This is a genomic window from Ignavibacteria bacterium, from assembly GCA_016873845.1.
Classification (GTDB): domain Bacteria; phylum Bacteroidota; class Ignavibacteria; order Ch128b; family Ch128b; genus JAHJVF01.
The window spans coordinates 1-57,671 of sequence record VGVX01000005.1 but is presented as its reverse complement, the minus strand read 5'-3'; the positions used below and the strand labels follow the sequence as shown (position 1 = coordinate 57,671).

Genomic DNA, 57,671 nt, shown 5'->3' with positions numbered 1-57,671 from the left:
CATCTCCCAGATTACATTCATATGTATAAAAAACACAAAGTCTCCCATTCAAGAAATAACCAAATCCTTGCGGTGGATTATTATCGTGCTCGTGAATCTTTGGCAGACCATTACTAAACTTAAATGCTGAGTTGTAAATTGGATGTGAAAAAGGAATTTCAACTAATTGCTGATCAGGAAAAACTTTCTTCATTTCACGTCTGAATGATTGATCCATTCCATAATCATCATCTGCATAAAGAAATCCGCCATTCTCCAAATACTTACGGAGACGCTTTGCTTCAGAATTCGAAAATGAAATGTTTCCATGCCCTGTGATAAAAAGAAAAGGAAAACTAAAAATTTTTTCACTTCCAACATCAACGAATACATATTCTGGTTTTGTTTTTAATCCAATTTCTTTTGAAATATATTTTAATAAATTAACTTCCGAAGTTGGATCATTGTACCAATCTCCTCCACCATTGTATTTCAATCGCGCAATTTGAAAAAAATGAGAATCCTGCAGCTGAGGCGCTGTATAAAAAACTAAAACTAAAGTAAATAAAAACAAATATTTCATAATATTACAACTCACTTCAAAGATATTGAAGCGTTTGTGAAAATTCAATTTACTTATTGCAAACTAAAAAATATTCTAACTAGAATTTCTTGAACGCCAGAGACCATTTCAGTATTATTGAGTAGTTGAAAATTCTTGAAAATGCAGAAATCCCAAACTGAAATAAAAAAATCACTTCAAGAGTCATCAAGTAAAATTGATAAGAATTTCTTAAAAGAAGCCATTCCGCACATGGATGCCTTATACAATTTTGCCCTGAAGATGACACGTGATCCAGATGATGCAAACGATCTTCTGCAGGAAGCCTATCTTAAAGCATATCGCTTCTTCGATAAATTTGAAATCGGAACTAATTGCAAAGCATGGTTGTTCCGTATAATGAAAAATTCATACATAAACATATATCGGAAAAACACTAGAGAGCCCGATAAAGTTGATTATGGTGAGATCGAAGAATTTTATGAAACAATAAAATCAGATCATGCCTCCGACAATGATCTCGAAAGTGAGATCTTTAATAATGTTTTGGATGATGAAGTAATGAATGCAGTTCAGTCCCTGCCTGATGACTTCCGAACTGTAATATTACTTTGTGACATTGAGGGTTTAACATATGAGGAGATCGCGGAATTCGTCGATTGTCCAATCGGAACTGTCCGCTCCCGATTACATCGAGCGAGAAAAATGCTGGCTGTGAAATTAAATGATTATGCTATTAGTAAAGGTTATGAACCAATCAAAGAATGACAATTAACTGCAAAGATTTTAAAGATAAAGTAACTCCTTTTATCGATAACGAAATAGAAAAGGAAAATAGATCGAGCGTTGAAAAACATGCTTCTCTTTGTTCTGACTGTAATCTAGATTTAGTAATAGAAAAAAAGGTTAAAAAAGTTATCCAAGACCAAACGCCGCTTGAATCCGCTCCCGATGAATTAAAAAGTACAATCTTTAAAAAATTATCTCACCGGCTATTTTTATTTAGAGTCAAAGAATTATTCAACTCAATTATTAAAAAACCTGTTTATTCGTTAAGCTTTGGATTAGGATTGACTTTTTTAATTTATGCAGCTTTTTTTAACAAGTCGAATGATTTTGTTTCTGCAAATTTTAGCAACAATGTATTTGCACAATCCATTGTAAACTTTAATGCTGTTAAGAATCATAAATATCCAAGCAAAACTATTCTAAATAGCAATCAAGAAGCTGTAAAAGGATTTCTAATTTCAAATGGATTTAAGTCACCGATTTTCCCAAAAACTAAGTGGAAATTGATCGGTGCTGGATTAAACAAGCTCAATGAAATAATCATCGCACATCTGATCTATCAAAGTGATAAAGATATAGTTTACATCTTTCAAGCCCCTTGCAGTGCAATAATCGAAGACAAAAAACTTTTTCTGTCAGAAAGTTTATTGGAAAATGTAATTAATAAGGATTTCGAGATCGTTGAAACTGATTCTTGTAATGCTCTCCTAAGTATAATCGACGGCACATTTGCAAGTTTTGTTATGGATAGAAAATCAAGCATTTTAATGGCAGATCTTCTAAACAGCTTTGAATACCGGTGATTTAAAAGCAGTAATTAAGGCAAACAACTAATTTTTACTCATTTTCTGAAGTTATGCAGAATAGTCTTATTGTCATGTTGAGCAAAGCGAAACATCTAAAAAACGATGATATTTGCATAGTTAGATTCTTCATCCGTCAGTTGACGGATTCAGAATAACTGTTTTGCGTAACTTTAGTCATTTTTAGTTATTTTCGAGTGGATTTTCGTTCCGATGCACTGAGGAAAGTGAAAATTTTTTTTTGACGTGGAATTCCATTATATTTGAAGCCCAAATGAAGAAAAATTTTAAGATTAGGAAGATATTAGTTCCTACTGATTTTAGTGATATGTCTGCGCAAGCTTTTGGTTATGCCGAAGAAATTGCAAGCCAATACGATGGTGAAATTCATTTACTTCATGTACTTGAAAAAACACCCCCGATTCTTACAATTCGTTCGCTTGATTTGAAAACCGAAAAAATCCAAAAAACGATCGAAGATGACGCTCGGACATTATTGAAAAAATTCGCGGAAAAATTTAACAGCTCAGAAAAAGTGAAAGAAGTTTTATTACGTGGGAACGATTTTGAAACCATAACATCTTACGCAAAAGAAAAAAAGATAGATCTGATTGTAATCGCTACTCACGGAAGAACAGGATTATTGCATACACTTCTTGGAAGTGTTGCAGAAAAAGTAATTCGATATGCAAAGTGTCCTGTTCTGGTTATCACTCCCAGTAAGGATGGAAAATAAAAGGAATAAAGAGACGATATGGCAAGGTTAAAACACGTTGAAGCTTTTTGCAGTTATTGCAATAAAACTGTCAAACTGGAAATAGTCGGAGAATTAGGAATTGAAAGTGACAGCCGCAGATGGGCTCGCTGCAAAACTTGCAAACACACAATGGCATTGGATGTTGAAGCGAATATTAAATCATCCGCAAATGTAGATCTATCTGCAATTAAAATTGAAGATTGTAAACCTTATAATCCTTCTTCCACATTTGAGGTGGGTGACTCGATATACCATCAAGATTGGGAAGATGTCGGAAAAGTTACAGCAAAAGAGACAACATCAGCCGGCGCTAAGTCTATAGTTGTCGAATTTGAAAAAGCCGGTATGAAAAAATTATTAGAACAATTTCAAGTACAATAAAAAAGGAGAAACTTTTTGGTCGGAATTTCAATTAACGAAACTGAATCGCTCGATAGAGCATTAAGAAGATTTAAGAAAAAATACGAAAGATCCGGAGTCCTCAAAGAATTCAAGAAGAGGACATTCTTCACCAAACCATCCATAAAAAAGAGAATGAAAAAGGCAAAGGCGATCCGCAGAATGCAGCGAATTGTCCTTGAAGAGATGGTATAATCCCACTCTCGAAGATTTCAGGGTTTATTACAAATAGTTATTCGTTAAAAAAGTTTTAAGTTCTTGGAATGCATCCTTTGGGGTATCGCAGAACTTAAAATAATTTAAATCCTTTTTGTCGATCACTCCATGATCAATCAAATGCTGGAGGTTGATCGCTTTTTTCCAATAGCTCGATCCATAAATTATCACAGACATTTTTTTATTCAGTTTGCCAGTTTGTAGAAGAGTTAGCACTTCCATCAATTCATCGAATGTGCCAAATCCTCCCGGAAAGATTATTAATGCCTTTGCAAGATAAACAAGCCAAAATTTTCTCATAAAGAAATAGTGAAACTCGAAACCGAGTTCTTTGGAAACATACTTATTTACAAACTGTTCCATCGGGATGGATATATTCAATCCCATTGATTTTCCTTTACCAAGTTTTGCCCCCTTGTTTGCGGCTTCCATCACACCAGGACCACCTCCAGTACAAACAACAAAACGTCTTCCGTTTGTTGGTAGAGAATTTGCCCATTCGGTTATCATTTTTGAAAGAGTGACTGCATCTTCGTAATACTTCGACATCTCCAAAGCGACTTGGGCAGATTTTAGTTTGTCAACGAAATTTTTCTCATGTTTTGGATCAAGTTTTTTGACATCATTGTACATCTTAGTGGCTGTTTTTCTATCAGTAAATCTGGCAGAGCCAAAAAAAACAATTGTATCAGTAATATTGTCTTTTCTGAATCTTGCCTGAGGTTCTAAAAATTCCGCTAGTATTCTAATAATTCTTGCATCGGGTGAATTTAAAAAGTCTAAATTTTTGTAAGCTTTATTCGGCATTTATTCTCCTAAGTAAGAAGTTTTCCTCCTTCAACGGGGATTGTAACTCCAGTTAAATATTTATTCTTGATTATAAAATTAATTGTTTCACAAATTTCTTGAGGTGAACCATAACGTTTGAGCGGAATTTTGTTTTTCCCTAAAATTGCTTTGAGGTTCTTTTCATCTTCCATCTCAATTGTACCGGGAGCAACGGAATTCACTCTAATTTTTGGCGCAAGTTCTCTCGCAAGCGAACGCGTCAATGCGATTTGTGCAGCTTTAGAAGTATTATATAAAATACGATCCTTCCAAACTTCAAATCCACCAATAGATGAAATGTTGACAATAGTTCCATCATTATTCATGATTGAAGAAAATTTCTGACTAAGAAAAAAAACTGATTTTAAATTAACTGCGAAAGTATTATCCCATAATTCTTCCTTAATCGACTTAAATCCCGCTTCAGGAAATACGCCCGCATTATTAATAAGCAGGTCAATTTTTTCCCAATCTTTTTTGTAATTAATGAAAAGTTTTTCTATCTCTAAGTATGAATTAAGGTTTGTCTTGTATGATTTAAACGACATGCCATTCGCTTCAACTTGTTTCTTTATAAAAGCAACACTCGAAGCTGAGGAGTGATATGTTATTGCAACATCGTAACCAATAGTCGAGAGAAAAAGCGAAAGGTACTTTCCAAGTCGCTTTGCACCTCCAGTAACAAGGGCCTTTTTCATTTTAAATTCAATTTAAGAAATGATAATTTGCTAATCAATTTTATGAAGATATTCAAATTAATAACACTTCTATGCATTTTACTTGTCTTTGGTTCTGCAGCTGCTCAAAATCTACAAGATCGAATTCAGCAGATATTAAGTTCTACTCGGACAAATACCGACGAATATGGAATAGCCATATTTTCAACTAATCAAAATAAATTTCTTTTTGAAAACAACTCAGAAGCAACGCTTCTTCCGGCTTCAACAACAAAACTCTATACCACAGCAACTGCAATCCTCTTCCTTGGAGATGAGTATACAGTTAATACAGAGATACTGACTGACGACGTGAATTTAACTGACAATTCGATTGATGGAAATATTTTCTTAAAGGGATTTGGAGACCCAACCTTTACGATTCCAAACTTGCAGAAGATGGTCAGTGAAATTATGGCACAAGGTATAAAAAGAATTAGCGGTAATATTATTGTGGATGATTCTTTTTTCGATGAAATCTTGTTCCGGGAAGAATGGATTGAAGATGAAAACCGAAATGTTCCACTCCCAGCTATTTGCGCTACAACTATTGACAAAAATTCTATTACGTTGAGCCTAAGAGGGAATTCACGAACGAATAGAAAACCGACAGTTTCCATTTTTCCAAATTTGGATTATTTCACAGTGGTTAATTCAGCAAAAACCACCGGGAGACGTACTCGAATCGGAACTGTTGTTCAACAGATGCAGAGCGGTGAAAAAATAACTGTTACAGGTACTATTCCGCGCAATCGATCTTCTTCAATTAAAGTCCACATTAAAAATCCACCACTCTTTATTGGTAATTTGCTTAAAAACCTTTTAATACAAGGTGGAATTGAATTCACCGGAAAAATCCTAACTCGAACTTCTCCAGAAGTTTTAAATCTTCTTGTCTCGAATGAAACTCCACTCATAAGTTTAATATCGGAGATTAATAAACGGAGTGATAATTTCATAGCCGAGCATTTGTTCAAAATTATTGGTGCTAATTATTCCGAAGGCTCAGGAGGTGCATTCGATGCCACTCAGGCGATTTTCACATTTCTTAAATCAACTAATTTGTTCGAAGAAGAGATGAGCATTTTGGATGGATCAGGCATCTCGAGGAACAATCAGTTTTCCATGAAAGCACTTGTCCGGCTTTTAACTCATATGTATTTCACTAAGGATGATTTCGAACAATTCTTCAATTCACTCTCAATTGCGGGAGTGGATGGTACAATGGGAAGCAGACTGGTTGGAACTTCAGCCGCAAATAATTGCCGTGCGAAAACTGGAACACTTAGAGGAGTGACAGCTACTGCCGGCTATGTAACATCAAAAGATAATGACTTAATGATTTTTGCAATGAACTTTAATTCTTTCAAAAGATCTGCAAGTTACTATAGAGATATAATGGATAATATAATCAGCCTGCTGTCTGAAACTGAAATTTCACAACGAAATTAAAATGAACCTCCCCATTGCAAGCGGCGGGGAATTTAACCCTACCTTCTCGCCTGCCTTTACCGAAACGAAACCACGGCTTCGTGCATGCAGGTCCGCCGAAGCGGAACGCGAAGGCGGATAAAAAAGCCAAGTTTAAGTTAATAACTTGGCTTTTTAATCACGTTAAAATTTCTGCTATTGCTGTGGGGGAGTTTGCTGTGGAGGTTGAGCAGGCTGTTGAGTCTGGGGTACAAAAGGTTTTTGAGGTAAAGATTGCTGACCTCCTCTTTGAATAATACTTTCACGCATTCTTTGTTGCGATGAAGATGGCAAAAAAGCTAGATTAACAACCAAACAGAGAACTGCTAAAATTCCGGCTAACCACCATGTGGCTTTTGATAAGAAATCTGCAGTTCTTCTTACACCGAACATTGTTCCCATTTCGCCAACTCTGCCGAACGTTCCGGCTAATCCGCCGCCCTTACTTGATTGCATGAGAACTACCACCATCAATATGAACGCAACTACTAAACCGACTGTCATTAAAATCGAATACATTTTTTCTCCTATTAAGTTTGTAGCGAGGGAGGGATTCGAACCCCCGACACGTGGATTATGATTCCACTGCTCTAACCACCTGAGCTACCTCGCCAAAATTTCAATTATATCCGCTGGAAAATCTCTAATTGCGGGTACAAATATAATAAGCTTTGATGCGAATGGCAAAAAATGTCCTTGGATTGAAAATTCAATAAATGTTTTCAAAGAAAAATTTGACTTGTCCGCCGAAGCAAATTATCATAAAACATATTCTTACGATACTCTGCGGAGGCGGAAAGCAAATCATCCCGATTCAACGTGTTAACTAATCGTATCGGGATCAAAGAATCAGTTGTAAAAGATAAATCATCTCATCGACTTTTGAAAATCTGTGAATCTGTGGCACAATTCCAACATACTTGCTTATACCCGAATTAAACGAAGCAGGAACCAATACCTGAATATCTACGATACGTCATCGCTCCACCCTGCAAGCAGGCAATCTGCAATCTAAAATCAAAAATCTAAAATCTAAAATCTAAAATTATTACTCCTCCTTTTCTAATAAGTATCTCGCAAACCAATCGTGTACTTCTTTGTACCAGTAAATGGAATTTTGCGGTGTTAATATCCAGTGATTTTCATTTGGATAATAAATTAAGCGTGCATCCACACCCTTTCCTTTGAGCACGCCGTAAATTTCCAATCCTTGAGTAATAACAACCCGATAATCTTTCTCGCCGTGAATTACGAGCATCGGAGTTTTGAAATTATGCGCAAAATGAGCCGGACTGTATCGATTAATATTTTCATATTTCCCTTCCCAAGGTGCACCGTCATAATTTTTTACTCGCTCATGAGTCAGGTCTGAAGCAAATTGCCCCATCAGATTATAAACTCCTGCGTGGCTGATCAAAGCATTAAAACGATCTGTATGTCCTGCAATCCAATTAACAAGATAGCCGCCATAGCTTCCTCCTGCAGCTCCAAGCTTTGAACCATCTATGAACGAATATTTTTTTATTAAATAATCTGTTGCTTTCATTATGTCTGTAAAAGGTTTGTCTCCGTGTGCACCAACAATCGATTTACCAAATTTATTTCCAAAGCTTGTTGATCCGTGAAAGTTCACCATTGCAACTACATAACCAGGCGAAGCAAAAAGCTGTGCATTCCAGCGCGGGTGAAAATCATCTCCGAATGTTCCGTGTGGACCTCCATGAATCAAATGAACTAATGGGTATTTTTTACTCGCATCAAAATTCGGAGGATAAAGCAGAAACATTTGGACTTCTTGATTATCAGCCCCTTCAAAATAAAGATTTTCATACTTGCCAAATTCGATCTGATCCAATAATGTTCTATTAAAGTCGCTAATTTGTTTTAGCTTCTTAGTTTTCAAATCAAATTCAAAAATATCTGTAGGCGATGCTAAATTGTTTTTGAGAAAATACAATTTTTCATTTGCATGATTAAGTGAGATGATTCCCCCTTCGTTATAAAGTTTATCGAGTTTATTTGATTTTAAATCTAAACTAAATATTGCAGAACGAGCATGAACATCTGACAGCATAAACATAGATGATCCGTCCTTGCTCTCTTTAAAGTCGCCAAAAGAATAATCATAATTAGTCGTCAGCACTTTTTCAGTCCGATTTGTAATATCATATTTAACGAGTTTCACATTATCCGCGGAGTAATCCGGATCGTTTTGCATTCCATAGAATAAAAATTTGCTGTCGTTTGAAAAAACTGGAGAGCCATCTTCCTGCGGATTCTTTGAAGTTATATTGATCTCTGAAGAGGAACCGTCCAACCCGATTAGAAAGACATCTGAATTGAGTTCGTCATAAGGGAGTTGAGTGTTATTGGCTGAATAACTGATCCATTTCCCATCGGGAGAAATTGAATAAGTAATTCCACCATCAAAATTGAAAATTCTTGTAGAACCTTTAGTTACGTCCACTTTTTCCTTTTTCTCGATGTCATAAACAAAAATTCGCGATACATATCCATCTGTTAGCCAGCCATCCCAATATCGATAAAATCGATTCTCCGTTACTTTGGCTGTCATCTTATTTTCTTTTTTTTCTTTGATTGCTTTTTTCATTGCATTTGCGAATGCATCCCATTGGGAAAAATCGTTTTCATGTTCCGGTAGAATTTGAGAAACGAATGCAATTTTCTTTCCATCTTGGAAATATTTTGGAGAAGATATTCCCATTGGCATTTCTGCAAGTAGCGATGCTTCACCTCCGTCAATCGGTATAGTGTAAAGCTGAGAATAATCCCCTTCCCTTTTCGAAATGAATGCAATGCTTTTACTATTCGGATGCCAAGTTGGAGAACCGTCAGAACCAAGATTAGTCGTAAGTTTCTTCGTCTGATACGTTTTAAGATCTATCAGCCAAAGATCGCTGTTTCCCTTATTATCTTTAATGTTATATTCAGTTACAACAAAACATCCGAATTTCCCGTCGGGTGAGATTGTAAGAGAAGATAATCTTTTCATATTCCACAAATCTTCAGCGGTAAGCCTCGTTAGATGTTTACCCTGGTGGATATTTATTACCTCGCGGAAGTTACTATCTAACGGGGTAAAAACTCTTTTCCCCTGGGCAAAGAGCATATGTGTAAAAATAAAAAAAACAAGTAATGGTCGATTTAGTTTTGATACAATTTTCATTTTTTCCTCTATTTGGTTATCATTAAATAAATATAATATAATAATTCTTAAAAAAAGTTCTATGGTTGAATTTACATTACTTCGAGATTTGCTAATCGTTTTGGCGGTTTCAATTCCTGTTATCTATATTTTCAATAAAATCAATCTACCATCGATAGTTGGATTTATAATAACAGGAATTATAATCGGTCCTTTCGGATTATCCTTTGTAAGCCAAATCGATGGAATAAATAGATTAGCGGAAATAGGAGTCGCACTTTTACTTTTTACAATCGGTGTTGAAGTCTCGTTTTCTCGTTTCAAAAAAATCTTTAAGGAAATTTTATTAACCGGTGGGTCACAGGTTCTTCTAACGATTTTAATCGGCACAGGTGTATCTTTTTTATTTGGTTTGAGTATTCAACAATCTCTTCTTATTGGATTTTTGCTTTCACACAGCAGTTCGGCCGTAATCTTAAAATTACTTCAACAGAGAAACGAAACCGATTCGCCACACGGCAAATTGTCTATCGGAATAATTGTTTTTCAAGACTTAATGGTTGTCCCGATGATGGTTTTGATTCCGATTCTTGGATTATCAGAATCTATTTCTATCTCAGGTGCGTTAATCCGATTGGCAAGCGCATTTGGATTTATCATTTTGATTTTTTTCTTTGCCCGATTTCTAATGCCGTATATTCTTTACAATCTTGTAAATCTTAGAATGCGAGATGTGTCAATTATCGGTGTAATAGTTTTGAGTCTTGGAACTGCTTGGTTGACTCATTTGGTTGGGCTTTCTTTTGCAATTGGTGCATTTATTGCCGGTTTGATTATCTCGGAAACAGATTATACTCATCAAATCGTTAGCGATGTGATTCCATTCAAAGATATTTTTGCTTCTCTCTTTTTTATTTCATTCGGAATGCTGCTCGATATTAATTTTTTTCTAACTAATCCAGGAATTGTTTTATCCTACACTGTGTTGATAATAATATTAAAAGCTTCGGTTTTAATTTTGATTATTCACGGTTTAAAATATCCAATGCGGCTCGCAATGATTGTGGGCTTCGGACTTGCACAAATCGGTGAATTTTCATTCGTACTCGCTATGGTTGGAGTGGACTATAATCTCCTTCCTACCGAAATTTATAAAGGATTTATTGCCGCATCTGTAATTACACTTCTCGTCTCGCCTATTTTATTTCATTTCACACCTCATATCACAAAAAAGGTACCTGATTTAATTCCATCTCGGGATACTCTTGATAGTTTGGAAATGATGAAAGAGAAATTGAGAGACCACGTGATAATTGTCGGTTATGGATTAAACGGACGAAACCTTGCAAGAGTTTTGAAAGAAACGGGAATCAAATATATTGTCGTCGAATTGAATCCAAAATCTGTGAAGGCGGCTAAAAGTTCGGAAGAGAAAATTATTTTCGGCGATGCTACAAAGAAAGACTTGCTTGAAAAAGCTGGCATCAACTATGCAAAGATTATTGTCTTTGCTATTTCGGACCCTGTCTCGGTTAGATTGGCGGTGAGAAATGTGAGAGATTTGAATCCAAAGATCCATATTATTGTCCGAACTCGTTACGTTAGTGAAATCGATGAACTTATAAAACTTGGTGCCGATGAAGTCATTCCCGAAGAGTACGAAACTTCCATTCAAATCTTTTCGCGTGTACTGAAGAAATTTCACATTCCGAACAGCGTGATTCTTGCTCAAACAAATGTTATTCGAAATCAATCATATGGAATTCTACGAGACGTTCGATTTACAGATTTAGCGTTTGAACAAATCAGTCAAATCCTTGCACAAGGGACAGTCGATACGATCATCATCTCGAATAAAAATGTTAATATTGGAAAATCATTAAAGGAGATTAATTTAAAAGCACTTACAGGAGCAACAGTGATAAGTGCGATAAGGAAAGAAGAAACGATCCATAATCCTCACGGTGATTTCAGGATCGAGAAAAATGATCAGCTAATTATTTTCGGAACTCACAATGCAATCGATAAAGCATTTGAAATTCTTTCAAACACGGAAATAATTTAAGCAGAGTAATTTCTGATACATTACAAATTGAATATAGATAACACTGAAAAAAAATAGACAAAAAAATGAAAACAAAAAATACAGCAAACGATTTTCCACAAGTAACAATAGATTTTTTAACAAGACTTTCTCGAAACAACAACCGCGAATGGTTCGAAAGTCATCGACAAGAATTTGAGATGCATTTTCTTGAACCTGCACAGAAATTTGTTCTGGAAATGGGCTCGAAATTGCAGGATATAGCCCCACAAATAAATGCAATTCCAAAAATTGATCAATCAATCTTTCGAATTCACAGAGACGTTCGGTTCAGCAAAGACAAAGCTCCTTACAAGACAAATCTCGGGATCTATTTTTGGGAAGGCACGCGAAAGAAAATGGACAGCTCCGGATTTTACTTCCACATTGAACCAAAGCTCTTCTTCATTGGGGTCGGAATGTATATGTTATCAAAAGAAGATTTGAAAAAGTTTCGCGATGCAGTTGCTGACCAAAGAAAAGGCAAAGAACTTCACACAATTGTTACTAAGCTGACAAAAAATAAAAAATTTAAGCTGGGCGGAGAATCATACAAAAAAATTCCAAAAGGTTATCCAGATAACCTACCTCGATCAAAATACCTTTTACACAGCGGTTTGTATTTATATTATGAAGATGATCATTCCAAATTATTAAAAAGTAATCCCGTAAGTTTTACTTTTAAGATTTTTAAGGACATGCTGCCGCTGCATAATTGGTTTGTTAAAAATATCTGACTACCGAGTGCAATTGATATGTTTAATTAGTTGAACATAATATCTTAACGTTTGAACCAAAATGATATTATCTCTAAATTTGTTTCATGAAGAAAAAATATAAGATACTTGTTTCAAACGATGATGGAATATCGTCAAAGGGAATCGTTGCATTACGAAATGCTATGCTTGAATTAGGTGAAGTAGTTGTTTATGCCCCGCACAAACAGCAAAGTGCCGTTGGACATGCAATCACAGTTCAAACTCCGTTACGAATCGAACCGCATTTTGTAAACGATGAATTGTTTGGATACGCTGTTACCGGAACACCCGCAGACTGTGTCAAACTCGCAATTTCATCTATGATGGATGACCCGCCTGACTTAGTAGTTTCAGGAATTAACCATGGGGCGAACATTGCAATAAACGTTCTTTACAGCGGAACGGTTTCTGCTGCAACCGAGGGAAGAATTTTAGATATTCCATCGATTGCTTTCAGTATGACCACTTTTGAACCTGAAGATTTTTCTTATGCACAAAAAGTTGCAAAACAAATTTCAAAAGAAGTTTTAGAAAAAGGGCTTCCGCCCGGCGTTTTATTAAATGTAAATATTCCCGCTGTGCCTGAAAGTGAAATTCGAGGTATCACAGTGACTCGGCAAGGTAGATCGAAGTGGAACGATATTTACGAACGGCGGATCGATCCAAACCAGCGTGAATATTTTTGGCTGACTGGCTCTCTCAAAAAACTCGATATAGAAATCGATTCAGATGTAATTGCAACTCACGAAAATTTTGTTTCGGTTACTCCAATTCAATATGACCTAACCGCATACGATTTTCTTCCGCATCTAAAAAAGTGGAATCTCAACGGTAAATGACTTTTACTGAATCTCTTTTTCTTACTCCAATGAGAATTTCGATCTCCTTTGGGCTGTCAGCTTCCATTCTCATACTGCTTTGTGCAGTGATATTAGTTTCGGTTTATTTTTATTACCGAAGAACAATTCCATCTATTGAATCTAATTGGAGAATCTTTCTTGCTGTTCTGCGCGGCTTAGCGATATTTGGAATTCTTTTAGCAATAGCAGAATTAACTTTTAATATTTCATCAGTGCTGGAGAAGAAATCGACTTCAATTTTTTTAATAGATAACAGTAAAAGTATGCTGCACGATCAAAACTCTTTAAATCGTGCTATTGATAACTTGAAAAATGTTTCCGGCTCCGATCAAGCTGAATATCAGTTCTATCATTTTGCAGAAACTATCTCAGATTCACAAATTTCTCCTGTAGATGATTTACTATTTACAGGAGCCAGTACAGATATCTCTTCAACCTTAGAACTTCTTAATAAATTAAAAGATGAAAAGAACCTTCAGAATGTAATTCTAATCACTGATGGAATTTACAACAAAGGTGATAAGCCAATTCATATCGCTGAAAAGTTAAATGTACCGATTTTCACTATTGGAGTCGGTAATCCGAATAAACAAAAAGATCTGATTGTAAAAGATATCATCACAAATGACAATCTATATGTTGACAATAATTCCCCTATAAAAATAAGTATTGTTAATAATGGTTATGATGCGAGAGAAATTGAAGTATTCTTATTAGAAGATGGGAATCAAATTGATGCGAAAAAAATTAAGCTAATTGGAAATTTCAATGAAATAGAATTTGATTACACTCCAAAGTCAGATAGTGAAAAGCGTTTAACAGTTAATGTTAAAGCACTTACTGATGAAGTTACTGCAAAGAACAACTCACTTTCCAAATATGTGAATGTCTTAAGCAATAAAATAAAAGTGCTTTTAGTGGCATCTGGCGCATCTGTTGATTTAAGTTTTATCAAGCAGAGTCTGACTTCCAAAAACGATTACAACGTGAAAACTCTTGTCGAAAATCTTGGCCATGGATTTCTTCCGAATAGCACTAATAAAAGTTTTCTTGATTCAGCTGACGTTATATTCTTTGTTGGATTCCCGGGAATAAATTCCTCACAAAACTTTCTTGATGAACTAAAATCAATTATTCAAAGAAAAAATCTTCCCTTATTTACTTTAATATCTAACGAAAGTGACTTTTCACGCTTGCAATTTTTCAACGATTATCTTCCTTTCGAGTGGGGAAATCCGTATGGAGATGTGTCGCAAATTTTTATTGACATAAGAGAAGGTTTAGCAAAGAATGAAATTTTGAACATTGATGAATCAAATTCTTTTAACATTTGGAATACGTTTCCCCCAATCTTTCGTGTCGATAGAGATTTCCGCAGCAAACCTGAATCTGAAATTCTTTCATATTTCAAAATTCAAAATAATCGGGTCAATCAACCCTTAATTCTCTCAAGGAAAATAAATCGTCATCGTTCAATCGCTTTCATTGGTTTTGGTATATGGAGGTTGAAATTGCTCAACGCATTAAAAACAAGCGAGAATGAATATTTTGATAATTTTATTAATAACTCCATAAAATGGCTTAGTTCGCCAGAGATCTCCAAAAACTTAAAATTAAATCTCTCGAAAAAAATATTTGACTCGTCCGAACGTGTAATTGTATCGGGACAGTTTTATGATGAAAGCAATCAAGCAGTTTCGAATGCAAACATTTCGCTGGATATCTCCAAGGAGAATCAACCAATTATTAACGCAATTCTTGAGCCGATCGGCAGCGGGTTATATCAATTTGCTTTATCTGATCTGACTGAGGGGGATTATTCTCTCAAAGTTTCAACAGACTACGGAGGACAAAAATATTCAGATGATGGAAAGTTCTCTGTCTCAGAAACTGAACTTGAATATCAAAATCTCACTATGAATGAAGGGCTGCTGAAACAAATTGCAGAGATTTCTGGTGGAAAATATTTTTCTGCAGAAGCATCGGATAAACTCTTCTCGGATATTAATTCATTTCTAAGTCAACGAATTGTTGAAAACGAAGTACATGATTCCATTCAGTTTTGGAATTCATTTTATCTTTTAATCGGAGTAATTTTTCTATTGGCAGCAGAATGGTTTATCAGGAAAAGATTGGGTTTACTTTAAACCCAGTAAAAAACTTTTTAATTGACTGCGTTGATTTTCTATTTCCCAATCTATGCCATCTCTGCGATAGAAAACTGACTCGCTCAAGATTTGTAATTTGTGAAGACTGCATCTCAAAATTAACAAAAGCCGATCAAACTGATTTGGATAATTTTTATTCTGAGCACTTTACTGCTTCAGATATCGTCATAAACTTCTACTCGAAATATTTATTCACGAGAGAAGGTAACTTCCAGAGATTAGTGCATTCGCTGAAATATAATGGGATTTCGAAAATCGGTATCCAAATCGGAAATGAAATTGGAAAAGATTTATCTAAGTTAGATTGGTTTGAGAAAGTCGACTTCCTCATCCCTGTCCCATTACACTACATTAAGAAAATCGAAAGAGGATATAATCAATCCTTTATGATTTGCAGAGGAATAAATGAGTTCACACAAAAGCCGATTGATACAAAGATCCTAAAAAGAGTCAGAAATACTAAAACTCAAACCCTCTTGTCAAAAGAAGAGAGGCAGAGAAATATGGAGGGAGCATTTGTGATTATCAACCACTCTGAAATAAAAAACAAAAACATAGCAATTGTGGATGATGTTTGTACCACCGGTTCAACTTCGCAGGAATGCTTAAAAATTTTATTTGAAAATGGTGCGGCATCCGTTTCAATAATCACCTCAGCCATTGCATAATTGTGTAAAAATATGAATTCAGTATTAAATTTTATTCACGGTCACAAAAAACTTATTTACTTCACGTTAGGCGTTTATTGGATTGTATTAGTCATTTTGACTTCGCTTCCTACTACTTCACTTCCAAAAGTTGGAATGAGCGATAAGGCCCAGCATTTTCTTGCATATTTTTTCTTAGCGGTCTTGCTTGATTTTTCTCTTCGTATCCAGAAAAAATTTGGTTTAAAACAAAACGGTCATTCATATTTTAGCCTGCTTATAGTAACTCTTTATGGAATCTTCGACGAGGTACATCAATATTTCATTCCTGGGCGGTTTTGTGAGTTTTCGGATTTCATTGCAGATCTAATCGGAGGAATTTGCGGAGTGTTGTTCGTCTATTTCTTGTTACGTAAAAATAAATCGCAAGAATCTGCTTCGTAAATAAGTGGCGGATTAGTTGATCAGAATAATTACATCTTCTCAGGGGCAGAAATACCGAGGATTTTCAAACCATTTTGTAAAACAATTTGCGAAGATAAGCACAATGATAACCTTGCACCCGTGAGATTTTTTGGCTGTCCAAGCACACGGTGATTGTGATAAAACTTGTGGAAAAATCCCGCAAGATCATGTAAAAATGTAATCAACAGCAGCGGTTCGAAATTCGATGCTGATGACTCAACAACTTCAGGAAACAATTGAAGATGTTTGATAAGCTCAAGCTCTTCTTCTTCAATTAGTAATTTAAAATCCTCCGTTGGATCGTGCCCTTCTTCTTTGGCAAGTCTTAAAATTCCGCAAATCCTGGCGTGAGCATATTGCAAATAAAAAACAGGATTTTCATCAGAATGTTTCTTGGCAAGATCAAGATCAAAATTCAAATGACTCGAAATTGAACGCATCAGGAAGAAATAACGAACCACATCAGCGCCAACTTCATCAATCAGTTGATCGAGGGTGATAAAGTTTGCTTTACGCGTCGACATCTTTACCACTTCCCCTTTTTCCATTATTGTTACGAACTGATGGATCAGCACTTTAACTTTTGACTCATCGTAACCTAAGATTTTTAATCCTGCAAGCACATCGGGAAAAGTCGCCATATGATCTGAGCCAAAAATGTCTATCATTAAATCGTAATTTCTTTTGAATTTCTCAATATGGTAAGCGATATCAGGCAGCCTGTATGTAGGTTCTCCTGAGCTTTTAACAATTACTTTGTCGGCCTCCATTCCAATATTTTTTAGTGAAAGCCAAATTGCTCCTTCACTTTCATAACTGAAACCCAAGGATTTGAGTTTCTGCAGAACATCATCGATTTTTTTTTCTTCATAAAGGGTATTTTCATTAAAGTAAGAATCGAACTTAATACTAAGTCGGTTTAGTGTTTCTGCTATATCTTTAAATATTTCGCGCTCGGCTATTTCTTTGAAGTAATTTTCATCTTTCGATTCAAGAAGATTATTCCCAAGCTTATCAAAGATTGTTTTGGCTATATCAGTTATGTATTCACCCTGATAATAATCTTCCGGAAAATCGACACTTTCTCCGCACAAAGATAAATAACGAAGTCGGACAGAATCACCCAGCACGCGCATTTGCCTGCCAGCATTATTGAAATAATATTCCCGATCAACATCAAATCCAACCCATTCTAAGATATTTGCGATAGTGTCTCCGAATACTGCATTTCTACCATGTCCCACTGTCAGTGGGCCAGTTGGATTTGCTGAAACAAATTCAACTTGCGCTTTTTTCCCTGAATGAAGATTGCTTCTGCCGAAAGCACTTTTCTGATCGATGATTTCTTTGATAAGAGAGGAGATAAACTCTTTTTTGAATTTAAAATTTAAAAATCCCGGTCCGGCAATTTCAATTTTTTCAATTGCATCTTGAGGATCAGTCAAATTTGAAATAATTTCCTGGGCTACATCGCGGGGATTCCTGGACAAAGTTTTTGCGATAGTAAGTGGATAATTGGTTGCTAAATCGCCATGCTCTTTGATCTTTGGAACATTAAAATAAACTTTTTTAGGTTCAATGTATGAGAGCTTTTTAGATGCGTTTGTAAAGAGAGTGGATAAATACTTTTTCACTGAATGAGTTTTTCCTCGTCATCAATCTCAGTTCTTTGGGCATCGGACCAGAGCTTTTCGAGCTTGTAATATTCTCTAGCTTGCGGGCTGAAAATATGTAATACAACATCAACGTAATCTACGAGAACCCAGCTCGCAGCTTCTTTCCCCTCAATATGCCAGCACTTTATTCCGTCTTCAGAAAGTTTGTCGACTACATTATCACGAATTGCTTTTATATGCGGCTCTACACTACCTGTGCAAATAATGAAATAATCCGCCAGCGTTGTAACTTTGGTTAAATTCAGTACAACGATCTTTTCTCCTTTTTTCTCCTGAATGTGAGTAATAATCTGATCTTTTAAGTATTCACTTGACATTTTCTACTCTAACTTAAATTTCTCATAATCTGCACCAAGTACAATCGTTACGTCTAAAAAGAAATCTTGATTGATCTCAGTCCTAATTTGCTCAAAATTAATTCCCAATGTTCGAGCAATTTTTTTGGTATTAGATGTATTACCAATTCGATCAACTACATAACTTTGTAATACATCGTCTCGCTTATAATTTCCCTGCTGAACAACATCAATGTTTTTACTGCGAAGATAGTTTGTAACTTTTTCTGCTAATCCACGAACTTTTGTCCCATTCAGTACCTCCACTTGAATTATTGCACCAGTTGGATTTTCTGCTTCTAATTCTTCCTGACTTTTAACTGAAAATTTTAAATAAATAGTATATGCAACAAAGAGGATTATTATTATAAATATAAATAGGAAAATGTTTAACAGTGTATTTTTGCCCGAACTCTGTGCTGCCACTTAATTATTTCTTTAGTATAAAAAAAACCGAGATGACTCGGTTTGAAAAAAAATTATAATTTGTTTCGATGAGTTATCTTCCAATGTACCAATCATTAAATCCGTTCGCATCATAGAAGTAATTACCATATCGTGAGAATCTATAATATGGGTTGAAATAACTCAATCCCATCGGCATGTTTCGATATTCGATATTCACCATGAAATTTTCGCTTGGCCGCCAATTTAAAGCTGCACGGCTTACGTAAATTCCATTGAAATCATTTTGAAATTCTTTTCCGAATGAGTTGTATGGAGAATGCATTAAGCTCACATCGACCTGCATTGAAAGTGGATCTGCAATTTGGTAAAACATAGAGTTGGTATAGACGCCAAGTGCCATACTGTTTCCTCCAAACGTGCTGAATGACATGTTGTAGCTATGGAACATCCTAAAATTGTCCGGATTTATAAATCCTAACAACATACTGCTTTGAGGGCGACTAAGCATTGCTTCACCTACGTTCGGCTGCTGAGGTAATTGACTTTTCAATTGCGCTATGGCAAAACATGATGCCAGCAATAGAACCGATATGATAAATCTTATTTTCATACTATTCCTTTATGAAACTACTTACAATTAGTAAACAATTTCTTGTACAAATGCAATATATTATTTGTTTCTATTATTTTCAAAAAATGATGAATGAACAAATGCTCAGACTTAATATCATAAGATGATATTGTCAATTAATCTCGTCTTTCCGAATCTGGCAGCCGCGAGCATATAGACTGTGTTTGGAAATTCAACTTTATCAACTTTTTCAAACGTTTCCACATCGACGACTTCCACGTAATCAAGTTGAGCGATTCTTGATTGTGAGATGATTTCTATCGCTTTGTTTTTCAAAATCTTTACAGATTTTTCACCAGTCTCGGATAACGCTTTTGCTGTGTGAAGTGCTTGGTTTATTACCAATGCCTCCTTTCTTTCGTTGGAAGAAAGATAAATGTTACGCGAACTCATTGCCAAGCCGTCTGCTTCACGAATGATCGGCTGCACTTTGATTTCAACTGGCAAGTTCAAATCTTTGACCATCTTTTTTACGATAAATACTTGCTGTGCATCCTTCTGACCAAAGACTGCAAAATTAGGTTGAACAATATTAAAAAGTTTTAAGACAATTGTTGCAACACCCTCAAAATGAGTCGGACGAAATTCACCTTCTAGTAATTGACTATAATTTTTTACAGAGACAAATGTTTGATAATTGTATCCATAGATCTCTTCAATGGATGGGATGAATACAAAGTCACATTTTTCTTTTTCGAGAAGATGTAAATCTCGTGCTTCATCACGCGGATATCGATTGAGATCTTCATTCGGTGAAAATTGAGTTGGATTTACAAAAATCGATACTACACAAACATGGGAGTTTTGTTTCGCAAATCGAACAAGATTTAGATGACCTTCATGCAGAAAACCCATTGTCGGAACAAATGAAATTATGCTTCCCGTTTTTTTGGTCTGACTGAGATTTTTTCTAAAGTCAGAAATTGATTTTATTATCTTCATTCACCGGTCGCTTATAAAAAAGATTCCATAAATAGTGAGTTTCTGAGAGTATAAATTTATGTTTTTAGTTAATGGTTGTTAGTTTTGGTTTTTGGTTTTTAGTTATTTCTTCGAAATATTTTTTGTGTCATTCAGCTCGAGGAAACGAATAAAGGAAGTTGAGCCTTTTAACAATACAGTATATTTATCAGCAATTTCAGAGGCGAGCTTTTCAGTTAAGAATTTTTTTCGGGCAGATTTAAGAATTCCCCTGCGAGTTTCTTCCATCTCACCTTTTGCAATCTGAAGAAATCTGACTTTTTCTTTGGTAGTTGATTTATGATAATGTTCTGCGATATTATTCGATACTGATGATGACCTCCGCAATTGGTCAACTGAACGGTAAAATTCATCTCTTGGAAATGATTGTGTGACTTCATGAATCATTACCTCCAAATCTTCCGCAAGTTTGTAAATCCACAAATTGTCTAAACCAGTAGCCATTTAAACTATTTATTTAATTTCGAACCATTAACCATTAACTACAACTAATAACCAAGAACCAAAAACTAATTCTTAAACAACTGTAAAAGCTGAAATAGTTTGTTCTTCAATTCTTTCCTGTGGCATATAAAATCAACGAAACCTTTTTCGAGCACAAATTCCGAAGTTTGAAATCCTTTTGGTAGATCTTTTCCGGTCGCTTGTTTTATAACTCGCGGACCGGCGAACCCGATCAATGCACCTGGCTCTGCGATAATCACGTCTCCGAGCATTGCATAACTTGCTGTGGTTCCTCCTGTTGTTGGATCTGTAATGATTGAAATATACGGAACTTTAGCTTCTGCAAGCTGAGTTAATCTCGCACTTGTTTTGGCTAATTGCATAAGAGAAAGCGCAGCTTCCATCATTCGAGCACCGCCGCTTTTAGAGATTACGATTAACGGATTTTTCGTTTTAGTGGCTTTCACAATTGCACGAGCAATTTTTTCTCCGACTACCGAGCCCATACTGCCGCCAATAAAAGCAAAATCCATTATTGCAGCAACAACTTCTTCGCCATCGATTTTTCCGGTTCCAGTCCGAACCGCATCGTATAAACCGGTAGACTTTATTGCTCCCTTTATTCTATCCTTATATTGTTTTGAATCTGTAAACTCGAGTGGATCAGCAGAAGTCATTTTTTTGTCCATCTCTTTGAATGAACCTTTATCGAACAGAATATCGATGTACTCGGCACTTCCAATCCGAAAATGAAAATCACATTTGGGACATGTGTGAAGATTTTGCTCGAGTTGTTTCTTATGAATTATCTCGCTGCATGAATCGCATTTTATCCACATCCCATCCGGTAATTCTTTTTTAGTGGTGCCTGATTCAATACCACTTTTTGTTCTTTTAAACCACGCCATTATAAACTCCTTATCTTTTTACAACTTCTGCTCTTAATGTAAGATGGAATTCCGGAACATCTGGATCGTTAGTTTTTACTGTTACCATTCTCGATATCGAACCGAATCTATTTGCAGTATCCATTTCGACTCTGATTTCACTCGATTCCCCTGGAGGAAGTTTACGTTTCTTGGGAATCGCCGCTGTACAGCCGCATGATGTTTGTATATCATTTATTGCAAGCGTATCGGTCCCAATATTTTTGAATTTAAATACAGTGTCGAAAATTTTCCCTTCTTCGATAATTCCAAAATCATGTATGATCCTGTCAAACTCAATCTTGGGCTGTGGCTTACTTTCTTTTTCTTGACTTACAAAAACGTCTGCTTTTATCGTAATTGCTTTTTGCGGATAGATTGGATCGTTGCTGTAAACATATATGATATTCGACTGCATTCCCAATTTACCTTTTGAATTATATGTAACTTTCAGGGATCCTTTTTCTCCTGCTGCAAGGGAACGCTTTGTTAATAGTGCGGCAGAGCATCCGCAGGACGTTGAGACATTTGTTATCTGAAGAGTATCACCTCCACTATTTGAAAATTCAAATGTGAAATCGATCACTACGCCCTGTTCGATTTTACCAAAATCGTGACTCTCAAAATTAAAGTGTATTTGCGGAGTGATAAATTGTGCAAATACGGATACCGAAAATAAAGCTAAACTGAAAATTATTTGTTTTAACATAACCATCTACTTTCTAATTTTTGGCACAAAGTTTTTTAAATAAATTGGCTCGAGATAATCGAAATTATCAATGAGATATTTCCATTTATCGGTTTGCACGAGCAAGCAGCCAGAAAAAGAGTTGGGTCTTACTCGAACAATATTCTTCAAAATTTTTCCAAATTCTTCTACACACTTGGAATCTTCAGGGATTATGAGAAAATCTGAAGCAGTTCCAATTTGAATTGCTTCATGTAAATTTACCAATTCAAATGAATCAATTAAAGTAAATTTTTCTCCCGAAACATTATAATTTGCTGAATAAAATTCATCTTTTCGTGAATCTATTAGAACTGATACTCTTCCCGAAACATTTTTAATGCGGATTGCCGCGGAAACTAATTCTTCAAATGAGGTATAGCCATATAGTTTCAATTCTGATCCGAATGCTAATCCCTTTGCAGTCGAAAGACCAATTCTTAATCCCGTAAACGTTCCTGGACCTAAATTTACTGCAATCCCATCAAGCGAATGCAATTCAAACTTCAGCTCAGCGAAGATATCCGAAATTAATCCAGTAATTTTTTCGGCATACGCTAGACTCTCCTTAATCGAGACAGCGCTCATTAGATTTTGTCCATCTGAAATAGATAAGCTTAAAGTCTGAAAAGCAGTGCTAATACCGAGCAGTTTCATTGCGCAATGTCTCTGATTGTAATTTCCCTCTCATTTTCAGTTTCAAGATTTTTGAACTTTACTTCAATATAATTTTTCGGGAGAATTTCCCTTACGAGATTCGCCCACTCGATTAAACAAATTTCTTTGCTGTAAAAATAATCTTCGTAGCCGATATCATACAATTCTTGAATAGATTTTATCCTATAAAAATCAAAATGATAAATTATTGCTTCTCCGTGATATTTGTTTATAAGTGAAAAAGTCGGACTTAATGGAGTTTCAATTGCATTCAATCCTGAACAAATTCCCTTAACAAAAATTGTTTTTCCACTACCGAGTTCACCGATTAGTGCAACCAAATCCCCTTTTTTGAGAGAACTGGAAAACTTCTTTCCAAATTCAAAAGTTTCTGATTCGCTTTTGGAAATAAATTTACCGCGCATTATAATTTCGGTTCGAGAGTAATTATCGGAAGTATTAATTCTTCCATCGAGATGCCGCCATGCTGAAAAGAATCTTTGTAAAGATTTAAATATTTATTGTATTCAGTTGGGTAAACAAAGTAATAATCTTCTTTTGCGATGATGTAATTAATTGTCAATCCCCTCTTCGGAAGTTTGTAGTCAATCGGATTCCGAATAAATATCGCCTGCTTCGCTTCTGATTTTAAATTCCTGCCAAACTTATATCGTAGATTTGGCAGTGCTTCTCGATCGCCAAGTACTTTTGCTCCATGCATACAACGTATGCTTCCATGGTCAGTTGTAATGACTATGCGTACATTTTTTTGATTAGAAAGATTCCTAAAAGTTTTTAACAGAGATGAATGTGTAAACCAACTTTGCGTGAGTGAACGAAATGCTGCTTCATTCGGTGCAATCTCTTTAAGAATCGCTGAATCAGAGCGAGAGTGAGCAATCATATCTAGATAATTCACAACTACTGCAGTTAAATTATTATTCACTAGTGTTTGAATGTTCTGCTCAAAATTTCTTCCGTACTCAGGATCAATAATTTTAAAATATTTTAGTTCACTATGGAGCTTAATTCTCTTCCGTTCAAGTAATTTCTCGAGAAGTTCTCTTTCGTGTTTATTGTGTGAATTTTCATCATCATGCTGGTGCGTCCATAATTCTGGATAGTACTTTTCAATTTCAGAAGGAAACAAGCCGGCAAAAATTGCGTTTCTTGCATAAGGCGTTGATGATGGTAGAATTGAATAATAAGATTTTTTTGAAATATTAAAATAAGGATATAACATTTCTTCCATCACTGCCCACTGATCATATCTCATACAATCGAGGACGAATAAGAAAACATTGTTCTTTTGTTTCAGCAACGGAAAAACAGAATCTTCGACCACATCTATAGAGAGATTTGGACGTGACTCGTCCGAATTCAGCCAATTTCTGTAATTTCGCTCAATGAACTTTGAGAATTCTTTATTTGCATTTCGTTTTAAATCGAGAAAAGTATGTTCGAGTTCGAGATCTGAATGTTTGGTTAGTTCTAAATCCCAATTAATTAGTTTTAGATATATGTCTACCCAATCATCGTGATTTAGTTCAGAAAAAATTCGCTGAGAAAGTAAATTAAAATCCTGAAGATAATCTTTTGAGACATATTCGGCGGAAATGTTTTTCTTCTCAAGGAATTTTTTACAGACTAATAAAACTTGGCTCGGATTAACTGGCTTTAAAAGATAATCATTAATTTTACTTCCGATTGCTTCGTTCATTAATGTTTCTTCTTCATTCTTCGTGACCATAACTACTGGAACATTAGAATTGATCTCTTTGATTTTTGCAAGAGTTTCCAGCCCCCCCATTCCGCTCATCATTTCATCAAGAAAGATTAAGTCAAACTTAGCACGTGAGACAAAATCAATTGCATCCTCTCCATTTGTTACTGTTTCGACATCATAACCTTTTTCGTTCAAAAAGATTATGTGAGAACGAAGCAATTCAATTTCATCATCGACCCAAAGTATTTTTCCTTTTTTCATCTGCAAACTCTTGTTTCAAATTGTAATTCGTACATCTAATCCTGCTTCATTTGTCGTTGTTGGTGGAATCCGCGAAGCTCCTTCTGGTGTAACACTGGATCGTTTGTAAAAGATTGAAAGCGTTACTCGCGAACTCATTACATATTTAATTCTCGGTTCAATTGTTGCTCGCGTAGTGCCGTCCTGCGGTGTTCCTTCTTCCTTGAATTTTAGCATATCGTAAATAACTGTCGAGTTTTTCATTTGAGTATACGAAATAGAAATATCAATATCATTTTTCAAAGAGATACCAAATAAAGGAAGCTCGAATCCGGACTTAGTAAAATTGATGGAAACATTAATATCATTTTGAAATGTTTCCGTAATGTTTTTCGTTGCTAATCCCAAATCGTAAGAGACATTCGCTCCGAATTTAATATTCGCTCCTAAATTCCCTCCCCAAAGAGGAAGAAATGTCATTGACAATCCCAAAAACGGTTGAAATCCATAAGATATTTTTTGTGCTTGGGTTTCTTCGTTTCCATCTGGATTGATTTTCCATCCTCGCGTATAACTCGATGTATATGCATGATTTAAAGAAACTCTCTGTGCAAACGAACTAAATAAGAAAAATTTTTCTAATCCATCCCAGCTCAAACTCCAGTTCGGTCGCGGAATGTATCTGATGAATTGTTTAAGACCTGGAAGTTTTCCCAAAATTGGGAATGTTTCAAATCCTTCAACGAAAGCGTTTGCGAGATTTTCAGTTTGATTCTCCGCTTCGACATCGTACAGTTCATGAACTTTCTTAATACCGTTTCCAAAGAAACTGAAAATCAGAACCGGAGGAAAAGTCAAGAACGATCTATCAGTTGTACCAGTTGAAGCAAAGTTTACGACGTTAACATTTCCAAGCGAATCTGTTTGCAATGATGTATTTTTATTATAAGACCAACCGACCTTCCACGTTAAATCAATCCTGGCACCTTCCCACAATGGCCTCGATGTTCTGAAGTCAAGATTATTTCTTTGTCCGACAGCATCGGTTAAATTTCCTCTCGTGGCACGAGGTCCAGCTTTAAAATCTAATCCAAGCTGGTAAAGCCGCGATGGTCCTTGCTCATTTCGATTAGGCAGCCAGAAATTCCACAAATTTGTAATTCCTGTACCTTCACCTGCGAGCCCGGAATTTGCCGAAGTATTCCCTTGAGTGAAGTTTATTGAAATGTTTTCATAATCAAAAAAGAGCCATTTCGAAATTGATTTGAGCATTAATAAAACGGAAGTAACAGGACTTTGTTTTGGAGTTTCATCAACAGGTTCTTCGATTACTTGAGTTGTATCTGGTGCAGGTCCGTCTTCATCTTCTTCCTGAATTCTTGGTTTCCTTCGCTCTCGGCTTCTCGGATCCGGCTGCTGCGGCTGTTGCGGCGCCGACTGATCAGGTGACTCTTTAAACAATGGATCGAATAGCTGTTTCAATCTGAAATTCATTCCGAAAGTAATATTATTTGCAAAACTTGCCGCACGTCCAAGCTCAGCTTGTCTGAAGTCATTCTGCCATCGGTAATCAACAGAATAACCCATCGTGATATTCAGGAATTTATCCAATTCAAATATTGACGGCAGCTTTGGTTGTGTACGAATTTCAATTCTTTGATTGAAAGAATTATCTCTTCCAAAAAGATTTCCGCCAAAAATGTCTGACCAAATTTCTTTCTCGCTTCTTTGAACTTCGAAGACCGAATCTTTTCCGGGGAGACTACTCGGAACTGAATCAAGATATGTTTCTATGTGTGCAAGACTGCTTCCAAAATCGATACTATAATTCAATGATGGATTTAAGAAACCTCCCTCAATGAATTTCCAGCCAAATTGAAAACGTCTTGTGGTTCTGAAATCTCGAGTTACATTTGGTCTATTTGGATCAGTTCGAGTTACATTTTCTCCGCGATTCCTCGTTGCTGTAAAATCGAATGATGTAGTTGCTGGAGTATAATAAAATCTCAAATTCTTCAAGTCTTCGAAAAGTTCGAAAACGGTTCCAAGAAATGGAATGTCAACTGCTTTGAAATAATTTTCAGGACTAAAGGTGTAGGAGTAATTTGTTGAAAAATTCCAAACCCATGTTGTATTCGATTGAGTAACAGGATTTCTGCTGAAAGATTTATTGTAATTAAAAGCGAATCCCAAATTATTCCATGTATCTCGGATCAGCCAAAAGTCAGTCGGAATTTTAATTCTAATACTTGGAAGTGAGTATGTATCTGACGTTCCGACGGTTTGTGAACTCGTTTTTAGAGCATCTGCTTCTGCTTGAGCGGCACGTTCGTCTTCCCCTTCATTGATCATTTTTTCATAAATTTGTTTAGCTGCCTCTTCCACCAAAATATCTGTACCCGGTAGATAAAGAGGTTTACCAATATTTTCGGTATGTGAATAACTGAATCTTAGAGAACTTTGCCGCATATCTGCCGGCAATAGTTTAACTATATCGATATCTGCAGAGACTCCCCAACCACGAGAAGATACACGCGATCCGAATCTTTGTTCAAGCGGGTGAAAGAATGGGTTAGTCTCGTTCAAATTTGCTGAAATATTTATAAAATCCGCCAACTTGAGTGAAACATTAGTTGAGTATGCCCACCCTTCTCTATCATCGGCTCCAATTAAACGGAGTTCGTTCACCCAGATCTGTCCGGAAATATCGTTCGAATGCAAATTCGCATTTTTATCTGCAGGGAAATCAACTCCTACCATAAATATACTTACGACAGTAAGACTTGGATTTCCTTTCACTGTATAGAATGAATTAGGAGGTCCATTTTCAACTGGAACAGTTATGGTTTTGCCGATCGTATCTCTTCTCTGTTTAATCGCTGTGATTTCTTTGAACTTTATTCCGATGTTCTGCCAATCATTTCTGATGGGCTCTCTATATTCATAGTAATTATTTGTATCCACACCGAAACGAAAGACTAGATCACCCCCCATCATTGATCGTTCTCCATGGTAATAGAATTTCATTTCACGATAATTGAAAACATCTATCGGTCGGAATAAGTACTTGACAGCATAACTTGATTTTCCTTCTTTCAAGCCTTCGTAAATCATTGCAAGTGATTGCTCGTTTTTATAGATCCTTTCCTCTGTGCTTGTTTGCTGCGTGCGATCCAATTCTCTTTGAACATCCGGCGGGCTGTAATAAAATGGCGAGTTATCTTCAATGTTAACTACAGAAAGATTTAAGACGTTATCTTCTTTGTTTAATTTCTGCCATTGGTTACCGACCAAATTAAATTCAGCAAGCCGAACATGAACACTGTCTTTAAATCCATTGAACCATACGCGAATGTTCTCAATAAGTGTAAAACTCGGATCTCCCTCCTTGCGGGAATAATCTCTTAATGGAATCCTTATTTGATACCATCTTGTACCTGTACCGCCGCCGACAACATATGGATTTGAAATTCGAGATGTATCGAGTTTAATTTCATAAGTATAATAACTATTCACACGATCAAGAACGCCGTTTCTATTCATGTCCTCAGTATCTGGAAATCTCCCGGCATCAGTTAAAGCAGCGTTTCCCTCAGTCCCATTTATAAGTGTATAATTTTTTGATGCTAGTGAAAATGAGAAATTATCACCACTGGGATCGGGACCGAGTGCAGGCCATCGGGCAAGTTCTTGTGCATTTGTTAAACCATCTAAACCAACATCTTCACCTTCATCGATCAGGTCGTTCAAATTTTTATCTTCTGTATCGAGTTTATTGTTAGGAATGATATCTTCGGTTATTCTGCCGAGGTCAATGTACATTCTTCCGTCTTGAGCGACTTTATCGGGTCTTATCCAGAATTCTATGAATTCGATATTCTGTTCAACAAGATTTGAAGTAGTTGAGGATAACATTTTCATCATTCCTCCCCAATTATTCTCACGAACTGAAAGAGATGGATTATAATTAAACTCTCCTCTCGAGGATGGGGAATAAATCAAATCAAGGACAGTGACATGATCTTCACCTCTTGCAACAGATTTCTGTGGCCAGATTTCCTTAACACTAACATTGCTCGGAAGTTCGTTGTACCAATATGTTTTTGCTTTGTATCCCATTTTGGTTGAATCAGGTATATCACCAAGCCGTTCAATAGTTTTAGGCGGACTTAAGTTTTTCCACGAAGTATAATGAACTCCTATCGAAAGTGTTTGTTTGGCTCCTTCAAAATCATCGACATAAGCAACACTTTCTCCTTGATCACTTATGATTGTACTTTTCTTTGTGTTAGGATCGGGATTGATATATGCGGCTTCACCCCGCCATGCAAAAGTAGACATTTCGCGTGTTGAGATTACATTGTTTAAGAGTTTGGTAATGAATGGCAGATCGGCACTTGTTCGTGCGTCAATTCCATAAATTGAATTCTGAAGCGGTTCTTCGCCAATTCGTACTTTATCACTTAAAGTTTGCTGATTGAGATTCAACATCGAAAAACCTAAGAAAGTTTTATTGGAAAATTTAAATTCTCCACGCAAACCCAATAAAGATTTTGCAGCTAATTGGAATAAAGTATTTTCTTCATATGTAATTCTTAGATCGGCATTTGGGAGAAGTGCTTGTTCATTCCGAATTATGAGCTGTCCGGTATTATAGTCTACCATATAATCAGCATTAGGCAGCAATTCTCTTCCGTCAAGTTTAACACGAACACTCCCTTCTACAATATTAAATCCAAGATTATATGAATTACGGGAACTTCCTTTGGATTGACCAACGAGAATGAATTTGTCCTTCTCGCGATCTTGTTTAGCGAACACTTGAAGCGTATCATAGACTTTCAAGTAGGCGAGTGTATCCGAAAGACTGGAAGGTAAATTCCTTCCGAACGGTTGGAGCACAGGGAAAATTATTTCCCCTGTTGAAAGATTAATTGTTTTTCCCGGTAAAAAATCGAATTTGCCGTCTGGTCGAGCGTTTTTTGAATCGTCTATTAAATCCAATCCAAATGCATTCAAAAATTTCACTCCACCAATATCATTCCGAGCGTCATCAAGAGTAATTCCGTATTTAATATCAAATGCAAATCCATCTTCCTTCACGTCACGCACACCAAGCGGATAAATATTTCTAAGCTGAAGTTTCCATGCTGTGCGAAACTGCGGCTGCAGGTTAGCCGGTTTTATTAATTTTAAAATGAGCGTGACTGTATCAGTTACGTCCGCAATGAACTCCCCGAAATATAAATCATTCTCAGGTCCTGGATCGCCCTCCATTCTGTATGCAACTGCTATTGCATCCGTTTCATTTACTTGAGTTCTGAAGGACACATATCCTGTCGCTTCATGCAAAATATATTCAGAAGGTTCAAGTTTAATGAATCTTCCTGTCTCCACTCTTCCTGGAACTACACTAACTTCACCTCGCAGAGATGCGGGATATTTTGAAGTCTTTGTTCTTGAAGGAAGATCAATATATGCATTAACTAATCTTTCTTTAGGATTGATTATTCCCGTAACTGTTTTCCATATTTCAATATCTTTAATTCGGTAATATTGAATTTCAATTGGAGTTGCATTGCCATAATATTTATTGAAAAGATTTAAGTCCCGCGATGTATCTGCATAAACTGTATCAAGAAAATAATGATTTGTTGAATAATCATACACACGCTTTTGAAAAGTCTGCGCTTCTGCTCCACCGCTTAAACTTTTTTCTTTCACTTCGCCTTTCTTCTGACTTGCAATTGCAGTCAGCATCAATGGACCAAATTGAAATCGGGATTTGACTCCGAACAACGCTTCACCACCTCCAACTAGGGGAGAAGTCTGTAATGAAACGTTTCCAGCTTCTACACTTTGAACAATTTCATCTGTGTATCCTGTGTAACGGATCTTTAGCTGGTTTTCGTATTCAAATGTATTCTGAGTGTTCCAGTCAGCAGTTATATTCAGCTTATCGCCAATTGTACCGCTAATATTTATCTGCACATCTTGTTTGAAATCTGGTTCATTGCGAACATTTCCGAGCCGTGAAGCAGTAATTCCCTCAGTACTTTCGTTACGCCAAGCACCACGAATATCAACTGCACCGCTTATCCGGAGATTGATTTTCGGAGGACCGAAAATACTAAGAACAGGATTTGAGGGAATTGGTATATCAATATTTGTGATCGACGCAAAAATGTCTCCCAGCTCTTTCTTGCCAAGTTTTGCTTCATACTTGTACGCAAGTTCCTCCCAATTCTTTCTATCGATATAAGCCAATCGAAGCTGAACATAATCTTCCAATGGAATTAATAATCTTACTCTATAATCTTTTCCATCAAGAGTTTCTCGAATTTCAACAAATCTGCCTGTTGAATCTAATTTTACTGTACGGACAATACTTCCTTCAGGCTTATCGAGAAAAAGTGAATATTTCCTTTTCTTGAATAGTGGAACGGTTATCGGATCTTTTCTTATGTGTTTAAACTGAATTAAGCGTGCTGTTGAATCCAGTGCAAGAGTATCGGCTTTAAGAATGGAATCGAGTATTGCTGCAGAATCAAGTCCAACTTGAGTAGTATCAGTTAGGAGGAGATTCTCATCTTGCGGTTCACCTTCATCATCGATCTTTTCACTCTTATCAAAATCATTTGTATCGGAGAGTGCAGTTTGCGACAACCATGGGAGATAAAATCCCCTTGATTCCTGCGAATGATCAGTAAATGAAACTGTTTCATTAGGAATCGTGCGAGAATCATCATGCTTAAAACTCTCTACAATTATCTCTTGAAAAATTGCATCGAACAATAAGTATTTATCGTACAACTCTTCCTGCTTGGGATCAAAAACAAATCCTGAAGCAAAAAAGCTTGCCGATAGGATGAATAAAATTGGCAGATGTAAAATTAACTTCTTCAAAAGTATCTTATGCTATTACTAATCAAATAAGTACAAAAAGCTACGGTAGAAAGTCAGCTATAAGACACTCCAATGCTGGTGGGAAAATTGATGACTGAAAGATGCAGGATGTTTATGTTTTCTGTAAGTCATATTAAATATGTGTTCAAATTCAAAGCAAATTTACTATTTTTTTATCAAACAGTTCCAAAATTTTCTGCATTGAGTTTTTACCGAGCAATCAAATCTTCAGCGAATACTGGAACTTCTAATCTCTCAATGACAACATTATTATCGACTATTAAGCCGGTAAGTTTATTGCCGTAAGCACATCCGGTATCAATAAAATACATCTGATAATTCTTATCAAACAATATTTCAAACTTACGGCTATGCCCAACGATTTGCAGTTTACTCAATTTCAAGTAATTGTTTCTTACCCAAAGAACCGATGACCCTGATTCAAGATCCTGACTCAGAACTTGATGAATAAAATCATCATCTGATCCGTCGAGCTCATATTCATTAAAATATTTTTTGTATTTCACTGAAATTCCAGCATGGCAGATGAAGCAATCGGTGGTATTGTAAAAGAGTTTTAATTTTTCAATAAAATCAAGATGCGGTTCAAGGCTCATCGGTCGATTTTTGTACGAACTTAAGGTCGAAAGATGGCCATTGTACAGCCACGATCGTCCCATAACCGAAGAAGGATCTCGAAAGTATGACAAAAACATTAAATCATGATTACCAAGACAACATTTTATATCTTCTGTTTGACAAAAGTCAATCGTTTCGGCTGAGAAATTCCCGCGGTCTACCAAGTCACCGACGCAGTAAACGTCAGTTTCCGGATGCTTATTCTTAATTTGATTGTAAAGTTCAGTGAGCGTTTTGATGCACCCATGAACATCACCAATTACTGCAACCATTAAATATAATTATTTTTCTTTGCGAAGTGTTTTAATTCATCTCGAAAATCTGGATGAGCAATTTTTATCATTTCATTTACTCTTTCGCGGATTGATTTCCCGTGCAATTGTGCAACTCCATATTCTGTAACGATGTAATGAACATCTGCTCGATTTGTTACTACACCAGCACCGGGACGCAATGTAGAAACTATTCTCGAAATTGTAAAATCTTTTGTAGTAGATGGAAGTGCAATAATCGGCTTCCCTCCATCTGAACGAGCGGCGCCTCGAATGAAATCAACCTGACCGCCAAATCCACTGTATAATTTTGATCCAAACGAATCCGAACAAACTTGACCCGTGATATCGACTTCAATTGCAGAATTGATGGCAACCATTTTATGATTCTGGGCAATAACAAATGGATCGTTCACATATTCTTGTGGATGAAATTCGATTGAAGGATTATTGTCAATGTAATCATAAAGTTTTTTGGTGCCGAGAACAAATCCAGCAATTGTTTTACCTGCATGCAGTTTTTTCTTACGATTTGTAATTATTCCTCGATTTACAAGATCGATCACACCATCCGAAAACATTTCAGAATGAATTCCAAGATCATTTTTTGTATCGAGGAATTTCATAACAGAGTCCGGAATGATCCCAATCCCCATCTGAAGTGTTGAGCCGTCTTCGATTAATTCTGAAATATACTTACCAATCTTAGTATAAACATCCTGCATCTCATTCGATAAATCTCCCTTTTCCTGCGGAAGTTCTGCGATCGGCTCATCAACTTCGACAATGTAATTAATTTTGTTGATGTGAATGAAACTGTCACCCAGCGCACGGGGCATATTCGGATTGACTTGTGCAATTATTGTCTGTGAATTTTCCGCAGCAGTTTTTATGATTCCGACTTCCACTCCGTAACTGCAAAATCCATGTTCGTCCGGTGGGGATAAATGGACAAATGCAAATTCAGGTTTGATATCTCCTTTCGAAAAGAGCAAAGGATATTCATACAAATAGATCGGTGAGAAATCTGCTCTTCCTTCATTAACTGCTTTTCTTGCAGCAGCTCCCATAAAAAAAGAATTATGAGAAAAATGTTTTTCCATTCCAGAGTGTAAATATGGTATATCCCCCACAGTCAAAGCATGAAGTATCGAAACATTTTCTAATTCATCCTTACGATTCACCAAAGCATTAATCAAATTCATCGGGAATGCACAGTTGCCGTGCATCACAATCTTATCGCCAGATTTTACAACTTTAACAGCATCTTCAGCTGTTTTTAATTTCGATTTATAATTTGCAAGCCAAAAATATGATTTTGTTTTAGCTGCTTCCGAGATTTCCTGTACCATTCTTAAACCTTAGTTCTTTGAGAAGATATGAATTCTTCTATACTCCAAATTAAAAATTTCTGCTAATGTTTCGTTTGTGCAGCTTCCATTATGCGTGCAGACACCACTCGTCAATCCTGCATTAGATTTCATGGCTTCTTCGATTCCTAAATCGGCAATCTGCTGAACATAATCTACAACAATATTATTCAAACCATAACTCGCTGTACGCGCAACCAGTGCAGGAATGTTCGGCACACAATAATGAATAACATCATGCATAATATAAACAGGATTTGTAAGTGTTGTGGGGCGACTGGTCTCAATACATCCGCCTTGATCAATCGATACGTCAATAATCACGGCACCAGGTTTCATAGATTTTACCATTGATTCTGTAACAACATGCGGCGCTTTTTCCCCTTTTATGAGTACGGCACCAATCAATACGTCTGCAAATTTTACTCCACGCTCGACGGTGTATTGATTCATCACCACTGTAGTAATATGCTTGCCGAGCAATTCTTCAACTTGTTTGAGCTTGTGAATGTCTTTGTCAAGAATTACTACTTGTGCTCCAAGTCCAATTGCAGCACGTGAAGCATTAATTCCAACTGTTCCCGCACCAAGAATTACAACTGCCGCAGGTGCAACTCCGGCAATTCCGCCAAGCAGTACGCCGCGGCTTATCTCGAAATTGTTTTCAAGATATCTTGCTGCAATTTGAATCGACATTTGCCCTGCAATTTCACTCATTGCTCCAAGTATTGGGAGATGTCCTTCTTTATTTTCTACAAGTTCAAATCCAATGGAAGTGATTTTTTTCTCAAGAAAAATGTCAACCAGTTTTCTCCGCATGAAAAGATGAAGTGCTGAGAAGATAATTTGCTCAGGATTAAGCTTCAATGCTTCTTCATCTGAAAATGGTGATACTTTTAGAATTAATTCAGAACGATTGACAGCTTCTTCCTGCGAGTAAACTAATTTCGCTCCTACAGATTCAAACTCATTATTAGTGAAGTTGCTTTGCAGCCCGGCATCTTTTTCAACAAAGACAGAATGCCCTTTTTCAACAAGTGATTGAATACCGGCTGGAGTTAAAGCAATGCGGTTATCTTCAAAATGTGTCTCTTTTAAAATTCCTATACGCATAAAGTTTTTTATATTATTGGAAGCTACTGTGACAATTTAACTAAAATTTTATTTGAATTAAAGAAAAGACAAATGGTAAATAATATTAATTATGAATATTGTTAGTGGAATGCATTACAATAGTTGATGAAAACACAATTCCGTTTGTCTATCATCGCTTCAATAACTATTTTTGCCCACGATGATAAGTTTGGGTAATAGATTAGATAATACTATTGGGATATCGGTATAAGTTAAATACAAATGGATTGTTTACCTGGATAAGGACTAGGAATTAATGAGGTAACTATGAAGAAAAAGAAATCAAATACTGAAGAACCTCTCGAAAAAAAGCTTTGGAAAGCTGCTGATAAACTCCGAAAGAATATGGATGCTGCAGAATACAAGCACGTTGTTTTAGGTTTGATATTTCTAAAGTATATATCCGATGCTTTTGAGGAACATTATCAAAAATTGGTTGAACTAAAAAACGAAGGAGCTGATCCGGAAGATAAAAATGAATATACAGCCGAGAATGTATTTTATGTTCCACCCTCAGCAAGATGGAAATGGCTGCAAGGTCGTGCAAAGCTTCCTACAATTGGAAAAGATATTGATGATGCTATGGTAGCGATTGAGAAAGATAATCCAAAGTCGCTTAGGGATGTTCTTCCAAAAGTCTATTCTCAAGAAAAACTTGATAAGGCAAGTTTGGGAAGTCTAATAGATTTATTAAGCACTGCAACCTTAGGAACAAAAGAAGCTCAGAGTAAAGATATTCTTGGGAAAGTGTTTGAATATTTCTTAGGGCAGTTTGCTTTAGCAGAAGGAAAGAAAGGCGGTCAATTCTATACTCCAACCTGCGTTGTAAGATTGCTTGTTGAAATGCTTGAACCTTATGAAGGAAGAGTGTTCGATCCTTGCTGCGGCAGCGGTGGTATGTTTGTGCAAAGTGAAAAGTTTATTGAGGCGCATTCTGATCATTACAAAGCCCCCTCTAAGAGGCTGTCTCATAACTTGTGTTTTCTCGATAATTTTTCTGACTTTGTCAGAAAAAACTCGAAAACCGCAAAAATTAAAAGGTTCTCGAGTAATCCGTCGTTTGACGGATGTATCGAGAGAACCTTTTGAGACAGCCCCGACAGAAACTCGCTCTTAATCCTAAAGATCGTATTTCTATTTTCGGACAGGAAAGCGGGGGTGAGGGCTTTGAAACTGCTATCAAACAAATAGTTGATCAAGCGATTACTTCAGATAAAGTCATTGATATTTTTGAAGCTGCCGGAATTGAAAAGCCGGAGCTTTCAATTTTATCTGATGAGTTTCTGTTGGAAGTTCAAGGGATGAACCATAAAAATCTTGCGATTGAACTATTGAAGAAGATACTGAACGATGAAATCAAATCACGGTTAAGAACAAACCTTGTAAAGAGCAAAGCTTTCTTAGAAATGCTTGAATCAGCAATAAAGAAATATCAAAATAATTTGTTAACTACAGCGCAGATAATTGAGGAGCTTATACGGATTGCCAAGGAAGTAAAAGAATCTGACAAAGAAGGTGAGAAGCTTGGTTTATCAACTGAAGAAGTTGCATTTTACAATGCGCTTGAAACGAATGACAGTGCGGTAAAAGTTTTGGGAGATGAAACATTAAAAACTATTGCAAGAGAAATTGCTGATAAGGTTAAAAAGAACACAACGATTGATTGGACTATTCGTGAGAGTGCTAGAGCAAAACTGATGGTACTTGTTAAACGTACTCTTACAAAATATGGATATCCTCCCGATAAGCAACAAAAAGCAATTGATACAGTTCTAAAGCAAGCGGAATTGTTGGCGGATTTTATTAACTCCGAAATATAAATCCACGCAGTTAAATGAACCATTGAGATCCCAGAGAATTTCTAAAACAAAACATTATAAATTATTTACCGGTGTTATTGGCTTTTTCCCACTAAGCACATTCACAACATTTTGTGCGGCGATTTCAGCCATTTTGTTTCGTGCTTCTTCGGTTGCACTTCCAATGTGCGGCAGGAGAATTACACTCTCAAATTTTAAAAGCTCTTTTGTGATCTTTGGCTCAAATTCATAAACGTCTAAGCCTGCTGAAAATAGCTTTCCTGACTTCAAAGCTTGAACCAAAGCTTTTTCATCAATAACTTCACCTCGAGAAGTATTAATCAATACTACACCATTTTTCATTCTATCAAAATTCTTTTTATCTATTAAATGGTACGTCTTTGGTGTAAGCGGAGTATGAATTGAGATAAAATCGCATGTACTCAGCAATTTATTAAGCGGAAGAGATTTCGCTTTCAATTCAATTTCAAGCGGTAAATTTCTCTCAAGATTATTGTAAAATATATTCATTCCAAATCCATACGCACGCTTGGCAACTGCTTTACCAATTCTACCGGTTCCAATAATTCCAAGATTTTTTCTATAAAGTTCTTTACCAAGCATTAAATCCGATTGCCAAATTTTAAATTTCCCTTTTCGCGTAAATATATCAGCTTCACGAAATCTTCTCGCACAGGCAATCATTAATCCAAAAGCTACATCCGCCGTTGCATTGGTTAGAACATCTGGAGTATTTGTAACCCATATTCCTTTACTGCTCGCATGCCTGATATCAATGTTGTTATACCCTGCAGCATAGTTTGAAATTATTTTCAGATTCGGAATTTTATCGATTATTGACGAATCGATTTTATTTATCAAGAGAGAAATAATTGCATCGCAATCTTTCGCTTTCTTGATCAATTCAGATTTAGCAATCGGAAGGTAAGAATTATTCCGAATTACCCGGATTTTATTTTTTTTAAGAATATCTATCCCAATTTTTGGAATGATTGCATTGATGAAAACCTTTTTCAATATTTAGTCTCAATTGAATTGAACAGATAATGCATATTCATGATTAAAATATTTTTTGAATATAGATTTCAGATTAACGATTGATGAATTTTGATTTTTTTTAATGCTATCTCTCAATGTTTCTTTGTGCAGTTTCAACACTTTTCACAAAAATAGAGATCAATTCATTACTTTCTTTCAATGCTCGCTCTATTTTACTTTTTAGTTTTAGTTCTTTTTCCATTAAAGTATGATCTGACGCTTGGTAGAGCTTTGCTTTGTCAATAATTTTCAGGCAAACAAATGTTTCACGCAATTCTTTTAATACAATTTTAATTTTATGGATAAAGTCTTTTCTCGATTCACCGCTTTGTGCTTCCCCATAATTCAGTGCGGGTGAAGTACCAGACCGAATCAGTTGATTTGAGAGATGTATCGCTGCTTTTGTTTGCGGTAATTCATTTACAATCTCAATTATTAAAACTGCAAAATTTATCAGTCGTTCCTCTAACTCATGTTTATTCATATAACTCCCTTATCAAATCATCCGTCAGCTGATGGATCGTTAACCACTATTCTTAAATCTAAATTTACTAATTTAGTTTAATTCAATTTCAACTAAATAAAAGATTCACAATAAATGTTGCTCCGAGAATTCCAGCAACATCTGCCATCAATCCAACTGGCAAAGCGTAACGAGTTTTTTGAATATTTACCGCTCCGAAGTAAACTGCTAAGACATAAAAAGTTGTTTCGGTGCTTCCAAAAAAAGTTGAGACTAAAATTCCAAGTAGTGAATCCGGTCCATGAACTTTAATAATCTCAGTCATGATACCGAGCGAACCGCTGCCTGAAAGAGGTCTCATCAATGCCATTGGCAATGCTTCGGCGGGCATGCCAATAAAATTTGTGACTGGCGTGAGAACATAGACTAAAAAGTCCATTGCTCCGCCTGACCGGAATATCCCAATTGCAGCCAGCATTGCAACTAAGTATGGAATTATTCTAACTGCGACATTGAATCCTTCTTTCGCTCCTTCAACAAATTTTTCATAGACTTTAACTTTTTTTATCAAGCCAAAAGTTAGAAACGAAAAAATTAAAAATGGAATTGCAGTGATAGAAATATAACCGATTATTAATTTGAACGTTTCAGGATTTACGAAGCTCAGTATTGATCCAAGTGCTAGACTTAATCCAGTTGCAAAAATTAACACACCTGCCAGTAAGATTCCAAAGAATACGCTTATAGCTTTAAGATGATTTTTTATCCAGTTTGCGAAACCTTGTTTCACACTTGCAATGTTTTCAAATATTTTTGCTGCTGTTACACCGACAAGAGTTGCACATGAAGCGCCAAAAATAGAAGTTCCGATAATGATCGCAGGATCACTCGAACCGGAAGCAGCACGAATTGCAATCGCAGTTGCTGGTATTAAAGTTAAGCCGGCAGTATTGACTGCTAAAAACATACACATGGCGTTAGTTGCAGTATCTTTATTCTCATTTAAGGTGTTCAAGTCTTCCATCGCTTTTAATCCGAATGGAGTTGCAGCATTGCTCAATCCGAGCATATTTGCAGATATATTCATTATCATTGAACCCATTGCTGGATGTTCTTGTGGAACTTCAGGAAATAAAAATTTAGTGATTGGTCTAACTGCACGAGCAATTAATCGAATTAATCCAGCTTCCTCCGCAACTTTCATCACACCAAGCCACAAAGCCATTATTCCAATCAGTCCGAAGGCAATTTGCACTGCTACGTTAACAATATCCAAAACTCCGTTTGTCACATTTTTCATCTTCACAAAGCTTACTTCTTCAAAAGCTATGTTTAACTTGATTGATCCGTCATCTTTAGCTTTAAAAGTAAAATTTCCGGTTAAATCATTTTTATCACCAGAAGCTTTTGCCATTGTTTTCCAGATCTCAGGCACCGCGTCAGTAATCGTTAGGTAGATTGATCCTCGATTGTCCTCACCAATTGAAAGCTTTGCACTTAATTCTATCCTTTCCTTGCATTCAACATTGTAAAAATCAGAAAATGTTTTTTCATCTATTCTTAATGATCCATTCAATGTTCCTTTTTGAATTTGAGTATTTTGCGGTGATGGATAAAACTCTACTTCAATAGATTCTTTATTTCGATATTTGTTCGATGATGAATCAGAAACATCAAAATATAATGCAACCCCAATGCCAAGAATTATTAAAGCAATCCAGACATAGTTCAGCATGGATTAAAACCTTTCAATATTAGATTGATAATTTTTAATAACTAACTGTAATTTTTTTTCTAAATGGGAATGAATGATTCCCGTTGAGATTTTTTACAACTGCGTTTACTTCATGTTCACCTGGAGGAAGCTCTCTCATTGGAGAGATGATAAGCACTTTTTTACCCTCCTCATCACCAAAAATAGAATACGCCGGCTCTTTATTTATTTGTGCCAAACAAAATGTTGAATCAATTCCTCTTCCTTGATCATCAATGAATATTTTTATTTGCGGATCAGATGTAATGTAATTCATTGTTTCTGGTGTATACAATTTAATAACTCCCTGTCGCAAGTATTTTCCGAGTCCGCGAAAAATTCCCCAAGCCTGAATTTGATTGAACTCGTCAACGATAAGCCGCTGTTCCTCATACTCACTTGTATGAAAAGCACATTCCACTAGCACTCTGGGAATTACAGTCTTCCGAAGGACTGAGAATCCAGCACCAGGATAAATCCAGTAATCAGAATATGTTCCATCGAATGAGCCGAGCCCGCCGCTGTTTCCCATGACATATGCAAGATCACGCTGAATATATTTTGCTAAATCATGATTGCATGGATCATAGACATAATCTTTAGCAGTACCATGATAATACGTTGAAGTAAAATTCGTATATACATCGCCAGCACGACCTGGTGCATTGTGATGGATAGAAATAAAAACGTCAGCTATCGATTCATTTGCTAATTTTGATCTATCATCGAGAGAGATGAATGTATCAATATCACGAGACATTATTACTTTAGCTCCAGCACGAAGAAGATAATCGCGCAGGTAAAGTCCAACTTTCAAATTCAGATCAGCTTCAATTGCCAATCCTTTTGGACCTTTATTTCTTCTATCTGTACCGCCATGACCTGGATCTATAAATATCGTGTATCCCATGTAAGTCTGTGAATATGAATTTATTGTTGAATCTTGTTTTTCTTTCGGATGCCAGTCGAATGGTTTAACATAATAAATATTTTGAACCACTGTGGTTGTTGAGCAGCCGACAATAAACACGACTGAAATTAACGAGATAATCGGTACGAAAATTTTTTTATACATATTTTAGCTTATAGAGAATGTTTGTTAATAAAATGTGTGGATTAATTTCACTTATTTCTTTTGAGGTGAGGATAATTCTTTCTGAGAAATGATCCAAAAATTTTGTAAGAAAATTCTTTTTAAATTCTTCGTTTAAATATTTCGATGAAGTATAAAACTTTTTTAACAAATTTATTTCATCGAATTGGAGTGATATATTTAACTGCTGTTGCAGTTCTCTATCAATCAATTGTTTTTCTTTTTCACTGAACTTTACCTTTAGTTTTCTCAGAACTTCAGTAATTTCAGAATCGGATAGATGATCAGAAAACTTCTTTTTAAGGGCAATAAAAAGATAGACTTCATTCATCAAAAATAATGGCGGCACGAATAAAATCACTTTGGATAGATTGCGAATTAATATTCGTGTGATACTTAACTTATTTGATTCTTTTGAAGCAATTCTAATTTTATAAAGATATTTCCCAGGTGAAGTTCCCCAGGTAAAATATTCAAATATGATGCAGTAAAATTGGAGGAAAAGAATATACAAGATTATCGTGATTGGATAAATCGAATTTTCAAATGGATCTAGAAGGTCGTAAATGAATTTTAAGTAAATGATAGTAAAGATTATGGAAAGCAAAAGAAGATCAACAATAAATGCAAAGAATCTTTTTAAATTTAAACTTATGTTATGTATGTGCATTAAAATAAGTTTTCCAGATTGCTCGGACAATTGATCTTTTATTTTGTGCGAAAGTTAAAAAAACAATTCTCTCAACGCAAACTTAACCGAAGAACATGAACAGAAATATTTTAATAATTCAAAATTCTATGCTCACACCAATTGAGGGTAAAATTCCAATTGCCGATCCTTCATCTGCGGATTTTGTTCGTGGATTCCAGCGGTTCACACTAACATTTTTCCTGTTATAAATATTTTGCACATCAAGGTAAGCGATTAGATTCCAACCGTGGAAATTCCATCTTCGGTCTATTCGAATGTCAAGAGAATGAGTATTTGGTAGTCTTTCAGTATTATATAGGGCGATAGTTTGTGAACCATCAGAATTAAATGGAGTTTTTGGTTTGCCTGAAGCATATCGGAACTTTACACTCGCTTCCCATTTTTTGTTGAAGATATAGCCTGCACTAAGATTAATTATCAAACGCTGATCATAAGTTCCAGCGCGTTCAATCCCCTCCAATCCAGTGAAGTAAGTTTCACCATACGTTAAACTGAAAATTCCATAATGGGGAATGACTGAGGATTTTTTCTGTAATGAGAATTCTATCCCATGAGAAAAACCTTTTCCGCCACTGGATAGTTTTTCTAATCCAAATGAGGAAAAATTATCTTCTGCACCTGCGAAACCAGCCCCAGTATTTGCAAGAACAACATAATTTCGAAGCAGACTTGCAGGGTAATTAGAATAATTTTTATAGAAAGCTTCAGCTTTCATTATTATATCGTCTCTTAATCTATGGTCAACTCCTAATATATAATGTTCAACTTGGATTTGATTTAACTTCCTATTCACTTCATCAGCAGCAAGCCAAATGTAAGATGGATTTTGGTGATAGATTCCAGTACTGAAATTCAAATTTGAAATTGGTGTTAATGCATAAGATAAAGAGAGGCACGGACCGAAAGTGAATTTTTGTTCAATCGCACTGAAATAATCTGTACGTATTCCAAGATTTAATCTAATCCTATTGAAAAACATGTTGCTGTATTGAGCATAAATGTTTGATTTGAAGAACATCTCTTCAGCTTTTAACGAATAGATTTCCAAAGTATCACCGAATGTCGTTAAGAACGAAGGAAGTTTAACATCAGTTTTGAATTTAATCTGCTTTATTTGTGCACCGAAATTTATTTCTGTCATTGGTGAAAGCTTGTAAACAAAATCTAATTTTAAAGTGTTTTCTCCTTCTCGTGATTCATTTAAGAAAATCGGATTTAATAGTGAATCTCTTTGTGAAGTATTAAAATCAATAAAATTTCTATTTAGACTTATATCGAAAAATCCCTTCTTTAAAAGATGCCGATAAGATATACCTGTTACGTATTGGGTTTGAGCGCTTCCCAATGCCCGTGAATTACTGAATCTTTGATCTGCAGTCTCATTAAAAAATTTGACATTATCGAAAGCACTTATGAAAAGAAACGAAAACGAATTATTGTTGTCGAGTATATAATTGAACTTCGAGAGAACGTCATAATATTCTGGAACAAATCCAAAACCAGCAGCTTTGAAAATAAAATCAAGATAACTTCTCCTAACAGAAAAAATAAAATCGGAATTGCTCGACAGAGGTCCTTCAAGATTAAATCCAAACTGCGTTGCAGAAATTGTACCCTTACCCCCAATGCGGTCGCTTCTTCCATCTTGTAATTTAATCTGTAATACCGATGAAAGTTTATCTCCATAAATTGCCGAAAAACCTCCAGTTGAAAAAGAGGATTCCTCCACAAAATCTAAATTTACAAAGCTCAATGGTCCGCCTGTCGCCCCTTGACTGCCGAAATGATTTATATTTGGGACAACCATTCCATCAACTAAAAAGAGATTTTCAGATGGTGCGCCTCCACGAACAATTAAATCGTTTCGTCCAGGATCTGCTATCGCCACACCAGGCAATACTGATAAAGCTCTGACAACATCTTCAAAACCACCAGGTGCCCTCCGAATTTCCTCATAACTGAAATTTGTAATACTATTTACTTCGGTCGGTGCGGTTTGAAATAAATCTGATGTTACAGTTATTGCTTCTATTTCGATGACTGTTTCAAGCAATTCAAATTCAACAACGGATGGTTTAGCAGTACTAACAATCAAATCTGATTTTATTCTCGAGGAATAACCGATTGCGCTTGCTCTTATCTGATAGCTGCCGACTGGAATATTTTTTATGGAAAATTTTCCATCCAAATTAGTTGCCGCACCAAAGAGTGTTCCAACTACTAATACATTAGCAGCGATATTCGGCCCCTTTGTTGTTCGGTCAATAACTTTTCCCTGAATGATTCCCGTTTCAATATTTTAGGAGAAAATCTCTGTTGTAAATAAAATAAGTACAATCAAGTAATTAATTATATTTTTCATTTTTATTCTTAAATAAAGAGAACGAGCCACCCTGAATTCAGGAGAGTATGATAGGTTATTCAATTAGCACATTATTCTGATCTAATTGTGTCAGAATGGCTCTATTCATCTTTACAACTTTCCTTTCTGTTTTCTAATGATTTTAACTGCCTCAGTAATCGAAAATGCTGTTTCGGTAGATATCAAATTTTTGTTATTGAGTTTTTCAATATAAATTCCTCCAAGAATTAATCTTGATTTTAGTTTTTTGCATTCTCGAGAAAGAGACTCTATTTCGCTTTTAATTTTCCGCTGTGAAATGTTCGGTGATGTTGCCGAAAGGAAAACTATATTCGGTTTTGAACTTGCAATCTCATCTTTTAAAGACTCAAAAGGTGTATTTGCACCCATGTAAGTTACTTCATACCCGCATCGAACTAATTCGTGAAATAGAAATTGAATTCCTAAGTCGTGCTGTTCGCTTTCAACACATGCACAGATAACTTTCAGATTTTTTTTCTTTTGATTAAACATTTGAGCTGCAAATCTCGCTACTGCCAATTTTACAGATTCTGATGCAGTGTGTTCTTGATTGACGCCTAATTCTCCTCTTTCCCACTTAATTCCAATTTCGACCATGGCAGGCCGAATGATTTCATCAACGATAACTGAAAATTGAATCTGGTTCTTGTGTAGATAGATCATTAAATCAAGGAGTCCTTCACGATCACCTTGCAATGCCTCCTCGAAGAATATTTCTGATATAGTTTTAAAATTACTGGAATAGATCGCATAGCCAAGTTTCTCTTTTTGATGTTGACTTAAAGGCGGAGCGGTCATACCAGAAATCGGTATTGAGTTTTTTTGAGCGAAGTCTCGGACTTCCTTGAGTTCAAACTTGCGATGTCCTCCAATGGTTTTTGAACAATTAATCAATTGCCTTTCTGCCCAACGCTTGACTGTGGTCTCTGTTACGTTCAACATAGCCGCGACTTCTCTGGTTGAAATATATTTATAATTTGAGATTTGCAATATTTGTTATCTTCGTTATGTTCGTTTTGTATGTTTTTAATATAATGAAAAAGTTTAATAGTGTCAAGCAGCTTAAGAAGCTTGTGCCAGGTTAGAATAAAAACAAGAGTGTTATAATGTATTCAGAAATGCAGAGATATATTTATCTAAATCAAATTTTCTTTTACAGCCATTGTAGTTCATATAGCGGATTTTACCAAAAACTTCTCTTTCTCCCCATGCTCGATCATGAACTCCCCCAATTGACCATGCACATCCTGTATATCCATTCGGATCGCGTCCATCAAGTGAGTATTTATCATTTAGATAAATAGCTGTTTCGAGTGCTTGTTCTGGTGACTTACTCCACTCAAGAATCTTTTTTGCCCAGTACATTCTCATATAGCCATGCATTTTTCCAGTTTGGACTATTTCTTGTTGTGCAGCATTCCAAAGTTTATCGTGTGTTTGAGATTTTTCAAATTGTTCAATTGAATACAGATGAGCTCTCTTATCGTTCCTATGTTCATTTAACGTTTTTTTTGCCCAATCAGGAAAGCCTTTAACAGAATCATAATCGGAATTGTAATAACAAAAATTATCAGATAATTCCCGTCGTACAATCAATTCTTCAAGAAACGCTTCTGTGGATTGAACATTCTTATTCAAGTTTTGAATTGTCAATGCAATACGTTGAGCAGAGATTTGTCCAAAATGAATGTACGGTGAAAGCTGCGACTGAAAATTCAGAGCCGGATCATTTCTATTCTCAGCATATTGATTAAGTTTTTTCTCGATAAAACGATTCAGTTGCATAGAAGCAGCTTTCTCCCCGGATTGCAGCCAGTCAACTTCGGGGATCGAGAAATCAATTCGAAGTGAATTGGTTGTGTGTGACCAATTCACGGGATTGGAGTAATTTTTATTTTTCCTTGGCATCTTTTTCAAATTTGGAAAATCGATTAGATATTCATTTAATTTTCTATTGATTTTCGGTCTGATAGTATACGCAGCAAATTCGAGTTTGTCAGATGCTTCCCAACATGGAACTATGTTGTGAGCATCGATTTCGTAAAATGGATTTTTGATTTTTAGCGCGACTTTGTTTTTCCATTCTCGAACAATCTTTAGCGGTGAAAAATCGGAAATCAGAACAGATACTTTTGTGTCGTTAACATATTTAACAATGTTTTGTGCTGGATCGCCGATTAATAAAGAAAACGAAATGTTGAAACGACTCAACTCTTTTTCGACTTCTTCTAATCCCTTAAGCATGAAACCATATTGACGAATTGATGCCTCTAAGAATTTTGGGACCAAATTAAAGATCACAATTAAATTTTGTTTATTCTCTATTGCTTTTTGTTGTGCATACAGCAAAGCCCAATTATCATTTACTCGCTGATCGCGGCTCATCCAATAAACTACAGGCCCAAATTTTATCTCGCCATTTTTTAGAATTTTTATCCGCTTTTCATTCATGTAAAAAATTTCAGTTTAAAAATTATGTTCAAATGATAAGTAGAAGAACAGCTCGGGCGTAATCTTCTTGCTTTGATAGTTCAATGGAATTGATAAACCAGGTACAATCTGCAGATCACTAATATCAATCGCAAATCGAAAACCAGGATTGAAAATAGTCACATTCATTTTTTGTTTTTTTCCACTTGCATCAATTTCAACAAAATATGAGTGTAAAATTTCAAACATAAGATTAAAATTTTGGCGAACTAGCCAAATAGCACTCCCTCCAATGTCGAATGAATAAATATCATTTTTTGCTTCAACACCAGCTGAAGTTTTGGTTCGTGCATTTGGAAAAAAAGTAAAGCCCACATTAAAATGATTAACAAGAAAATCATTCCATCGTTTACTGACCGGCAGATTGACTTGATATCCAAGATTACCAGATCCAAACCCGCCTTCAACCTTGCCAGTAGGAAATATTATTGAAAATCTTGGAGCGGAAACTGCAAAGTCATCTCTTCCAGTGAGTTCATACCTATAGTTCAGCATAATGTCTCCAACACCTGATGAAGAGTTCGAAAGTAAGCTAGTAAATGGGATTGAAAAACTTATTTGGTGATGCTCGTCTCCAATCGGCCATTCTTGTGTAAATGACAATCCAACGGATTTAAAATATTTCCATGCATATTGACCGGTAAAAATATGCTGAACAACTCCTGGTTCTTGATTATAAGCTTCCTCTATAAAAAATGAGTTGTCTTCAATCGCTATTGACGGAGGATCGCAACAGACCTTCAAGGAATCGGCAGCAATACTTATATTCCCAAAAAGTGCTGATATAAATAATTGTAATAAAATATATTTTCTCATTAGTACCCTTTAGTAAAAATTATCAAAATGGTCTTTAACTTCTAAAGAAGGCAGCTTCTGCCATAGTAAAATTCACATTCAGAACAATGAGTTATGTTCTTTTCGAATTGTCCGTTAATGATTTTATTTAAGTTCGTCTTAAATAGATTTTCATACTGTAATATTTCATCGAAGCTAAAGCTTTTTATAAATGGTTTTTCAGGATAACGAATAAAGAACAAAACAAGTTCTATCTCCTTGATCGACCTAAAATAATTTTTTACTAGAACAGAATAAAATCCCATTTGGATTAAGTAATCCGAAACTTTCTTCTCATACTCTTGGAGAATAAAAGTGTCAGTCTTAAAATCAACAATTGTAATCTTGTTTTCTTCTATTACGATGCGATCGATAATGCCGCATAAAAACTGATCGCCAAATTTTGAATTAATTTCTTGTTCAACAAGAAAATTTGGTTTTGAAAAAATCGTCTTAAATATTTCTGAATTAACGATTTTATTCAGCACTGAGATTAATTCGCTTCGAACCTCGGCAGCTGAAAACTCCCGATATTCAATCAATGAGCTATCAATGAGTTTAATTATCTCGACTTCGGTTATTTGATGAGAGGTGATCTTTTCCATTATTTGATGAACGAGATTTCCAAATCTTGGACCAGCCAAATTGGAATTTCCAGTGAGGTTCAAAGTCGGGTCTGAGCTTGAAAAATTTTCATCGAGGCCAATTTGATACTTAATTAAATATTTTGTCGGGCAGAGAGAAAAGGCATTTAACTGTGTAGCTGTGAAAAATTCACCTTTTGGCAAATCTGTTAATGCAGAAATCGCAATCTCTTTTGCCGAAGAAGCTTTTTGTTTCCCAATTGTTTCCATCTTCTTTGTTACTTTTTTAACAGCCGGATTCAAATTAACTTCAAGTTGAAAATTCCTCTCAAGTAACTTCGATTCTTTCTCAGCTAGATATATAGAACTCAGCTTAACATTGCGAGTAAGCTTACGATTAGTCCTGAAATCAGCTACTTCAAGTATCTCAAGAATTTTCTTCAACAGAGAATTCTGTGTAAACAACTTATCGTGGCCAGTTCCGGAAATTATCAAATAGTCTCTTGCTCTTGTTAAAGCTACATAAAAAACTCTTAGTGCTTCATTGTAATTATTTTGACTTTTGATGTGATAACCGAGAACAGAAGATTTAGTATGTATGTTTTCAGTTCCTGAGTTAATTTTAAATATTAATCCCGTGTTCTCTTCAACATCAAGCTGTCCGTAATTAAGTTGGTAGTTTTTGATTGGCATATCTGACCGCGGGATAATAACTACTGGGAACTCCAAACCTTTGGCTTGATGAATTGTAAGCAGTTTTACACTGTTAGACATTTCATTAATTGGAGCCTCACCGACCTCAGTATCCTCCTTCCAATTAAATTTTAAATATTCTGTAAAATCGAAAAGATCGGAAAATCCTTTCGCTTCAAACTCTCTTGCATTATCAAGAAGCTTCAGTACATTTGCATTGATTTGGTTTGCTCTTTGATCAGATGCAATCACACCCAAATAACCCGTATCATTTAATATGAGTTGAATCAAGTTTGGTAGTGTAATTCTACCAGCAACGTTTAAGTGCCGGTTTAATGAATCATATACATTCAAAACTTCACTTTTATCGAAGTTTTTTGCATACATAATAAATTTTTCGAACAGACTATCGCCATTTTGGATTTCGCTAATCTCAAATAGTATATTATCGCTCAGAGCATAAAATGGTGATCGCAGTACAGCTGCGAGTGCAACATCATTTTTCAAATCCGATAGGAATTTAAAATATTGGATCCAATCTGTTATTTCCTCAGTTTGATAATAACCTTTCCCTCCGGTGATAGTATATGGAATTTTTCTCTTCGCAAATTCACGTTCGAACTTTTTGAAAAAAGATTTTTCACGGAATAAAATACCTATGTCTCGATAATTTACTGATTGCTCGATTTCAGAATTCGCACTTTTATCTTTAGTAAATATTTTATATTCGCTGTTGACGAGCCATTCAATTTTATCCGCCACCTTTTCAACTTCATCCTCAATTGATTCGTTATTGATAAGCAGTTCAACTATTCCATTTGCGTTATTATTTCTTGCATGCACTAAATCAGAATATGAAACCTCTCCATCAAAATTTACGGCACTCAAATCAATATTATCTTCCATTAGTGATTTGAAGAAATAATTATTAAATGCAATTAAGTTCGGAAGCAATCGATAGTTTTCTGGAAGAGTGATAATTCCGGAAGTTTCGTTATTAATTAATTCAACTTTTTCATCATAGAAATCAAACTCTGCAATTAATGAATTAGAATTCGAAATTCCACTTTTGGCATTTTGAAAGACTTTAATGTCAGCGTTCCTAAAACCATAAATGCTTTGCTTCTCATCTCCAACAATGAATAGAAAATGTTCCTCGTCAAAATCATTTGTAATTTTTTTTAATATTGAATACTGAAGCTGATCTGTGTCCTGAAACTCATCTACTAAGATGTACTTTAACGAATTTGAGATTTCGTTTCGAACAATTTCATTATCTAACAGTCGATCAGTTTTAATTAAAAGATCATCGTAATCCAAAAACCCAAGTTTATTTTTTTCACTTTCAAAAATCTGTAAAGCTGAGTCATATATTTCAATGATCGCTAGTGTGAGAAAAAATCTTTTCCTTTCATTGATCTCATCATAATACTCCGCATTGATAAATGGTGAAAAGTATTCCATCTCAAAAAAAAGTCGTTCGATAAATTCATCAAACTCAGTACAATCGATTTTTCCCTTGACGAAAGATTTCTTTCGGATACCATCCCAATTTTTGACAAATACAATCTGATTTAATTCTGAAAGAAGAAGAAATACTTCTTGGAAGTTACGAACTTCAATGTTCTTTTTGACACTCGCGATCAGATCCGAAAGTTCCGCACTCATAGAATCAATCATAAAAGGCAAAACATTTCTCAGCTGGCTGACTAGATTTTGGACTCTTTTGCATGAGGATTCGCTTGAGAAATATTTTATGTATAGTTCATCAATCTTTTTATTGAAGTGTTCAAAGTCATTTTCATAGAGATTATCTAGCACTTTCTCGGTTAAATATCTTTTATTGATCATTCTCTCAAGCTTTTCGAAGAGATGCTGCTTCCCAAAAATTCGAAGCACATCTTTGACAATGTTCTCGCTCAACAAGTCTTTAACAGCTTTATCAACGGCAGAGGTAATTATTTCCTTTTTCTCTGAGTCTTCAATAATTGAGAATTGTGTGTCGATCTCAGCTTCAATTGGATATTTTTTTAGAATGTCAGAGCAAAAGGAATGGATTGTGGAGATCTTCGCGGTTAAAATTAAATCGCGAAATTTTTGAATTTGCAAGCGAAGCTTTTGAGGAATTTCACTCAATAAAAATTCATCAATATCATTTGAGATTTTTGCCAATAGTTCACCCGCAGCTTTTTCAGTGAACGTTATTGCTGCAATTTGATTCACCGAAATATTTTTGGAAATAACCGTCTCCAAAAACCTTCTCGACAAAATAAAAGTCTTTCCTGAACCTGCATTTGCTGTTAATGCAATATTCCTGTCAATGAGTAATGCTTTTTTCTGCTGGCTGCTTAAGGAATGTGCCACGAACTAATCTTCGGTTTGTGTTTCGGTGAAAACAGGAATAATTATTCTGACTATCGTTCCATTATTTTCCTTGCTTTCGATTTCAATTGTTCCCTCCATCTCATCAATTATTTTCTTAATCATCGACAATCCCAATCCCATTCCCTCGCTTTTCGTAGAAAAATTCGGCTCAAAAATCTTACTCAAATTTTCTTGAGATATCCCGTGCCCATCATCTTCAATATTAATAAAATTATATTTCACATCTTTAAAGAGCTTGACTTTTACAGTAGTACTATCCGCTTGAATAGAGTTTTTAAAAATATTTATAAAGATTCTCTTAAGCTCCTCACGGTCGCCGCTGATAAAAAATTGTTCATCCTTAACAAAATTAAATTCCATTTTGCATTGCGATGCAAACAGCGAAATTGATTCTTTTATAATTTCTAAAAGATCGCATTTTTCAACATTACGTTTTGGCATTCGCGCAAAATGAGAGAACTCGTTTGTGATTCGGTTTAACGCTTCAATTTGCTCAACTAAGCTAACTGATACTTTGCCAAACAGTTTCCCAAATTCTTTTCGGTTTTCCGTATAAAGAACTTGGAGATGCTGTAGAGACAATTTCATTGGCGTGAGCGGATTCTTAATTTCATGAGCAACTTGTTTTGCCATTTCCTTCCAAGCATACTCCCTTTCAGCTTGGGCTAAGTTTTTTCGGCTTTCTTCCAAGTCTGCGATCATGGAATTAAAAGCTTCAATTAAATCCCCAACTTCTCCTGTTTCATTTGTTGCAAGCTGAACCTGAAGATCACCCTGAGAGACTTTTTTTGTAGCTTCTGTTAAATCACTTATCGGCTTGGAAATTCTTTCAACAATAAAACTTCCAAAAATAAAAATAAGAATTAGCGTGAAAGAGTAAGCACCGAAAATAAACGCGTCGATTTGAGCTATTTCCTTTTGAATTTTTTCCTGACGATAAATTGTTGGGCTGGAAATGAGGATTTGACCAAGTCCCTCGACTGAAAATTTCTTAAATCCAACTAAGTATTTATAATCTCCAACGTATTCAAAATCAAATGAATAAGATTTATCATTCAAAAATAATTCATTATAAATCTCTGAGCTCATTCCCGCTTGGAAAAAGTTTAGATCGTAAAGTTTTTTCTGCGTAGAATAAAAAAGCCTGTCATTCACATAGACATTAAAATCAACTTGAAGTTTCTTTGAGATACGATTTAATTCACTCGCGTTTGTTGAAGATATCCCTTTTGAAAAAATATCCCCTAGATAAATTTCAATTACATCAAGATCCTTTCGTAATTCATTTCTTGTTGATTGATTCCAGCTTTCGAGAGAATTTTCACGATTATAATAAGCTAGTATGATTAAAGGGATTATCGTTACGATGAGCAAGCCGGCAAATAGTTTCGTTTTGAATCGAATGCGGAACCGATAACCCTTAAGGAATAAAGATACCGCTATCAATAATATAACCGTCACGGTAATTAAAAAATGAATAAAGATTAGCCTAAAAAAATTAAAAACATGCCACAGAAAACTTTTCTTTTCAACACTCACAGCAAGAATTTTTCCTACAGCATTCTCCTCGTAGAGGAGGTAGTATGTCGAATAAGATCGATTACCGAATTTTTCACTTGACCAAAGCTCATAACTACCAGATTCTATTGGCGTTTCGTTAATTTCTTTTGGAAGAGATCGTCTTTCTGGTATATCTTCTCCACGTACACGCACTAATTCATTTTTCCAAAAGGTATAGATCACTGCATCTGGAAGGAGTTCTATAGGATTTCGTTCCCTCTGAATATTTTTGAAAATCTTCGGTGTGCCTGATTGATTAAAATGTGCAGTTATTTTTCGATTGGAAGGTACTTCGAGCGTTAGAGCCGCAAATCCAAGAATTCTGCCATTAAAACGAATTGGCATGACGCCAAAAATATTATTCGGATACTGATTTTGATTTATAAAAATTGTGTGTTGTGAGATTAACCTCGGATCGAAATATTTCTGAAAATAATCTGTATTGTCAATTCCTACCCCAAATGAACCGAGTAAATTTCCGAATTTATTCAGTAACTGTAAATTTGAATTCACCCCCTCGCTGCTTAGAAGACTATTTACCCATAGCGTAAATGCAGTTAACTCAAAATTTTGTTCTCCATCACGTTTCAAAAACTCTTGAATGAGATCATTATTGTTTCCAAGACTAGTCAGAGTTTCATTCAATACAAAATTAGTTAATTGATCCTGCGGTCTTACTAATTCATAAGTAAGATTTCTTTGAAGTTCTCTTTCCAATAGATCGTTTTTCTGAAACAGCATGGATATGTCAACAAGTGAGGAGAATATTAATATTGAAATTATAATATTAAAATTCGCCGGTAATTTAGCTTGAAGAAATTGATAACTGAAAAAGGCAAGCAGCAACACAAATACAACAAGGAAGAAAAACGTAAACTGCCTGCTTCCATCAACAAGTAAAAAAATTATACATGCAATTATTACCAATCCTATTGAGACAAGAGATATATTAATTTGATTTTTAAATTCATGCCAGTGATTTACCCCACGAAATATGAAACTATACAGTATCAGCGAAGCAATGATCATGCTCGTACTGGTTAGAAACACATTTATATGCATCACAAGGAAAGGAAGACTTGGCAGAATTGATGCTGACTCAAAATATTTTATCGATGAATCAAAAACAAAACTACGTATTGCAGCACCAAATCCTCTTAGCAATAATGGAAATACAAGCAAACAGACAGCTCCCAAAATTGATATAAAAGTCTTCGAGAAATATTTCTGAGAAAGATCGGAATGATCAACTAACCACCTTCTGAAAAGCATAAAAACGTAAATCATGTTGATCAGCAAAGCAGAAGCCGTAATAAATAGTTCTCCTGGCGATTTAACAATCCCGAATCCAAATCTTGAAGCAAAATAGAGTGGATTGAAAAGTTCGCTCTGAATGAAATTGGATGGAAATTGAAAATAAAATAGAATAATCCGAATCAGCCAAATAAATGCTGTTGTGACTGCAATCTTCGAAAGTCTGGAATTGATATGCTGAAAATCTCTGATTAAAGAGAAGAAAAGAATTCCTATGAGCAATAAAAATAAAAGCTGCTGGAAATTGGAAAACAATTTTTTTAAATGCTCGATAAATGCTGACTTGGAAAGGTGATTAATATAAATGAATCCTGCTCTCGAGCCGTCAACATGATTGAGTTGCTGAGAAAATATTCTTCCATCTAAACGAGGAGATGCATTTTCAGACAGGTTAAGTGAAATTTTTGTTTCATATTCACTTGTAAAATCATTTTCCAATGAAGAGGCAGTAAAGTATTCATTTTTGATCGGGTAATTGTTTTCGATGTTTTCGTATCCGGCTAAGAAATAGCTATCCTCAAAATGCTCGAATATTTTTTTGTAGAAGGCAACAAACGTCCGAAAATTGCCTTTTTTAATTGTGATCAGACTATCTTGTGCCAAGAGTTTAACTGGAAAATCAAATGTGAAGAACTGGTTAGTCCAAGCAATCGGTTCATATTCATTCTTGAAAAATTGGTATCTATAATTTTGTTTTCTCTCTGCATCCTTCAATAATTCGAAGATGCTTTCCCTAGAATAGAAAAGTTTTGTTGTATCAGAAATAAGTTCTTTAAGTTCATCTGCAAGTTTGTCAGTATAAAGTATTAATTCACTTTCCCTGTCTTGAAATTCAATACAAATTTCCTGAGCAATGTTTCCCACTTTCTCAGTTGAAATTTCAGTCCAATTCTTGTCATAGTAATCTACAATCTTGGGGAAAACCAATGCACTAATAATCAATAGAGACAGAAAAAATAAAAATAGAATTGAAAACTTTTTATCTTTTGTAAAAAGTTTTGAGGGGCTGAATTTCATGCTCTCTCACGCTGTCGCAAAGTAATAAATCTTAATTTAAGTGAATCAAAATAAATGAAATTCATTTTAGAAAATTGAGCAAATTAGCTCGCTCATCAATTAATGGTGATTTGATTAATTTCCCAATTATCATTAGTCCAGCTTAAACCAATATAGACTTGAACAGTTTCTTTAACTCCCTTAAAGCTGTAAATAAGTTTTCCAGCGCAATAAGGCGTGAGAGAGTTTGTCAACCTAGTTGAAACTCTAAAATCTATTGGTCTATATATACTAAAATAATTCTGAAGCACGTAGTAGGCTTGATTGGATGAATAATATCCTCTTTCACCCGAATTCAAACTAATATAAATCTGTTTACCGAAATAATTGGCTATAGACGAAACGCTTCCAGCTTCAATTCCGGAAATAATGTTTTCGAATACCGGTGCCGGGTTGGGCTGCTGTGATTTATCCGGAATAATTTTTTGATACCTCGGACTGACATTCTGGCCGACGAGCTCACCATACGAGAATAAGGTCGCTGTAATTAAAATCAAAAAATATGTCGCAGATTTCTTCATTCTGTCTATCTTAAGTTATCATTTTTTTTCGAGAGAATAAACCAATCAAAATAAGAGACCCGAAGCATCGGGAAATGCTTCGGGGGGTTCTGAGTTGTATGAGAGGAGAGCTTTTATTTACTCTTTCTAACTCTTTCATTTAATTTAGATTTGTCAATCGGCTTACGTTCACCTTCGGTAAATTTGCCGGATTTTAATTCTCTGTTCCCTTCAACTAACTGATATGCCCAGTCGAAGACAACTCTTTCAGGAGTTAAAAGTTTAACTCTGAACTTTGCATAATGATTATCCCAAGTCCAAACAACATAAGTGTTTCCCTCTTTCAATCGGACATCTTTTGTAGAACTCCAGCCGGTTAAAGGTGCTTTTGATACATCATAAATGTCATAAGTTGGTCCCATATCTTGAATATCCGTATCGTCCCAAACAACCATATAATACGCGCCGCCGTCGTTATCAAAAAACATGTCCGAAGAATTATCGTCGTATGGTCTTACACCATAGGAAGAGAAATCATAACCTGAGTTATTTGGAAATCTTCTGAAATCAAAAATAGATTGATTAAATCCCTCTGGACGTGGAGTATCATAAATCACATCTGAAGAAAGCTCACTTTCGTTCCCGTCATAATCGAATGCAGTCACAGCATAGTAATAGGTTTTACCATTTCGTGCTCCATAGTCAACAAAGTAGTTGCTTCTTGTTGAACCTATTAATTCGTATCTACCATTGTAAGAATAACTGTAATAGATGTTGTATCCATCTAAGTCCCGTTCAAGATTGTGATTCCAATTTATCTCAACCCAGCTGTCGCCAGTTACAGTATAAAGTCCTCTTGGAGGTGCAGGTGGCGTGTAATCATGTCCACCGAAAAAGTCGTTTTCAATGTGACAGCTTGTGATTATTAAACTTGCCGCCATTGATACCAGTATGATTAACACTTTTTTCATGTTTGACTCCGTTTTCATTTACTGATAGAATTACAAAGTCAGTGCCAATAAAAATCAATTGAAACGACTAAAATTTTGAAAAAAACGAGAAAAAAATGTTAATAATTGTGGACAGTATTATCTTGAATTGGACAAGCTTGGATTGGCCTAATTACCCTTTCGGTATGAACAAACCTTCCTTCACGGAACCGAGCATCCCAGCACGTAAGACATCTTTATCAGCTTTAGATAAATTCCGTGTCATTTGCGGAGACAACATTTTATTATGCTTCACTTTGAAAAGA

General features: G+C 35.5%; 46 protein-coding genes, 1 tRNA gene and 1 pseudogene (1 of these 48 running past the window's edge). 14 read left to right on the top strand and 34 right to left on the bottom strand.

All coding sequences use genetic code 11. From position 1 onward, the window contains the following. On the bottom strand, nucleotides 1–562 hold the 5' portion of the coding sequence (locus FJ213_02630) for a DUF4159 domain-containing protein (protein ID MBM4175055.1). It extends 98 nt beyond the left edge of the window; 562 of the gene's 660 nt are visible here — the first part of the coding sequence; its start codon is at nucleotides 560–562; its stop codon lies beyond the left edge, outside the window. A gap of 141 nt (nucleotides 563–703) precedes the next feature. On the opposite strand from FJ213_02630, the gene FJ213_02625 reads away from it, so the two are divergent. The 5 genes from FJ213_02625 (at nucleotide 704) to rpsU (ending at nucleotide 3,484) form a co-directional block, all read left to right on the top strand. After that, nucleotides 704–1,309 carry a sigma-70 family RNA polymerase sigma factor gene (locus tag FJ213_02625; GenBank protein MBM4175054.1) on the top strand — a complete coding sequence of 202 codons (606 nt, stop codon included), beginning with the start codon at nucleotides 704–706 and terminating at the stop codon, nucleotides 1,307–1,309. After that, complete coding sequence (locus FJ213_02620; GenBank protein MBM4175053.1) at nucleotides 1,306–2,133, top strand: hypothetical protein; 828 nt, start codon at nucleotides 1,306–1,308, stop codon at nucleotides 2,131–2,133. Before FJ213_02625 ends, FJ213_02620 begins: the two co-directional genes overlap by 4 nt. A gap of 274 nt (nucleotides 2,134–2,407) precedes the next feature. Continuing rightward, the gene (locus tag FJ213_02615; GenBank protein ID MBM4175052.1) at nucleotides 2,408–2,869 is read left to right on the top strand and encodes a universal stress protein; all 462 of its coding nucleotides are present in this window, start codon (nucleotides 2,408–2,410) and stop codon (nucleotides 2,867–2,869) included. A gap of 18 nt (nucleotides 2,870–2,887) precedes the next feature. Next, nucleotides 2,888–3,271 carry a hypothetical protein gene (locus FJ213_02610; GenBank protein MBM4175051.1) on the top strand — a complete coding sequence of 128 codons (384 nt, stop codon included), beginning with the start codon at nucleotides 2,888–2,890 and terminating at the stop codon, nucleotides 3,269–3,271. A 15-nt stretch (nucleotides 3,272–3,286) separates the two neighbouring features. After that, nucleotides 3,287–3,484 (top strand): 30S ribosomal protein S21, encoded by a 198-nt coding sequence (gene rpsU, locus FJ213_02605; protein MBM4175050.1) that lies wholly within the window; start codon nucleotides 3,287–3,289, stop codon nucleotides 3,482–3,484. 27 nt (nucleotides 3,485–3,511) lie between these two features. Here rpsU and FJ213_02600 read toward each other — a convergent pair whose 3' ends face one another. Further along, the gene (locus FJ213_02600; GenBank protein MBM4175049.1) at nucleotides 3,512–4,312 is read right to left on the bottom strand and encodes a TIGR00730 family Rossman fold protein; all 801 of its coding nucleotides are present in this window, start codon (nucleotides 4,310–4,312) and stop codon (nucleotides 3,512–3,514) included. 8 nt (nucleotides 4,313–4,320) lie between these two features. Further along, on the bottom strand, nucleotides 4,321–5,031 hold the full coding sequence (locus FJ213_02595; protein MBM4175048.1) for an SDR family oxidoreductase: 711 nt from the start codon (nucleotides 5,029–5,031) through the stop codon (nucleotides 4,321–4,323). Between the two features lie 42 nt (nucleotides 5,032–5,073). On the opposite strand from FJ213_02595, the gene dacB reads away from it, so the two are divergent. After that, entirely contained in the window at nucleotides 5,074–6,501 is a 1,428-nt protein-coding gene (dacB, locus tag FJ213_02590; GenBank protein ID MBM4175047.1) for a D-alanyl-D-alanine carboxypeptidase/D-alanyl-D-alanine-endopeptidase, read from the top strand. Nucleotides 6,502–6,675: 174 nt separating this feature from the next. On the opposite strand, the gene secG is transcribed toward dacB, so the two are convergent. The 3 genes from secG to FJ213_02575 form a co-directional block, all read right to left on the bottom strand. Continuing rightward, complete coding sequence (gene secG / locus FJ213_02585) at nucleotides 6,676–7,038, bottom strand: preprotein translocase subunit SecG (GenBank protein MBM4175046.1); 363 nt, start codon at nucleotides 7,036–7,038, stop codon at nucleotides 6,676–6,678. A gap of 17 nt (nucleotides 7,039–7,055) precedes the next feature. Then, nucleotides 7,056–7,132 (bottom strand) — tRNA-Met (locus FJ213_02580). A 435-nt stretch (nucleotides 7,133–7,567) separates the two neighbouring features. Next, nucleotides 7,568–9,706, bottom strand: coding sequence for a S9 family peptidase (locus tag FJ213_02575; protein ID MBM4175045.1), 2,139 nt, complete (start codon nucleotides 9,704–9,706; stop codon nucleotides 7,568–7,570). On the opposite strand from FJ213_02575, the gene FJ213_02570 reads away from it, so the two are divergent. The 6 genes from FJ213_02570 (at nucleotide 9,459) to FJ213_02545 (ending at nucleotide 16,645) form a co-directional block, all read left to right on the top strand. Next, nucleotides 9,459–11,750 carry a hypothetical protein gene (locus FJ213_02570; protein ID MBM4175044.1) on the top strand — a complete coding sequence of 764 codons (2,292 nt, stop codon included), beginning with the start codon at nucleotides 9,459–9,461 and terminating at the stop codon, nucleotides 11,748–11,750. The two genes, FJ213_02575 and FJ213_02570, sit on opposite strands and share 248 nt — an antisense overlap. A gap of 65 nt (nucleotides 11,751–11,815) precedes the next feature. Further along, entirely contained in the window at nucleotides 11,816–12,505 is a 690-nt protein-coding gene (locus FJ213_02565; protein ID MBM4175043.1) for a DUF2461 domain-containing protein, read from the top strand. An 86-nt stretch (nucleotides 12,506–12,591) separates the two neighbouring features. Continuing rightward, nucleotides 12,592–13,365 carry a 5'/3'-nucleotidase SurE gene (surE, locus tag FJ213_02560; GenBank protein MBM4175042.1) on the top strand — a complete coding sequence of 258 codons (774 nt, stop codon included), beginning with the start codon at nucleotides 12,592–12,594 and terminating at the stop codon, nucleotides 13,363–13,365. Then, nucleotides 13,362–15,533, top strand: coding sequence for a VWA domain-containing protein (locus FJ213_02555; protein ID MBM4175041.1), 2,172 nt, complete (start codon nucleotides 13,362–13,364; stop codon nucleotides 15,531–15,533). The genes surE and FJ213_02555 overlap by 4 nt, the downstream gene beginning before the upstream one ends. Continuing rightward, a complete protein-coding gene (locus tag FJ213_02550; protein ID MBM4175040.1) occupies nucleotides 15,500–16,222 on the top strand; it encodes a ComF family protein in 723 nt (240 codons plus the stop codon). Before FJ213_02555 ends, FJ213_02550 begins: the two co-directional genes overlap by 34 nt. A 12-nt stretch (nucleotides 16,223–16,234) precedes the next feature. Next, nucleotides 16,235–16,645 (top strand): hypothetical protein, encoded by a 411-nt coding sequence (locus FJ213_02545; GenBank protein ID MBM4175039.1) that lies wholly within the window; start codon nucleotides 16,235–16,237, stop codon nucleotides 16,643–16,645. Between the two features lie 29 nt (nucleotides 16,646–16,674). Here FJ213_02545 and FJ213_02540 read toward each other — a convergent pair whose 3' ends face one another. The 15 genes from FJ213_02540 to ald all read right to left on the bottom strand — a co-directional run bounded on the left by FJ213_02540 (nucleotide 16,675) and on the right by ald (nucleotide 35,717). Next, a complete protein-coding gene (locus tag FJ213_02540) occupies nucleotides 16,675–18,300 on the bottom strand; it encodes an arginine--tRNA ligase (protein ID MBM4175038.1) in 1,626 nt (541 codons plus the stop codon). Beyond that, on the bottom strand, nucleotides 18,297–18,659 hold the full coding sequence (gene rsfS, locus FJ213_02535) for a ribosome silencing factor (GenBank protein MBM4175037.1): 363 nt from the start codon (nucleotides 18,657–18,659) through the stop codon (nucleotides 18,297–18,299). Before rsfS ends, FJ213_02540 begins: the two co-directional genes overlap by 4 nt. A 3-nt stretch (nucleotides 18,660–18,662) precedes the next feature. Next, on the bottom strand, nucleotides 18,663–19,103 hold the full coding sequence (locus tag FJ213_02530; GenBank protein MBM4175036.1) for a LytR family transcriptional regulator: 441 nt from the start codon (nucleotides 19,101–19,103) through the stop codon (nucleotides 18,663–18,665). Between the two features lie 73 nt (nucleotides 19,104–19,176). Continuing rightward, the gene (locus tag FJ213_02525; protein ID MBM4175035.1) at nucleotides 19,177–19,695 is read right to left on the bottom strand and encodes a hypothetical protein; all 519 of its coding nucleotides are present in this window, start codon (nucleotides 19,693–19,695) and stop codon (nucleotides 19,177–19,179) included. A 117-nt stretch (nucleotides 19,696–19,812) separates the two neighbouring features. Beyond that, the gene (locus FJ213_02520) at nucleotides 19,813–20,658 is read right to left on the bottom strand and encodes a pantoate--beta-alanine ligase (protein MBM4175034.1); all 846 of its coding nucleotides are present in this window, start codon (nucleotides 20,656–20,658) and stop codon (nucleotides 19,813–19,815) included. A 102-nt stretch (nucleotides 20,659–20,760) separates the two neighbouring features. Continuing rightward, nucleotides 20,761–21,141: a four helix bundle protein gene (locus FJ213_02515; protein ID MBM4175033.1), complete on the bottom strand. Its 381-nt coding sequence runs from the start codon at nucleotides 21,139–21,141 to the stop codon at nucleotides 20,761–20,763. 65 nt (nucleotides 21,142–21,206) lie between these two features. Further along, entirely contained in the window at nucleotides 21,207–22,049 is an 843-nt protein-coding gene (locus FJ213_02510) for an acetyl-CoA carboxylase carboxyltransferase subunit beta (GenBank protein MBM4175032.1), read from the bottom strand. Between the two features lie 10 nt (nucleotides 22,050–22,059). Then, nucleotides 22,060–22,782: a DUF1573 domain-containing protein gene (locus FJ213_02505; protein MBM4175031.1), complete on the bottom strand. Its 723-nt coding sequence runs from the start codon at nucleotides 22,780–22,782 to the stop codon at nucleotides 22,060–22,062. After that, nucleotides 22,783–23,451 (bottom strand): tRNA (adenosine(37)-N6)-threonylcarbamoyltransferase complex dimerization subunit type 1 TsaB, encoded by a 669-nt coding sequence (tsaB, locus tag FJ213_02500; protein MBM4175030.1) that lies wholly within the window; start codon nucleotides 23,449–23,451, stop codon nucleotides 22,783–22,785. Beyond that, on the bottom strand, nucleotides 23,448–23,876 hold the full coding sequence (tsaE, locus tag FJ213_02495; protein ID MBM4175029.1) for a tRNA (adenosine(37)-N6)-threonylcarbamoyltransferase complex ATPase subunit type 1 TsaE: 429 nt from the start codon (nucleotides 23,874–23,876) through the stop codon (nucleotides 23,448–23,450). The genes tsaB and tsaE overlap by 4 nt, the downstream gene beginning before the upstream one ends. Further along, nucleotides 23,876–25,438, bottom strand: a complete 1,563-nt coding sequence (locus FJ213_02490; protein ID MBM4175028.1) for a bifunctional response regulator/alkaline phosphatase family protein — start codon at nucleotides 25,436–25,438, stop codon at nucleotides 23,876–23,878. The genes tsaE and FJ213_02490 overlap by 1 nt, the downstream gene beginning before the upstream one ends. A gap of 15 nt (nucleotides 25,439–25,453) precedes the next feature. Next, on the bottom strand, nucleotides 25,454–32,323 hold the full coding sequence (sprA, locus tag FJ213_02485; protein MBM4175027.1) for a cell surface protein SprA: 6,870 nt from the start codon (nucleotides 32,321–32,323) through the stop codon (nucleotides 25,454–25,456). Nucleotides 32,324–32,532: 209 nt separating this feature from the next. Next, nucleotides 32,533–33,234, bottom strand: coding sequence for a diadenosine tetraphosphatase (locus tag FJ213_02480; protein MBM4175026.1), 702 nt, complete (start codon nucleotides 33,232–33,234; stop codon nucleotides 32,533–32,535). Next, entirely contained in the window at nucleotides 33,234–34,586 is a 1,353-nt protein-coding gene (locus FJ213_02475; protein MBM4175025.1) for an acetyl-CoA hydrolase/transferase family protein, read from the bottom strand. The genes FJ213_02480 and FJ213_02475 overlap by 1 nt, the downstream gene beginning before the upstream one ends. A 9-nt stretch (nucleotides 34,587–34,595) precedes the next feature. Continuing rightward, nucleotides 34,596–35,717, bottom strand: a complete 1,122-nt coding sequence (gene ald, locus FJ213_02470; GenBank protein MBM4175024.1) for an alanine dehydrogenase — start codon at nucleotides 35,715–35,717, stop codon at nucleotides 34,596–34,598. 288 nt (nucleotides 35,718–36,005) lie between these two features. On the opposite strand from ald, the gene FJ213_02465 reads away from it, so the two are divergent. Together FJ213_02465 and FJ213_02460 are read left to right on the top strand one after the other, a co-directional pair. After that, the gene (locus FJ213_02465; GenBank protein ID MBM4175023.1) at nucleotides 36,006–36,827 is read left to right on the top strand and encodes an SAM-dependent DNA methyltransferase; all 822 of its coding nucleotides are present in this window, start codon (nucleotides 36,006–36,008) and stop codon (nucleotides 36,825–36,827) included. Then, complete coding sequence (locus FJ213_02460) at nucleotides 36,806–37,558, top strand: DUF3387 domain-containing protein (protein ID MBM4175022.1); 753 nt, start codon at nucleotides 36,806–36,808, stop codon at nucleotides 37,556–37,558. The genes FJ213_02465 and FJ213_02460 overlap by 22 nt, the downstream gene beginning before the upstream one ends. A 54-nt stretch (nucleotides 37,559–37,612) precedes the next feature. On the opposite strand, the gene FJ213_02455 is transcribed toward FJ213_02460, so the two are convergent. From FJ213_02455 to FJ213_02395, 13 genes and pseudogenes are all read right to left on the bottom strand, one after another. Next, nucleotides 37,613–38,575 (bottom strand): D-glycerate dehydrogenase, encoded by a 963-nt coding sequence (locus FJ213_02455; GenBank protein ID MBM4175021.1) that lies wholly within the window; start codon nucleotides 38,573–38,575, stop codon nucleotides 37,613–37,615. 106 nt (nucleotides 38,576–38,681) lie between these two features. Continuing rightward, entirely contained in the window at nucleotides 38,682–39,080 is a 399-nt protein-coding gene (locus FJ213_02450) for a four helix bundle protein (protein ID MBM4175020.1), read from the bottom strand. 88 nt (nucleotides 39,081–39,168) lie between these two features. Further along, a complete protein-coding gene (locus FJ213_02445) occupies nucleotides 39,169–40,794 on the bottom strand; it encodes a nucleoside recognition protein (GenBank protein ID MBM4175019.1) in 1,626 nt (541 codons plus the stop codon). 34 nt (nucleotides 40,795–40,828) lie between these two features. Then, nucleotides 40,829–41,887, bottom strand: coding sequence for an N-acetylmuramoyl-L-alanine amidase (locus FJ213_02440; GenBank protein MBM4175018.1), 1,059 nt, complete (start codon nucleotides 41,885–41,887; stop codon nucleotides 40,829–40,831). Continuing rightward, entirely contained in the window at nucleotides 41,880–42,575 is a 696-nt protein-coding gene (locus tag FJ213_02435) for an RDD family protein (GenBank protein MBM4175017.1), read from the bottom strand. The genes FJ213_02440 and FJ213_02435 overlap by 8 nt, the downstream gene beginning before the upstream one ends. 118 nt (nucleotides 42,576–42,693) lie before the next feature. Continuing rightward, a pseudogene (locus FJ213_02430) lies at nucleotides 42,694–44,979 on the bottom strand (TonB-dependent receptor). A 111-nt stretch (nucleotides 44,980–45,090) separates the two neighbouring features. Next, entirely contained in the window at nucleotides 45,091–45,990 is a 900-nt protein-coding gene (locus FJ213_02425) for a helix-turn-helix domain-containing protein (GenBank protein MBM4175016.1), read from the bottom strand. 111 nt (nucleotides 45,991–46,101) lie between these two features. Continuing rightward, a complete protein-coding gene (locus FJ213_02420) occupies nucleotides 46,102–47,451 on the bottom strand; it encodes a deoxyribodipyrimidine photo-lyase (protein MBM4175015.1) in 1,350 nt (449 codons plus the stop codon). Nucleotides 47,452–47,466: 15 nt separating this feature from the next. Beyond that, on the bottom strand, nucleotides 47,467–48,306 hold the full coding sequence (locus FJ213_02415) for a transporter (protein ID MBM4175014.1): 840 nt from the start codon (nucleotides 48,304–48,306) through the stop codon (nucleotides 47,467–47,469). A 41-nt stretch (nucleotides 48,307–48,347) separates the two neighbouring features. Next, nucleotides 48,348–51,965: a hypothetical protein gene (locus FJ213_02410; protein ID MBM4175013.1), complete on the bottom strand. Its 3,618-nt coding sequence runs from the start codon at nucleotides 51,963–51,965 to the stop codon at nucleotides 48,348–48,350. Nucleotides 51,966–51,968: 3 nt separating this feature from the next. After that, nucleotides 51,969–55,877 carry a HAMP domain-containing protein gene (locus FJ213_02405; protein MBM4175012.1) on the bottom strand — a complete coding sequence of 1,303 codons (3,909 nt, stop codon included), beginning with the start codon at nucleotides 55,875–55,877 and terminating at the stop codon, nucleotides 51,969–51,971. 95 nt (nucleotides 55,878–55,972) lie between these two features. Then, on the bottom strand, nucleotides 55,973–56,437 hold the full coding sequence (locus FJ213_02400; protein MBM4175011.1) for a DUF4783 domain-containing protein: 465 nt from the start codon (nucleotides 56,435–56,437) through the stop codon (nucleotides 55,973–55,975). Nucleotides 56,438–56,550: 113 nt separating this feature from the next. Beyond that, nucleotides 56,551–57,387 (bottom strand): hypothetical protein, encoded by an 837-nt coding sequence (locus FJ213_02395; GenBank protein ID MBM4175010.1) that lies wholly within the window; start codon nucleotides 57,385–57,387, stop codon nucleotides 56,551–56,553. Nucleotides 57,388–57,671: the final 284 nt, after the last annotated feature.

Coding starts and splice junctions, on each gene's coding strand:
- FJ213_02625 (MBM4175054.1), top strand. CDS start 704: ATGCAGAAATCCCAAACTGAAATAAAAAAATCACTTCAAGAGTCATCA.
- FJ213_02620 (MBM4175053.1), top strand. CDS start 1,306: ATGACAATTAACTGCAAAGATTTTAAAGATAAAGTAACTCCTTTTATC.
- FJ213_02615 (MBM4175052.1), top strand. CDS start 2,408: ATGAAGAAAAATTTTAAGATTAGGAAGATATTAGTTCCTACTGATTTT.
- FJ213_02610 (MBM4175051.1), top strand. CDS start 2,888: ATGGCAAGGTTAAAACACGTTGAAGCTTTTTGCAGTTATTGCAATAAA.
- FJ213_02600 (MBM4175049.1), bottom strand. CDS start 4,312: ATGCCGAATAAAGCTTACAAAAATTTAGACTTTTTAAATTCACCCGAT.
- FJ213_02595 (MBM4175048.1), bottom strand. CDS start 5,031: ATGAAAAAGGCCCTTGTTACTGGAGGTGCAAAGCGACTTGGAAAGTAC.
- dacB (MBM4175047.1), top strand. CDS start 5,074: ATGAAGATATTCAAATTAATAACACTTCTATGCATTTTACTTGTCTTT.
- secG (MBM4175046.1), bottom strand. CDS start 7,038: ATGTATTCGATTTTAATGACAGTCGGTTTAGTAGTTGCGTTCATATTG.
- FJ213_02570 (MBM4175044.1), top strand. CDS start 9,459: ATGTTATATTCAGTTACAACAAAACATCCGAATTTCCCGTCGGGTGAG.
- FJ213_02575 (MBM4175045.1), bottom strand. CDS start 9,706: ATGAAAATTGTATCAAAACTAAATCGACCATTACTTGTTTTTTTTATT.
- FJ213_02565 (MBM4175043.1), top strand. CDS start 11,816: ATGAAAACAAAAAATACAGCAAACGATTTTCCACAAGTAACAATAGAT.
- surE (MBM4175042.1), top strand. CDS start 12,592: ATGAAGAAAAAATATAAGATACTTGTTTCAAACGATGATGGAATATCG.
- FJ213_02555 (MBM4175041.1), top strand. CDS start 13,362: ATGACTTTTACTGAATCTCTTTTTCTTACTCCAATGAGAATTTCGATC.
- FJ213_02550 (MBM4175040.1), top strand. CDS start 15,500: ATGGTTTATCAGGAAAAGATTGGGTTTACTTTAAACCCAGTAAAAAAC.
- FJ213_02545 (MBM4175039.1), top strand. CDS start 16,235: ATGAATTCAGTATTAAATTTTATTCACGGTCACAAAAAACTTATTTAC.
- rsfS (MBM4175037.1), bottom strand. CDS start 18,659: ATGTCAAGTGAATACTTAAAAGATCAGATTATTACTCACATTCAGGAG.
- FJ213_02525 (MBM4175035.1), bottom strand. CDS start 19,695: ATGAAAATAAGATTTATCATATCGGTTCTATTGCTGGCATCATGTTTT.
- FJ213_02520 (MBM4175034.1), bottom strand. CDS start 20,658: ATGAAGATAATAAAATCAATTTCTGACTTTAGAAAAAATCTCAGTCAG.
- FJ213_02515 (MBM4175033.1), bottom strand. CDS start 21,141: ATGGCTACTGGTTTAGACAATTTGTGGATTTACAAACTTGCGGAAGAT.
- FJ213_02510 (MBM4175032.1), bottom strand. CDS start 22,049: ATGGCGTGGTTTAAAAGAACAAAAAGTGGTATTGAATCAGGCACCACT.
- FJ213_02505 (MBM4175031.1), bottom strand. CDS start 22,782: ATGGTTATGTTAAAACAAATAATTTTCAGTTTAGCTTTATTTTCGGTA.
- tsaB (MBM4175030.1), bottom strand. CDS start 23,451: ATGAAACTGCTCGGTATTAGCACTGCTTTTCAGACTTTAAGCTTATCT.
- tsaE (MBM4175029.1), bottom strand. CDS start 23,876: ATGCGCGGTAAATTTATTTCCAAAAGCGAATCAGAAACTTTTGAATTT.
- FJ213_02490 (MBM4175028.1), bottom strand. CDS start 25,438: ATGAAAAAAGGAAAAATACTTTGGGTCGATGATGAAATTGAATTGCTT.
- FJ213_02480 (MBM4175026.1), bottom strand. CDS start 33,234: ATGGTTGCAGTAATTGGTGATGTTCATGGGTGCATCAAAACGCTCACT.
- FJ213_02475 (MBM4175025.1), bottom strand. CDS start 34,586: ATGGTACAGGAAATCTCGGAAGCAGCTAAAACAAAATCATATTTTTGG.
- ald (MBM4175024.1), bottom strand. CDS start 35,717: ATGCGTATAGGAATTTTAAAAGAGACACATTTTGAAGATAACCGCATT.
- FJ213_02465 (MBM4175023.1), top strand. CDS start 36,006: ATGAAGAAAAAGAAATCAAATACTGAAGAACCTCTCGAAAAAAAGCTT.
- FJ213_02460 (MBM4175022.1), top strand. CDS start 36,806: ATGTATCGAGAGAACCTTTTGAGACAGCCCCGACAGAAACTCGCTCTT.
- FJ213_02450 (MBM4175020.1), bottom strand. CDS start 39,080: ATGAATAAACATGAGTTAGAGGAACGACTGATAAATTTTGCAGTTTTA.
- FJ213_02445 (MBM4175019.1), bottom strand. CDS start 40,794: ATGCTGAACTATGTCTGGATTGCTTTAATAATTCTTGGCATTGGGGTT.
- FJ213_02440 (MBM4175018.1), bottom strand. CDS start 41,887: ATGTATAAAAAAATTTTCGTACCGATTATCTCGTTAATTTCAGTCGTG.
- FJ213_02435 (MBM4175017.1), bottom strand. CDS start 42,575: ATGCACATACATAACATAAGTTTAAATTTAAAAAGATTCTTTGCATTT.
- FJ213_02420 (MBM4175015.1), bottom strand. CDS start 47,451: ATGAATGAAAAGCGGATAAAAATTCTAAAAAATGGCGAGATAAAATTT.
- FJ213_02415 (MBM4175014.1), bottom strand. CDS start 48,306: ATGAGAAAATATATTTTATTACAATTATTTATATCAGCACTTTTTGGG.
- FJ213_02405 (MBM4175012.1), bottom strand. CDS start 55,877: ATGAAATTCAGCCCCTCAAAACTTTTTACAAAAGATAAAAAGTTTTCA.
- FJ213_02400 (MBM4175011.1), bottom strand. CDS start 56,437: ATGAAGAAATCTGCGACATATTTTTTGATTTTAATTACAGCGACCTTA.
- FJ213_02395 (MBM4175010.1), bottom strand. CDS start 57,387: ATGAAAAAAGTGTTAATCATACTGGTATCAATGGCGGCAAGTTTAATA.